The organism is Lysinibacillus sp. NPDC059133 (assembly GCF_042755925.1).
In the GTDB taxonomy this organism is placed as follows: domain Bacteria; phylum Bacillota; class Bacilli; order Bacillales_A; family Planococcaceae; genus Lysinibacillus.
On sequence record NZ_JBHZDH010000001.1, the window covers coordinates 1 to 48,869 of the forward strand.

The following is a 48,869-nucleotide window of genomic DNA, read 5'->3' on the forward strand; positions in this document are numbered from 1 at the left end:
CAAAGATGTTGTACACAGGACATGGCAACACCATCTGTGGAGAGCTTTGTAACGCTTCTCTTAAGTATATAAGAACCCCACTGCTTTAGCTGTGGGAGTAGTCAGATAAATTAATATATATTCTAATTGAGACGTTTTATGATACGAGCGTTGGTAGGGGGGAATATTTCTAATGCCATCATGGATTTTTAACTTCTTTCAGCGGATTAAATATCTACACGAAAATCAAAAATTAATTATAATTTACTTCTTCTAACACCAAACTAATGGAAATCAGAGGAAGGTGATGGAATGAAGCAGCAATATAGTGTAGGGGATATTGTTTATATTTTTTATCGTCATCCATATGTTCAGGAAGTAGTGAACATACAGGAAGCGGCAGTAGTGAACAATCCGGATTATCCAAAGGAGCTAGCGCTATTTCTATTTGAGACGTATTATCCGTTAACAAACGATATGTTAATATTTACAAGCGAAATGGATGCTGAGCAAGCTTATCATCAGTATTTTCATTGATAAAAGTTATGAAATGGAATTATTTTGTCGCGAGAGAAGACTAGTTATGATTAATAAGTTTTCTCTCTAAATCTTAATACGTCTCTTTTTTCAGTATTTACTGCGCTTTTTCCTAATTCCATCAAAGTCCTCCTCAACTTCCATCGTATCTCTTTTGCAACAATACCTCATTCTTATCATTTGAAATGGATACCATTAGTTCTGCTACCTATTTTGTCTGTATAATCCTAGTTTTGATGGTAACGCTAAGCTGAGATAGTCATGAAGAAGGGGAGATTACATTATGGACTCATTCCAAGCAAGTTGTTGGTCAGAGCATGAAGAGCTTAAGGTTGTTATGCTTTGTGCACCTACAATATTAGATGTAACAGATTCAACAATAGCTGAAAATGTAGGGTGGAGTGCTACTGTCAATCACGTAAAAGCAATGGAGAATTTCATGGAATTAAAGACAACGCTAGAAAATGCGGGTGTCAAGGTTATTGACTATTCGAAAGAGCTAACAAATGATGAGAAAACAGTAAGTGAGCAGCTTATAAATAGGTACTTTGTACGCGATCTAGCCTGTGTTTTAGGAAATAGTATGTTCCTTGGAGAAGCGGGCAGCTCGCTAAGGCGTCCGGAGTATCCACATGCGCACTCATTATTAGAAAAGTGGTTTCCAGAAAAATTAAATAAGCAACCTTCTACTGCTTTAGAATGTGGAGATGTGATGATCCTAAATAAGGATGCTGTGCTTATTAATATTGGCATGAGAACAACATTAGAGGCTGTGGAAAGTATCAAGGATCGTATTTTCCAAGAAGGATTTTCGGAAATTGCGATTATTGATTTGCCGAGACGCTCCGATACACTTCATTTAGATATGAATTGTAATGTGGCGAACGCTAATCTAGTAATAGCTAAAAACTTTATGCGTTATTTTCCTGTACATGTGTTCACAGCTCAAACAAATCGTTTTGCAATGACCGAGCAATTTTTAAATCGCCATGGCTTTGACGTTTATTGGCTTGAAAAATATAATACAATCCCTGATATCAATTTTATTAATCTTAATCCCGAAACACTGTTAATTAGTAAGCAAGCCACGAAGGAACAATGGACGAAGCATCCGCTATTGCAAAAAAAGAATTTGATAGAAATTGAAGTCTCAGAGCTTGAAAAAGGCGGTGGTGGCATTCGTTGCATGACATTGCCGTTGTTAAGAAAGTAGCAAAAAGGCAGGAGGGTTGATCAAAATGACATCTAAAACAAGTAAAGGGAGGTTGTCTTGGTGGCAGCTTTCGCTTCTAGGTATAGGTTGTACATTAGGAACAGGATTTTTTCTCGGGACGAGTATGGCCATTCATAAAAGTGGTCCTGCTGTTTTAATTCCTTTTTTGTTAGCTGCGATTGCTACGTACATTGTCTATGATGCTCTTGTTAAGATGTCAGTTGACAATCCAGATAAGGGTTCATTCCGTACTTATGCAAAGCAAGCTTTTGGAAATTGGGCAGGATTTAGTAATGGATGGATTTATTTGATTTCTGAGATGCTCATTATGGGCAGCCAATTGACGGCGCTTGGTATTTTTACAAAGCTTTGGTTTCCTACACTTCCATTATGGGTTGCTGCATCTATTTATGCTGTACTTGGATTAGCCGTTATTCTTATGGGTATGAAGGGCTTTGAAAACTTTCAAAATATTTTTGGTGCGTTAAAGGCAGCGGCGGTTGTGATGTTTATTATAGTAGCGGCTATTTTAATAATAAAAGGATTTAATTCGGAATCCACTACACTCGCTGCACTGCATGCAAATTATGAAGAATTTTTCTCACAAGGTTTGAAAGGAATATGGCTTGGACTGCTATATGCCTTTTATGCATTTGGTGGAATTGAGGTTATGGGTTTAATGGTCATTGATTTAAAAAATCCTCAAGAAGCACCGAAAGCCGGAAAAGTGATGCTTATTGCTATAACTGTCATTTTTCTAATGGCTATTATGCTTGCCTTGGCGCTTGTTTCTTGGAAGGATTTTACTATTGAGGAAAGCCCATTTATAACAGCGCTTAACGGTTATCACATACCTTTTTTTGCAGACATTTTTAATGGCGTTTTAATTATTGCAGGATTTTCAACAATGGTAGCCTCTTTATATGCGGTCATAACGATTCTCATTACATTGGCAGAGGATCATGATGCTCCAACGGCTTTAGCTAAAAAAGGGAAGATGAAGGTCCCATTTCCTGCATTTCTCTTTTTAGCTAGTGGTTTAATCATCACTATTGTTATAGGCTTCCTCATGCCAGAAAAGATTTTTGAATATTTGGTTACAGCTGCAGGCTTAATGCTGATATATAACTGGCTCTTTATATTAGTGACCTATATGAAGCTAATGAAGTTGTCGAAGTGGGAGTATGTGAAGAATGGAATAGGGATGTTGCTCATTGTGGTGACGGTGTCTGGGACGTTAGGGGAAAAAACAAGCAGACTCGGTTTTTTCGTGAGCCTGCTTTTTATCATCATTATAGGAATAGCGACTTGGATTGTCATGAAAAGGCAAAAACACGGTAAGCATGTTTAACTTCTTTCAGCGGGTGTCCAAACATCCGCTGAAAGAAGTTAAAGCCTCCGGCGGATGTCACGGAATCGGAAAGGAGTTCTTTGTGCTAGCACAAAGCCGATACCGGACGCAATTATGCCGAGGCATAATTGATTATTGTTCTTTGTTCTGTGGAAAGTGCAGAGAATGTTGCATACGTAAAAAAGGACATTTCGATGGACTACTATTATCATCACTTAAAAAATACTGCTTCCATTCATAACTACCTTCTTGCCCGTACCATTTTAAATCAGGATGAGCAGAAATAGCATCATATTCGTTAATGCGTTGACGAATAAGTTTCTTTAATTTTCGACCAAAGACAGTAGAGTCGTTCATTTCTTCAAATATCCAACGTGGCTGAAATGCCATTAATAAAGTTGAAAAATTACGACTCTTACGCAATTCATGTGCGGGTGTTGCACAAGATACAAAATAAGGCTCACCGTTAAAACAAAATTCCCATTCATTGTGCGATGGATCGGTTGGAATTTCCTTTGGCCAATCGATATCATCAAATTTAGTTAAATTGTTTAAAACGAACCAAAATAAATTTCTATAATCTTCAACATCGAAATTTTTATGCATATCATTAGGGGTTTTGAAGAAAATGGTATGTGTTGTATATTTACCAAACGTTTTAGCGCACTTATCGTATTCCTTTAAGCAGAGTGCTAACGTCTTTATCGATTGCTCCTCTCGTGGATCTCCGATAAAACTATAGCGAAGCTCGTTCGATAAAAAACCTTTTCTAGCTGGAATACAGGGAAACGTATTTGCTTCATCTGCAACCATGGCAGCGAAGTCGGTATATGCTGACTGTTGCCATAATGGAAGTGTTTCAAAATGTTCTTCTATCCACTTCTTGTCTAACACGGCTACTTCCACTTATGTCTCCTCCTTCTATACATCTTTATACTATTAAAAAAAGTGTAAATGAGTGACGATGTATGGCATTAACGTTTTTTGAATTACGAAAATAAGGTAGTTACACTAAATAGGCTCATTACCATAAAGTGTGGTTGATTTCCGTTCCGACTGGGCGCTTTGTTGCTGACGCTTCGCTTTCGCACAGAGCAAAGCTTCCTGGGGGCGTCCGATGAGCCGCTTCGCTTCGCTGCAGGGTCTCGGGCCAACACGATGTTGGTCACGAAGGCGTTATCACAGGACGTGATGTTCTTAGCCTTCGTTCCTCTATCGCTAATCCCCGAGGAGTTGCCCAGTCTCCACTCCAATCAACTTATATGCATGACATACGTTTTAGCAAAATGTCATCCCTAAATTCCGATGGTGGATCAATTTATTAGAAATCATTTATATAGCTCATTACCATAAAGTGTGGTTGATTGCCGTTCCGACTGGGCGCTTTGTTGCTGACGCTTCGCTTTCGCACAGAGCAAAGCTTCCTGGGGGCATCCGATGAGCCGCTTCGCATTGTTGCAGGGTCTCGTGCCAACAGATGTTTTTTGTACGAAAGCGTAGTGATAAAGTAGCGACAGCGACACGATGTTGGTCACGAAGGCGTTATCATTTTCATAGCTAGTCTAGGAGAGAAATACCCAGGTGTGGAACGCTTCTATGTCAATTTGATAAATAATGAAAGAACCTGCAATGCTTGTCTTATCGTGAAAAGCATGCAGGTTCTTTTTATAATTTTGGATTAAAGACCTTTTCGTCAAGAATGTTTAATGCATGATGAATGTCCTCTAAATCTTCTTTAGATGCATGTTGGATAAGTTGTTGAAAGCGCTCTTCTATACAGGCGAATGCTTCTCCCATTATTTTTTCTCCATCCTCTGTAAGGCAAACATAGTGCTTTCTTCGATCTTCGGTATCACTAATTTTTTCAATAAACTTGCTTTCCTGTAGTTTTCGTAATTCTCGGCTTGTATTAGGTAAGGACATATGCTGGCAATCACTAATTTCAGTAGGTGTAACTGGCTGACTTACTTTTATATATTCTAGAATTTTATATTGTACTGGTGTAATATTATCGATTTTTACGTTTTGAGTTAGTTCGTGCGTTACTTGATGTACCGTTGTTGTAAAAGCTACGAACTGAATAAATAATTCTTTTTTGTCCAAATGGGTTCACCTCTTACTGACAAGATAACAAAAAACTTATCTTAAAACAATTATCATTTGACAACTAAAATAAGGTGATTTATTATTTTGTTATCAAATGATAAGTAATGGAGGATGCAAGATGAACACATTAATTATTTATACATATCCCAATCATAAAAGTTTGAATTATGCTTTTTTACAGGAGGCTATTAAGGGCTGTCATGACAATCCACTCATAAATGAGATTCAAGTAGTAGATTTATACGAGGAACAATTTAACCCAATTTTAGTATTTCATGAACATAAACGCCGTCGTGATATGTTTCGTGATCCGAAGTTAGAGAAATATCGTGAACAAATTAAGTGGGCTGATAAAATCGTTTTTGTTTATCCGATATGGTGGGGAAGACCACCAGCAATGCTTCTAGGGTATATTGATCAATTGTTTGCGGCCAATTTTGCTTATAAAGATAAAAAGGGACTATTTCCTGAGGGGCTACTAAAAGGAAAATCAGTAGTGTGTATTTCGACAATGAAGGGGCCAACAAAATATCCACTATTATGGCTAAATAATGCTCATAAAATATTAATGAAAAGAGCGTTATTTAATTATGTTGGCATTAAACAAGTGAAGTTTTTTGAATTTGGCAATATGGAAAGTAAGAAGGGGAGACAAAGTAGAAAACTTGAAAAAGTTTATCAATATTTTAGAAAAGTAGCTTACTAGTTCATCTGCCTAATAGACTCGTGCAGACGAAAAAAGAATCTGTTATTCGTTTGCACGAGTCTGATTTATCTTCATTCAGTAGAAGACTTCCACCTCTGAAGGCTGTGAAATGAATGCAGATGTATAAAGTTTCTTTTCAAGAGTGTCCAAACAACTACTGAATGAAGATAAAGCCTCCGGCGGATGTCACGGATTTTGAAAGGAATGAATTGTGCAGGCACAATTCAAAATCCGGACGCATTGTTTATCTGTGCGAAAGCGCAGCGACAGCAACAATTACGCCGAGGCGTAATTGATTTCTAGTGGCAGTGTTACAAAAAACGTTGTAAATTCAGCAGGCTTGCTTTCAACAGTAATGGTTCCGTTATGCATATCGATGATTTTCTTTACGATAGATAGTCCTAAACCACTTCCACCATTCTCAGCTGTCCTCGATTGGTCAGCCTTATAAAATCGTTCGAATACATGCTTTTGTTGTTCCGCCGTTAAACCAATACCATTATCATGAATGGCAATTGTGATTGTGTCCATTTGCTTCGTCATAGATATTGTTATAATGCCAGCAGCTGGCGAAAATTTAATGCTGTTGCTTAGTAAATTCATCCATACTTGATTCATTAAGTCCTCATCAGCCATTATCGAAATGTTTTCTAATTGCATATCCATGTCGATATTTTTAGCTAGCCAATTTGGTTCAAGCGTTAGTACGACATTGCGCAATTGCCTATCAAGTCGGTAATGACCTGGCTCGAAGGGGTGATGTTGTGATTCTAACGAAGTAAGCTTTAGTAAATTGTCACTAATTTTTGATAGTCGATTACTTTCCATCTCAATGATGGCTAAATAATGCTGTCGCTTATCCTCAGGGAGGTCCATGTTTTTTAATGCTTTAGCAAAGCCATTAATAGATGTTAGAGGTGACTGTATTTCATGAGACACATTCGAGATAAATTCTTGGCGCATTCTTTCTATTTCGCCTAATTCGACCGCCATATGGTTAATGCCATGTATTAATTGACCAAATTGATCTTCGTCATCTGCTTTAAGATCTAATTTGACAGTAAAATCACCTTTTGAAATCCGGCTTAATGCATCTACAATCGTATTCCAATAGTTCCGTTGTCTTTTTAGCCCAATTAAAAAGGTGATGATGACTGAGCAAGCAAAGAGAACAAAAACACCAACTACGGTCCATAATTGAAGCCAGAAACCTTGTGGATGTTTGCCTAACCAATCATAAAGCCAGGACGTTATGTGGTAGGAAATAAAAGCAAATACGATGCTAATGATAAGAAGAAGCATTAAAGTTAAAAAAAGCTTTAAAAAATTTTTAAGTCTTCTCATGAAACAAGTTCCAATCGATAGCCTAGGCCGCGAATTGTACGAATAGAAAATCCACTTGTTTCTTGAGGAAAACGTTGACGAAGTCTTTTAATGTGAACATCGACTGTACGTTCATCACCTTCATAGTCGTATCCCCAAATTTCTTCGATTAGCTGTTCACGTGAAAAAGTTTTTCCAGCATAGCTTGCTAACGTAAATAATAGTTCAAATTCCTTTAAACGAAGTGTTAAAGATTCACCGTTATACAAGACTTCATGTGTATTACGATTTAACTTAATATTGCCGGCTTCCACAAGTTGAGATAGGGAAATATGGTATCTTTTAAGTATTGATTTTACACGGACGATCAGCTCTGCAGGCTCAAATGGTTTAACAAGATAATCATCTGTTCCAAGATGAAAGCCCTTTACCTTTTGTGAGGTTTCTCCCTTTGCGGTTAGCATTAAGATTGGTAGATTATCATTAAATGAACGTATTTCTTCGCATAATTTCCAGCCGTCCATATTTGGCATCATAATGTCCATGATAATCATATCCACCTTATCAGAATCCAATTTGGACAGTGCATCCACACCGTCCGTAGCTTCAATTACCTCTAAACCTTCATTTTGTAAAAATACCTTAACTAATTCTCGAATATGCGCATCATCATCTACAACTAATAGTTTTGTCACGCTAACAAATCCCTTCGTTATTCCTCTTTAATACGTAATTGTTGCTTGGCAAACTCTCGATACATATCATGTGTCTCAAATAGAGTATCATGTGTGCCGCTGCCCGTAATATGTCCTTTCTCCACAAAAAGTATTTGATCGGCATCTACTACTGTAGAAAGGCGGTGTGCAATGACAAGCGTTGTTCTACCTTGCATTAAATTATCTAATGCTTTTTGAACATAGATTTCTGATTTACTATCTAGACTAGATGTTGCTTCATCTAGCATTAATATTTGAGGGTCGCGTAAAAGTGCTCTGGCGATAGAGATTCGTTGTCGTTGACCGCCAGAAAGCTTAATGCCTCGTTCTCCTACCTCTGTATCAAATTGGTCTGGTAGTTCATTGATAAATTGATCGGCATAGGCCATTTTGGCAACTCGCTCAAGCTCTTCATCCTGCACTTCTCTATTAATACCATAGCAAATATTTTCACGAATCGTACCAGACAGCAGTGCACTTTCCTGAGCAACATAGCCGATTTGACTTCTCCAAGAGTGTAAGGAGTACGTGTTGATAGGGGTTTCTCCAAGTGTAATACTTCCGTTAGTAGGCTGATAATATCTTTCTAACAGAGAAAATGTTGTTGTTTTCCCTCCGCCACTAGGTCCGACGATGGCCGTAACTTTACCTGGTTCAATGGTAAAATTAATATTCGATAAAATTAGGTCTTCTCCATATGCAAAGTCAACACTTTTTACATAAATAGGTTGATCCACTTTTTGTATTGTTTTTCCTTCAAAAATATCTTCTTCTTCATGCTCAAGTAATGCACTAATTCGCTCTGTAGCACCCATTGCTTTTTGAAGCTGTGTAAAGAACATTGTTAATTGGGTCATCGGCATGATGATCTGGATTAAATATAAAATAAATGCTACCATGTCTCCAGCTGTAAGCTCTCCTGAAGAAACTCGTACACCGCCATACCCAATAATGGCCACAAGGACTGACATTAAGACAAACGAAATGAGTGGCGAAATAAGAGCATGGATTTTAGCTTCTTTTAAGCCAAACGTAAAGAGGTTTGTAATGCCTTTCTTACCACGCTCATATTCTATACTTTCGGCATTTGACGCTTTTACTAATCGTGTTTCTGGTAAAACTTGATTTAACACGGACGTGAATTTTGCTGTCTCATCTTGCATTCCTTTTGAAATAACAAACATACGTCTTCCTAACACCATTAAAATAATCATAGCAAGCGGAACAGCAATCAGCATGACTAAGGTCATTTTCCAGTCTAAAATTAATAGAATAATGATTGACCCAATAATAGAAATAACACCTGATAAACAGTTGGCAAGGTGTTCCGTAATGAGCTCCTTGACAACAGCTGTGTCATTCGTAACACGACTTAATGTTTCACCTGTATCGTTCTCATCATAATAAGGAATTGGTAAATGAAGTAGCTTTCTCCATAGCTGATCTCGTAATGTCGCGACAACATGATGTCCAACACGATTTAAATAATAAATAGAAAGGCCACTTGCAATTGCCTGTGCGATAAAAGCAATGCCTAACAAAATAATTTGCCAATAATCAAGTGATGCTAATGAAAAACCATCGACTAATTTTTTTGTAAATAACGGTACGATAAAGCCTACACCTGTAGTTGCTAAACTCATGATTAATGCAATAATTAAAAGCGATACTGGTGGCTCAGCTTGTTTCACTAGGCGAACAAAACGTCGCCAATCCGTAAGTTTTGTCGTATCTTTTGATGCCTCCTGCAAAGTAAATCCTCCTTCAATTTCATCAACAATAAAATATGAATCTTTTATGTTACTAACTATAGCATGTCTTTATGAACTGAATATGAAATGGGTAAGAGATGATGATTGTGATTGAGATAAATTCAACCTATTCTAAATTTTTTAGTGGAAATTCAAACAAGTTCCTTTTTTTGGAGAAATATCATACAATATTATAAACCGACAGTCGGTCTATTGAAGAAGGGCGTTTTAGATTATACAGTGAAATTAATGTAAACTCCTCAGAAGATAAAATGTTGAGCGAGTCGCCTTCTTTAAACTGTATGCTGGATCTTTTTTAATCAGCTTGTCTACTCATACTAATGGTACAACTAACAGACTGCGAATAAGTTAATAAAGAGTCTTGTGAAAAAAGGATATGTCCAAACGATACCAAGTAAATTAGACAAAAGATCGAACAATGTCGAGATTACGGCAGAGGGAAAAATAGCATTAATTACTTGTTCGGAGAAGTCTACTTACTTTTTAGGAGACATCTTTAAAGACTTTACAACAGAGGAAATTGAAACATTGTGGACGCTATTGCAAAAACTCTATCGTTTTGACGGTGAAGAACTAGATGGGTATGAAGAAACGGTAAATATGGAGATGAAGAACGTCATGATTAAAGGAGATACATCATTTTTTTATCATCAAAAAGCAAAAGAGACTGAACAGAAGTTAAAAGAAAAAGTTTATCTTATGAATCGTAAAATAAAGAAATCTACGTATGACGTTAAGGGAAAATTTTATCGGAAATCAAAAATTAGTCGCACTGGAAATTATGTATCAATTATCGTGGGACTCTTGTTGCTAATAATGTTTTGGGGCGCGCAAATCGAGTGGCTCATTTTGTTAAGTATTATAAGTATCTTTAGTAATGTCCTTCTTGCGATATAAAAATAATTTATTTTCTTAGACATTGCAAATCGACATTTTCAAGAGTGTCATGATTGTTAGTTTAATAGTTCTAAAAGGAAGGGGTCTAATGAATGGAATCACAGATTAAAAGAAAAGGCTTTTCAAAAGATTTTAACCTGATGGTGATTGGGCAAATTATTTCTATTTTAGGATCTGCGCTTTTAAGGTTTGCCTTATCACTTTATGTACTAGATATTACAGGACGTGCAGATCTTTTTGCAGTACTATTTGCGATATCGAGCGTCCCAATTTTACTAGCACCGCTTGGAGGAGCAATTGCTGATAGGTTTAATCGACGCAATTTAATGGTGATTTTCGATTTTACGAGTAGCATAATTGTTTTTATTTTCTTTGTAATGCTAACTATTGGTAATAGCTCTGTTTTGCTTATTGGTGTTGTAATGGTACTACTTTCCTTTGTTAGTGCTATGTATGCTCCTGCAGTGATGGCCAGTATTCCAGTTCTTGTAGAAGAGGAAAAGCTTGAGCAAGCCAATGGAATTGTTAATGGTATTCAAGCATTGTCTAATGTAGCTGCTCCTGTATTAGGAGGAATACTATACGGTATGATTGGCTTAAAAGTGCTTGTCGTGGTGAGTTGTGTGTTCTTTTTCCTTTCTGCCATATTAGAGATGTTTATTCATATACCATTTATGCTACGAGAGCAGAGCGGACATATTATTCCGACGCTTGTCAATGATTTGAAAGAGGGCTTTAGCTATGTAGTGAAGCAATCTTTTGTATTCAAATGTATGATTTTAGCGGCATTATTAAATTTATTATTAACACCGCTGTTTGTCGTAGGGGTTCCGATTATTCTCCGTGTTACAATGCAAAGTAGTGATACATTATATGGAGTCGGGATGGGGTTAATTGATTTTGCTACAATTTTAGGAGCTTTATCTATGGGGTACTTTGCGAAAAAAATGGGTATCAATAATTTATATATTTGGATTTTCATCACCGCTTTATTGATTGTCCCAATGGCTCTAGCGGTCACGCCTGTGCTGCTTAAAATTGGCTATTATCCATCCTATACTTTATTTGTTGTTAGCGCACTTTTAATCGCTATGATTATGACGATCATCTCTATTTACGTTATTACAGTTGTACAAAAAGAAACACCTAATGAAAACTTAGGGAAGGTCATGGCTATTATCATTGCTGTTTCACAATGTATGGCACCAATTGGGCAAATATTGTATGGCTTATTATTTGAAGCATTTAGTGTTAAAGTCTACGTTCCTATTTTAATGATTAGTATCGCCATGGTAGTGATGGCAATTGCAACAAAGAGGATTTTACGATTTGAAAAGAGCCAGGCAGCTAAATGATTCACTTTTATTGTTAGTTATACAAAACAAATAGATAATGACCACTATTTCCGTTATCGGCGGGCGATCTACTTCTACTTATCGTACCTATAATTTATAAAGCGCGAGAAATCAACGTTCTAAAATTGATTTCTCGCGCTTATTAAGATTTTGACTAGTTTTGTCCCAGCCTCTTAATATTAGTACCATCTTCTCCGACGCCTAGTAGCTATTCTTTGTCGTGGAGGTTGAAACTCAGTAGACGGGAAGATTGGCTGAGGAATACTTTCAATATCAGTTACTTTATGCTCTAAGCGTTCTACATTAGAAAAAGTGATAGGCTGAGTAGTGTTCAAGAGCGGTGCAGATAGCTGATTATATTCCACATTGTCTTCTAAATAAGCTGTATCAGGAGAGCGAGTAATGTTTTGGGTACTAGTTAAGAGAGGAATAGTTTGCGGATTATAGTCTATTTCGTCTTCTAAATAAGTTGTTTCAGTAGAGTGAGTAATGTTTTGAGTACTAGTTAAGAGGGGAATAGTTTGCGGAATGTAGTCTATTTCTTCTTCTAATTTAGCTGTTTGTAAGGGTGAAGCATAAGAATATTCTATTTTTTCTTCTGTTGTAGTGATGTATTGAGTATTGTTCAAGAGTGGTACGGTGTGCTCATTATTACCTGTAACAATAGTCGGGTCTTCGTGATGCTGTTCTGGCGAATGCTCTATTTCCTGGTGCTGGATTTCAGCATGTGGCTCTTGCACGGGGTGAACGTCCTTCATAACGAGTATTGGTCGCATCATGTCATGATCTTCATGTTCTAGGAAATGACAATGCCACATATAATGGCCGACATGATCTTTCCAATGCATAATAATTTTCGTCACTTTCCCTGCTTCCGCTTTTACAGTATCTTTCCAACCTTGCTCATAGTTATGTGGTTTTTCAGGGGGACCTGTAAATTCCAGTCTACCTTCATTTTGATATAGCTCCATATCGAAAGGGCGTCGTTCTAGTATTTTAAATTGAATTAAATGTAGATGAATAGGGTGATCAAACTGTGTGGCATTCATAAAATTCCATATTTCTATACTATCAAGTGCAGGCTTTTCAGTAGCAGGGTCATGATACATACGATTATTTAATAATAACATTGGCCGACCAAAATCATCTGTCGTAGCCGTTAATGGTAAGTGTCTCTCGATATGTGCATCGTGTGAGTGTAAATCCATTGATACTGCGAGTCTTTCTGGTATTTCACTAGTATCCTCACACTTTAGAGGAAGACATACGTTAAACTGCATGATTACTCTTGTATGTTCATCGATGATATCTTCATCAGAATTGATTAACGTTATTTCCTGACCTTCCCATGATGAAAAATCGACAATAACATCTGTTCGTTCTGCCGGCAATAACTCTACAGATTGAATTTCTTGAGGAGCTGTTAAAAAGCCTCCGTCTGTTCCGATTTGTATCATAGGCTCATCGTTTGAAAGGCTAATGACATAACCTCTTCTATTGGAGCCATTGAGAAAACGAAATCTATATTTACGAGGCTCGACATTTAAATAAGGCCAGACCTTCCCGTTTACAACGATGGTATTACCAACAAAGCCAGGTGTAATAGATGGATGAACGGGAACTGGGAATGGTGGTTCATCAGGATAGAAAAGTGAGCCGTCTTCATTAAACGATTTATCTTGAATTAAGATAGGGTACTCATAGTCACCATAAGGTAGGTTAGAACGCTCCTCAAGTGAATCCCGAAGTAAATAAAAACCGGCTAATCCCGCATACACATTTAAACGAGTTAGTGCCATTGCATGATCATGGTACCATAGTGTTGTGCCGGGTTGATGATTAGTATATTCGTGTATTTCATTATTGAACTTTGGGCCTGTTTGCGCATAATCTCTTGTATACCATGCTTCGGGATGACCGTCACTCTCCCAATCGACATTTGCGCCATGTAAATGTGTAACAGTTCTTACTTCCTGCGAATCGTTTGCCGCATGAAGTGTAAAATCGACTGGTAAAAAGTGCTTTGAGGGCAATTGGTTTTTATATCGAACATAAATGCTTTTGTCTTTTTTAGCTTCAATAGTTGGTCCGGGATAAAGCCCGTTATAGCCCCATATAATTGATTTTGGGAAATCTTTATGGAAACAATGCTCTGCTTGCATCATTTTAAGCTCATAATAATCTTTTCTTTGTTGGCCCTTATAGTATTTTGGTTTAACGGTAACCGGTTTTGGCAGCTCATCCACAAATTTTGGTATTGTTGCTGGATCTGTAGGATTAACTTCTTTAGTCAAAACATCACGTCCCTTTTTCAATTCTTAAAAATTGCTAATTACCTCATCATATGGGTAAAAACACTGGGCAACAAGGACAATAATGGAGAAAATTGTGCGAATGAAAAATATCGACATTTAATCATATGCAGGAGTTCGATATTCAAAGCAAAACAGGGGTGTTTGAGCAATTACAAATTGAGCAAGTAGATTGTTGGTGGTACCGGGCAAACCAGGACAGTCGTACGAACTGTGTTATATGTGAATGATCGTTAGTTTTTAGCGGAAATTTTACTTCCTATTCGCAATTGTGAATAGGGATTTTTACATTGAAAGGGTTAACATTTTTAAGGGCTAAACCAAAAAGAAAAAAATTACTACTCGAATCATTTGAAAACGTTATTCTATCAACGTACAATATATGAAATTAAGAGACACGACAGCACAAAATTGTTGTATAATGTTGTGGTATGAGGAAAGAAAGCAGGTTGACAAAAATGGAAAGCAAAATGAATGTATACGCAGTTATAAACATACAAAAGCATCAGGCATTTGGGTTAAAGAATATGCTAGATGTGAAACATAAGGTGAATATATGAAAAACTGGTTGATTTTCATTTCTGTCTTTATGGTTTCGTTGTCACTTGTCATTAGTATTTTAGTATTCTGGAAAGCCGAGGCTCCATTCCATTCAATTGAAGATCAGGCTGAACAGTTGGCACTTGATGCCAAAGCCCTCGCAATTGTCTCGGAGTCCTACACATATAATGGCAAACATTCGTATGTCACTGTGTTCGGGGTAGATGAATATGGTGATAAAAAAGCTGTCTTCGTTCCGACGAATCTAAAAGCTGATTCAATTAAGGAAGTATTATTAAAAGATGGTATTACGGAGAAGGAAGCATTATCGGTTTTAAAAAAGGAAGGAAATGTACAAAAAGTCCTCAATGTGAAATTAGGCTATGAGGAGCCAGGGGCTGTTTGGGAAATAGCATACCTAAACGATCACGATAAGCTCAACTATGTCTATATTATGTTTAAGGACGGCGACTGGTGGAAGCGCATTACGAATTTATAAGAGGAGTAGATCCCGTATGAAAAATTTATTAGCAAACCGTGTAAAAACTTTAACACCATCTTCAACTTTAGCCATTACTGCGAAAGCGAAGGAGTTAAAAGAGCAAGGTATTGATGTTATTGGCCTTGGCGCTGGTGAACCTGATTTCAACACGCCACAAAATATTTTAAATGCTGCCATTGATTCGATGGAAAAAGGGTTAACAAAATATACACCTGCTGGCGGTCTTCCGGTACTTAAGCAAGCCATTATCGATAAACTTCAACGCGACAACAATCTTACATACAAGCCGAATGAAGTAATTGTAGGTGTTGGAGCAAAACATATTCTTTACACTTTATTCCAAGTTATTTTAAACGAGGGCGATGAAGTTATTATTCCAATTCCTTATTGGGTATCTTATCCGGAGCAAGTAAAATTAGCGGGCGGTGTTCCAGTTTATGTGGAAGGCACACGTGAGCAAGGCTATAAAATTACTGCAGATCAATTAAGAGCTGCTGTGACAGATAAAACAAAAGCAGTTATCATTAACTCTCCTAGCAACCCATCAGGTATGATTTATTCTCGCGATGAGATTGCTGAAATTGCTGCTGTTGCAGAAGAAAAAGATATTTTAATCGTGTCAGATGAAATTTATGAGAAGCTTGTATACAATGGTATTAAGCATTTTTCAATTGCACAGCTATCTGATGCAGTGAAAGCACGTACAATCGTTGTAAATGGTGTTGCAAAATCTCACTCTATGACAGGTTGGCGTATCGGGTATGCTGCAGGGGATGCGGACATTATTAAACCAATGACTGACCTTGCATCACACTCTACATCGAACGCAACAACAACTGCACAATATGCAACAGTGGAAGCCTATAATGGCCCACAAGACACGGTTGAAGAAATGCGTCAAGCATTCGAATCTCGTCTTGAAAAAATCTATCCACAGTTAAGTGCAATTCCTGGCTTCAATGTATTAAAACCACAGGGTGCATTCTACTTATTACCAGATGTCGCAGAAGCTATGGCTCATACTGGCTATGATTCTGTAGATGCATTCGCTGCGGATATTTTAACAGAAGCAAACGTAGCAGTGATCCCAGGTTCTGGCTTTGGAGCACCAACTACAATGCGATTATCTTATGCTACATCTTTAGACTTATTAGAAGAGGCAGTCCGTCGAATTGATACATTTGTAAAATCAAAATGGCAAGACTAATCCTTTTAACCAACTTTGGAGGATTTATATGAAAAAAATTATGGTTCAAGATATGCCAAAGCATATCGGCGAAACAATCAAGCTAGGTGCTTGGTTATCTAACAAACGATCAAGTGGTAAAATTGCCTTTTTACAACTACGTGATGGTTCTGGCTTTGTACAGGGCGTTGTTGTAAAAGAAGAAGTAGGCGAAGAAATTTTTGCAATTGCAAAAGGTATGTCCCAAGAAACTTCTATGTACATTACAGGAGAGGTTAAAGCAGATGAGCGTTCAAGCTTTGGTTGTGAGCTTGTTGTAACTGGTATTGAAGTGCTTCACGCTGCAACTGATTTTCCGATTACGCCAAAAGAACACGGTCCTGAGTTTTTAATGGATAACCGTCACTTATGGCTACGTTCTCGTAAGCAACATGCGATCATGAAAATCCGTAACGAAATTATTCGTGCAACTTATGAGTTTCTTAACAACACTAGCTTTACAAAAATGGACCCGCCAATTTTAACTGGATCATCTCCTGAAGGTACTTCTGAGTTATTCCATACAAAATATTTTGATGAAGATGCATTCCTTTCTCAATCTGGTCAGCTTTATTTGGAAGCGGCTGCGATGGCTTTAGGTAAAGTGTTCTCATTCGGCCCAACATTCCGTGCTGAAAAATCTAAAACACGTCGTCACTTAATCGAGTTTTGGATGATTGAGCTGGAAATGGCGTTTGTTGAATTTGAAGAAAACTTAGAAATGCAAGAACAATACGTGGAGCATATCGTGCAATCAGTTCTGGCAAATTGCAAATTAGATTTAGAGCGTCTTGGCCGCGATACATCTAAACTTGAAAATATTAAAGCACCATTCCCTCGTATTTCTTATGACGATGCCATTAAATTATTACATGAACAAGGATTTGACGATATTGAATGGGGCGATGATTTCGGTGCACCACATGAAACAGCAATTGCTAATTCATATGACAAACCTGTGTTCATCACATGCTACCCAGTAGGCATTAAGCCGTTCTATATGCAACCACATCCTGACCGCGATGATGTAGTATTATGTGCAGATTTAATTGCACCAGAAGGTTATGGTGAAATAATTGGTGGTTCTGAGCGTATCCATGACTTTGATTTATTAAAATCTCGTCTTGAAGAACATCATTTATCTTTAGATGCTTATGCATGGTATTTAGAGTTACGTAAACAAGGCTCTGTGCCACATTCAGGCTTCGGTCTTGGATTAGAACGTACAGTAGCATGGATTTCTGGCACGGAGCATATTCGTGAAACAATTCCATTCCCACGTTTATTAAACCGCTTATACCCTTAAGCAATTTAGGTTTTGAAAGTGTAAAATCAAAAAAGTCGCGTAGTGATATGTCTACGCGGCTTTTCTACTTACGATGGAAAAGGAGTCAAGTATAATATGAGCGCAAATAATAATCGACTCCGTACATGGACTGAGCAGAGAATGATTCAAATTCCTCAGCTTTTTTTTCAGTTTTATAAGGAGTTAAATATTGAGGATGATGAGGCACTTATTGTTATGCATTTACTTGCATTCAATATAGAGGGGAATGATTTTCCAACACCTAATGATCTAATGAACCGTCTAACAATGCCTAGCAATGACATTACTTCACGTCTACAGCGATTAATGCAAAAAGGTTTCCTAGAAATAACAAGCGACGTCGATGCAAGTGGCAAACTATATGAAAAATACTCGGTATACCCACTGTGGGAGCGTATTATGCAGATAATTGAAATGAAGGAACATCAAAAATCCGCAACATCACTTCGACAAGAAGAGGGGGAGGTTTTCCGATTATTTGAAGAGGAAATGGGGCGTCTTTTATCTCCTTTAGAGCTAGAAAAAATCGGATTTTGGTTAGATGAGGATAAGCACAGTCCGGCGCTTATTAAGGAGGCGCTTAAGGAGGCTGTGTTTGCTGGCAAGCTAAGTATTCGTTATATTGATCGAATATTACTGGAGTGGAAAAAGAAAAATATTACGACACCTCAGGCTGCACAGAAGCAAAGTGAGCAGTTCCGTGAAAAGCAAACCTTTAACAGACCGTCAAATCGTACAATGCAGCAAGAATCACAGTCGACAAATAAAGTACCGTTTTATAATTGGTTAGAAGAAAGAGAATAGGGGGCTTCCGACATGTTAATAAAAAAACAATGGGAGCATTGTCTAGCGGAAATGGACCGTATGTTCCCTGATGCACATTGTGAACTAGTGCATGACAATCCGTTTGAACTGACTATTGCCACGCTATTATCAGCACAATGTACGGATGTACTTGTAAACAAAGTAACGAAAACATTGTTTCAAAAATATAAAAAGCCTGAAGATTATTTAGCTGTATCCTTAGAGGAGCTACAACAGGATATTCGCTCCATCGGCTTGTATCGAAATAAGGCGAAGAACATTCAAGCATTATGTCAACGACTATTAGAGGAATACGGGGGCGAAATACCAGCAAGTCGTGAAGCACTAGTGACGTTGCCCGGTGTTGGTCGCAAGACGGCTAATGTCGTGTTGTCTGTAGCTTTTGATATTCCTGCACTTGCAGTGGATACACATGTAGAGCGCGTGTCTAAACGATTAGGGCTTTGTCGCTGGAAGGATTCAGTATTAGAAGTCGAGGAGACAATTATGAAAAAAACACCGATGGACAAGTGGTCGAAAACACATCATCAGCTAATTTTCTTCGGTCGTTATCATTGTAAAGCTCAAAACCCTAACTGTCTCACATGCCCTTTACTTGATGATTGTAGAGAAGGACAAAAGCGTTTGAAAAAAGGGCTGGTGAAGGAATCATGAATGTAGAGGCAATCGCAAAGGAAAAAGTGGATGCTTGGTTTGTAGAATGGACGGAACTAGAGGCCAAAATTCATGCAGCTCATGATGCAAGGAACGGTGAAGCAAAAGGATTGATGGAAGAGGCCATTTTATTGTTTGAGCGTTTAGTGCAAGAAGCAGGCGATGAAGTATTGCCCATTAACGGTGTAGAACGATTAATCTTTATAAAAGCAAAGCCTGGCCAATATGCTTGTTATCGTCAGCTCGATGAATTATTTAAGGAAACAAAAAAACGAGCAGCACGACTACGCTTGCAAGCTGCAAAAAAGTAATACAGACGGATAGATTTAGCAAATTGAAAGAGATAAAAAAGCAGAGTAGCGTTGAAAAATAGAATGGGCAATGAAATCTAATAACGCGCTCCTAAATTTTTGGGGCCGTAAAATCTCTAGACGACTCTCTCCATTGTGATTGAGTCGTCTTTTTTTGATAGAAATTGAAATTGTTCCGATAAAAGTTAAAATTGTTCCGATAAAATCAGATTATGTTCCGATAAATCTTCAAAGTATTCCGATAAAAATGAACATCGGAACAGAAATCACCCCCTTGTTTTGCAGAAGATTTAATATGACACTTTAATTTTATTGACATATAGTTCTTCAATAACAAAAAAGCAGAGTAGCGTTAAGCTACTCTGCTTTTTTTTATTCAGTACTACCAGTACCATCATCCGGTACGGTTGGTTCAGTTGGTGTTGTTGGTGGCTGGCTACCATTATTGTTGCCATTGTTTCCTGGCGGGGTACCGTTATTTCCAGTATTGCCACTGTTGCCATTCCCATCGCCATTGCCATTGCCATTACCGTTACCGTTCCCATTGTTGCCGGTATTGCCATTGTTATCATTTCCGTTACCATTGTGGTTATCGTTGTCCTCGGTAGAGCCATTTTGGTCCGGTTCCGTTGGTTCCTCAACATCAGGTTCCTCAGGAGTATCTGGCTCTTTATCTTCTTCAGCCGTACCTGTTACTTGGAAGGTAGTTGTACCTGGTTTACTGCGTGTACCATCTACAACTGCTACGACTGAAATCGTGTAGTTGCCATCTTCCAGCATGTTGCTAACTGTTAAACCTTTGCTTTCCGTTTTACCAAGAGAAATAGTCTCTCCACCTTCTTTTTTAGCGGATACTTCGAAAGTTGTTGGTAGCGGTTCATTTGAATCCGGATTAAGCATTGCATCATGCTCCCAAGAAATATTGATAGATTGACCTTCTAAATCTAGGCTTGCACTTACATTGTAAGGTGTAGAAAGCTCTGGTACAGCGTATTCATTTGAAACTTCATTAGGCTCAGAACCACGTACAAAAAGCTCTGTTCGACGTTTCTCACTTGGAGTAAAACTACTTGCTAATTTAAGTGGCTTTGATCCTACTTCAATTGTAGCTTCCACAACTGAGTTTGGCTTTTTGAAACGTGGTGTTTCAACGTTCTGCGAAATATCTTGCATAATTTGTTTAAATAAATGTTGTGGTAAACGACGCTCATCCCAAGTTGTAATTGGATCAAAGTGTTCTTCATAACCACTCCAAATAGCGATTGAATAGTTTGAAGTATACCCAGCAAACCATGAGTCCGGTACACTTGTATCCGGTAAATTATGTTTGCTAAAATCAGCAGCTGCGTAGTTTGTTGTACCTGTTTTACCTGCGATATCTAATCCAGGTACATTGGCAGCAGTACCTGATGCATCCGGCTTATTGCCGACAACGTCACGTAACATATCTGTCACCATGTAAGCTGTATAATCGCTCATTGCTACATTAGACTCTGGTGTGTAGTCTTTTGTTGTTTTACCGTCACGGTAAACGATTTTAGTAATTGCATAAGGATCAGTGTAAACACCATTATTCCCAAATGCTGCATAGGAAGCAGCCATTTGCGTAGGAGACATCGTAATATCTCCACCACCGATTGCATCAGATTCATAAACATTTTTAGAATTAATACCTAAACGACCAACAAATTCTTTAGCTTTATCAATACCAACTTCTTGTAATGCTTTAACAGCTGGAACGTTACGTGAAGCATATAAAGCTTTACGTGCTGTCATTGCACCCATATATTTATTATCCCAGTTTGTAATGTTTTGTTTCGAATTAGTGTAGGTCATAGGTTCGTCCACAATTGTTTGACCTGTTGACCATTTTAGATTTTCAATTGCTGGTCCATAATCTAGTAATGGTTTTATTGTTGAACCTGGTTGATGTTTTAAATCATAGGCATAGTTCCAACCGCGTTCAGCCCCGTAATTGCGTCCGCCACCGATTGCTTGAATTTGACCAGTTTTCGTATCAATGACAGACACACCCGATTGAATCTTTTCGGACGGGAAGTTACTGTCATCATTCATAATGTTTTCAACAATTTGCTGAGCATTCGGATCAAGTGTTGTGTAAACTTTAATTCCTTCCGCCATTGCAGAACCATCGCCGTTACTCTCTAGCTCATTAATAACGACATCAAGGAAGGCGTCGTATTTAGAGCCAGCAAATTTTTGACGTGTCGCATCGTCAGCTAGACCAGCTTGAACGTTTACTTTCTTTGCTTCCTCCATCTCGGCTTTTGTAATTTTTTTATGTTGATACATTAAACCTAGAACAGTATTACGGCGTTTTTCTGCAAGTTCAGGATTTTTTAATGGATTGTAAGCATTTGGGCGCTGTACTAAACCTGCAAGTAATGCTTCTTCATCTAAACTTAAATCTTTTAGTTCTTTCCCGTAGAAATATTGGGCTGCTGTTCCGAAGCCATAAACACGACCTGACATCAGCATTTTGTTAAAGTACATTTCAAAAATTTCTTCTTTTGAATATTTACGTTCTAATTGGTAGGCAAGCCAAGCTTCCTGTGCTTTACGTTTTAATTTTTTCTCATTTTGTAAAAATGAGTTTTTAACAACTTGCTGTGTTAATGTAGAGGCCCCTTGTGCTCCGAAGCCATCACGGAAGTTAGCGAGTATTGCCCCACCAAGGCGATAAAAATCCATACCACCGTGCTCGAAAAAGCGTGCATCTTCCGTTGCAAGGATTGCGTTAACCATATCCTTAGGTATATCTTCATATTTTACATATTTGCGGTTTTCTGCACCAATTGTGGCAAATAAATCACCGTTTTTATCATAAAACTCAGAAGAAACGGGGTCCTTCAGTAATCTTTCATCTAATTCAGGTGCGGTACTCGCGTAATAGGCGAATAACCCAGCACCACCAATAAAACATGCAGCCATAATTGCTACAAGTGTTAGCGTAATGCGCTTAAACCATTTTTTCTTCGATGGTTTCGGAGCGCTTTTTTTATTTTTTTGAGCGAGAGCTTTTTGATGCTCACCGCGTGTTGGACGACGTTCAGTCATTCTACTATCTCCTCACTTTCAGAACCATGACTTTGTGCTTCAATGAGCTGTTGGATAATCGGTAAATAATCGATACGTGGATAATAGCTTGTAGGAATTTCAAAAGCTTCCTTTTCTATAGTTGAAAAGGGGATCGATTTACGTTCACCGTTTTCCATCGCTAGCCAGGCCTTTTGTAAAACATCGTATGGCACGATAAAATATCGTTCAAAAGCCGAGAAACGAACGATAACAAATGCCACGCCATTGTGTTCCGTCACTTGCTGCATATGTGTCATTTGATGTAAGTGAATATTCTTTAGCGGAAAACTGGTCTTTGAAGCTGTTTCCTTTGCATCAAAATCAATATAATGCCCGTTCCAAACACCGTTGTAATCTGTTGTTGATGGTGTTCGAAAATAAGCCTCACGAATAACTGCAGCACTTCGTGATGGGTACTCTACTTTGACGATTTGCACGGGAACAGGTTTCTTATGAATGATAGCAAGTCGCCTTTTTACATAATAATCGTTTGCTTCATTAATTTCATCTTCTAGTGTTTTACCTCGATTACTAAAAGAAAAATCTTTTTCTTTCCCCTTTTTTACCGTTTTTTGAACAGCAGGATTAGGGGAATACAATTTCCCATTCGGATAACGAATTGTCATTTAGTTCACCCTCTATAATACTGCTATTATACAATAGTTTACCATGATTAAGTAGCAGTTCTCTACTTCCATTAATAGTATGATTGACGCTAGATTATTTATGGTTAAATTTACCGACGAATGACCGATCGTTGGGCAATTTTCGCCTCCTAAAGTCGAAAAATATCAAGTGATTTAACTCGTTCTTTCACGCGAATCGTCAAAATAACTGATGAAATTTCCAAGCGGATTTATAGAAAAAACGGTACTCCACGTTAGCGTCTCTACTTGATTGCTATTTTGAAGACTAGAAAATTTAATAGACGAGTTCAATTAAATTTTATCGAAATACTTCTTCTTTCAGCTAACTTACGCTTATTTTGTCACGCATGAAGGTAATTTTATACATGCGAGGAATACATAAATTAAAGCAAAGGAGGCGTTATTTTGAACAAGTTAAAACAATTAGTTGCGCAGTTGGATCTGGTCAATCAATTACTGTTAACAAGAGTGTCTTTGGAAAACAATGCACAGAGCATGCATTTTTTTAAGCAGCTCAAATCTGTTAGCCAGAAAGTAAGCTTAGCAGAAAAGAACTGGCAAGTAAAGAATGCTTGTTCGCCTATTAGTAGTGAAAAATGATAGACTTTGGTACACTTATCTCATATGCAATTTAAATAACTCAATATGAGCATTTTTCATACATTATTTGCCACCGAGAGTGATATACCTTGAATAAACCTCATCGCCAAAAGTTTGGGATGTCATTTTCTTGAAAGATATGCCATTTAACTAAGCTGATTGGAGAGGTGAGTGGGCGTCTCCTTGGTCACAGATGAGACCTTGAAGAGAACCAGTAAAGGAATGAAGGCAAAAAGTATCATGTCCTGTGATAATGTCTTTATGACCAATATCATGCGCTGTCGTTACGTTTTCATATAGTCGGAACGGAAATTAAATCCCACGTTATGGTGATGAGCCATAAATAAAGGCTGTTTTACATCATTGGAGTAAAATTACTCATATAGCATAAATAATTTTCGATTTTAAAATAGCAGGTTCGGAAAATTAGCTTAAAATGATACTATGCGTTTACGTTAATGTAGATGATTCTTCATTTAAAGGATGGATCCAACCTAAATACAAAAATATTTAAAGGCCCATCACCAAAGTTGGGAAGTTCATTGGGGATCAGGTTATGGATGAACCTTGGAGCGAGGGAGAGTGGAATGAATGCCAACGTAGCCAATCCCACGTTATGGTGATGAGCCTTCATTAATGAAATGAGGTGCGAAATTGTTGTTAATACAGCAAACTTCCAAATTAATAGATGAATGTGAAAAATGTGTTGCACGCTTCTGGCAAATGCGTGAGGAGAATCGTACTCCCGACTTTTTTGAGGAGGTTAAGCCATACGCAGATATCATTCACCAACTTTTAAAGGAATGGCAACAAGAGGCGAATGTGTGGATTCAAAAAAATCGACCAAAATATATGCATACACAACAAATTGCTTCAGCGGTCGAATCGATGGAGCAATTTGTTGTGCAATCCTTTTATAAAGAAACAAGTAAAAAGCGTTTTTTAGATGCGATTCATTCAACCTCGTATACGTTGGAAATTTTCGAACGGGTAGTGAAGGAGACACAAACAGATGTTATCGAAAAAAAGGACCATCAGTGAACTGTTAAACGAGTGGAGATATGATGAAGAACTGAAGGAACGTATTTTACACTGGCAAACGCTTGAAGGGCGTGAAGCTAAATATGCTCCATTCCCAGGAAATTTACATCCTTCACTTGTAAAGGCTCTCCAAACAAGAGGGATAGAACAACTGTATACCCATCAACGTCAGGCATTTGATTACGCTATGGAGGGGGTTTCCTTTACTGCCGTTACACCAACAGCGTCTGGAAAATCATATTGCTACCATTTACCGGTACTTCAAAAAATACTAGAGGATAAAAACTCACGCGCTATTTATTTATTTCCAACGAAAGCTTTAGCGCAAGATCAAAAAAATGATTTAAATGAATTAATCGAACAAAGCGGTGAAGAAATTTTAAGCTATACGTATGATGGGGATACTGCGCCAGGCATTCGCCAAAAGGTACGTAAGGCAGGGCATATTGTGATGACAAATCCGGATATGCTTCATTCGGGGATTTTGCCACATCATACGAAATGGGTTTCACTATTTGAAAATTTGCAGTATATCGTCATTGATGAGTTGCATACATATAAAGGTGTGTTTGGCTCACATGTTGCGCATGTTATTCGAAGGTTGAAGCGTATTTGTGAGTTTTATGGGAGTAAGCCGATTTTCATTTGTACATCAGCAACCATTAAAAATCCGAAAGAGCTAGCAGAAACTTTAACAAATGAAAGTCATGCCTTAATTAGTGATTCAGGGGCGCCTGTTGGGAAAAAGACATTTCTTTTTTATAACCCACCCATTGTTCATAAAACATTTGGCGTGCGTCGTAGTGCTGTTTTGGAGGTGAGTGACCTCGCTAAAAGATTATATACAGCAGGTATTCAAACCATTATTTTTGCTAAAAGTCGTGTGCGAGTAGAAATGATTGTGACGTATTTAAAGGAACTAACACGCAATAAGCTTTTAGATGAGTCGGTGCGAGGTTATCGTGGTGGTTATTTACCCTCTGAGCGACGTGTTATTGAACGAGGGCTTCGTGATGGTACTATTCAAACAGTAGTTAGTACAAATGCACTGGAATTAGGCGTCGATATTGGCCAATTACAAGCATGTATCATGACAGGGTATCCGGGAAATATCGCGAGTGCTTGGCAGCAAGCAGGTCGTGCTGGTCGTCGTCAGGACGAGGCGCTAATTATTTATGTAGCGCAATCAGCAGCACTTGATCAATATGTAGTGAACCATCCACTCTTTTTACTAGGCAGTGCACCTGAGGAAGCACGTATTTATCCTGAAAATATGTTAATTTTAATGGATCATTTGAAATGTGCAGCGTTTGAGCTACCATTTTCCACGCATGATACGTATGGTGAATATGAGATTCAGGAGCTACTTGACTATTTAGCGGAGGAAGGCGTTGTGTTTAAAACGAGTGAGAAGTGGCATTGGATGAGTGACCGTTTTCCGGCTCATGATATTAGTCTTCGTTCTGCTTCGCAAGAAAACGTTGTGATAATTGATATGACTATCCCTGCACAAACAAAGGTTATTGGTGAAATGGATCGCCATAGTGCGATGACATTGTTACATGAAGAGGCTATTTATTTGCATCAGGGCATTCAATTTCAAGTCGAAAAGCTTGATTGGGACGAAAAGAAAGCCTTTGTACGAGAAGTAGATGTCGATTACTATACTGACGCTAATTTAGCGGTCGAGATGAAGGTGCTAGAGGAAGATCGGAGCCGCGATTATAAAGGTGGTATTATTGGCTTCGGTGATGTTGGCTTGGTCGCACAGGCAACGATATTTAAAAAAATACGCTTCGGTACACATGATAATATCGGTTCGGGACCTATTCATTTACCACCAGATGAAATGCATACAAGTTCGTCTTGGTTATCATTCTCTGCGCTAGAAAAATGGTCGGAGGCCGAGCTTACGGACGCCATGACTGGTGCTGCTTATGCGATGAACGCATTCATTCCAATATTCATTCAATGTGACAGTAGCGATGTAGCAGTTGTCCCTCAGGTAAAGGCAACTCATAATGAGCAACCGACATTTTTTGTTTATGATAAATACCCTGGTGGCATCGGCTTAAGTGAAAAGGTATATGATTTATGGGAAGATTTATTAACTAAGACATTGGAGCATGTAGCAGGCTGTGCTTGTGAATCAGGTTGTCCATCATGTATAGGGGCTCAGGATAGCTTAGAACAAGCGAAGAAAAAAGTAATAGAGTTACTTCAAATTTTAAATTAGAGATAAAAAGAGGGCATGAGAGGAAAAAGTCTAGCACTATTCCATCATGCCCTCTTCTAGTTTACGAAATTGGAAAGATGCTTTAACGCAACTGTTGAATATCGCTCACAGGAAAGGTTTATAAAAAAGCAGCACCAAATAAAAAATGATGCTGCCCCATGCAATTCATACTAATTATTTTGTTGTAATAAATACAGCGTCATCAAAAGTAATATCTGCACCTAGTGCTTCGCTTACAAAACGTAAAGGCACCATAGTTGTTCCTTTATAAATTTCAGCTGCATGATTTAAATTAATTGTAGTTGTAACGCCGTTTGAATTAACGTAAGCTTTTTTATTTCCAACGCCAATGACAATTTTTTTATTACCTTTGTAGGCAGTCACTTTTTTTGTTGCATTGTCATAAGTAACAGTTGCACCAAGTGATACAAAAATAGCTTTCATAGGAACTAAAGTTGTTCCGTTTTTAATATAAGCACTTGGGTTGTAATATTGCTTAACATTATTGATATATACATCTACAGTTGTTAGTACTGGTTGTGGTGTACTTTGAGATGTTGGTTTTTTGGAATTTGTATTGGTAGAAGGTGCTACCTCGTTGGCTTTATTATGATAATGATACCCTGAGCAAAGACCTTTTGCTTTAGACTTTTCAGAACAGTTATGACCACCATTACTATCAAGACGACCTGGGTGTGCATCAGCCGTTAATGATGTCGCCATAAACAAAGACAACATTGTAATAAATAAAACTAATTTCTTCATGAATATCCTCCTATTAATAAAATATGGAATTATTATACTACAAAATGGATTATATTAACATGATTTTATTGCAAAAATTAGTTTTCGCGTGGAATGGATCTTATAAGCATTGATTTATTCAAAGTGTCGTTCTCATATTTGTTCAAAGAAAATAGACAACAATAATAGTTATCTATTAATCTTCAAAGCCTAGGTACTCAATTTATTTTTAAGTCTGGGCTTTTTTTATATTATAGGAGTTAATTTCATAATTCTAATCCCTTTAGCATCAGGGGTTCTGAAACAATAAAAAACGGGCACCTCCCCAAATTCGGTATAATGGTAGCGACCAAACTAAACCATACTGAATGAGGTGAATGCCCTATGACTATTGTAAAACAAATGAGCCTATTTGACATCCAAGAATTATTGGAAATGGAAAGTTCCCGTCGTTTTGATGCGATTTTTGCCACTTTCGACGTGCAACCTATTTTTCAGTTGTTTTTAAAAAGGACATTGCGTGGTGCCCCACGTGAACTAAACTATGGTGCGATGATTCAATCACTGATTATTCGCATTGTCGAGCGTATTCCAACGATCAAGGATTTAATCAAACGTTTGGTCAATGATCCTTTATTCCGTTTAGATGTGGGTTTCTTGTTTCGGATGTTGTGCCTTCTGAAGCGTCTTATTCCCGTATGATCGACGTCATTAGTCAATCAGATGTCCTTGATTACATGCAAGATACATTGATTCAAACAGCCTTTATAGAAGGGTTTCTTTGTGATGAGCACCTTGCGATCGATGCCACACATTTCGAATCACGCGATGCAGCGAAGCCTTCTGAGAAAAAAGAGCCTGCACCGCCCAAAAAACGCGGACGAAAATCGAAAGAAGAACGCGAGGATTGGCTTACGAAACAAGCAGAAATCGAAGCCAATCAGTCGACTTATGAAAAAGAAATTAGGCATCAAATCGATACACCACTGGAGACACTGTGGCAAGATGCGCCCATCGAACCGAATTGGGGCACCAAAAAGAACAGTGACGGCAAAAATACGTTTTGGTTTGGCTTTAAAGGTCATCTCGCCGTGACAACAAAAGGGCAATATATCGTTGGACGCCTCATGACATCTGCCAATTTGTCAGATAGTAAAGCCGCGATTCCTCTTTTAAAGAAAGTAGAGAACCAATTTCCTGAACATTTCACGACCGCTATATTCGATGCAGGGTATGATTATGAACCAATTTACCGTCAGCTACATAAGTATCAAATGCGTGCAGTCATTCCCTATAATGTCCGTAATGAAGGCGAATATCTTGAATTTGATGAGAATTTCAGACCGACATGTGTACGTGAACATAGCTACCGTTACGACAGCTTCGATGAAAAGTACCGCACACTAAAATTCACAAGACCAAAGGAATGTGCAACCTGTCCGTTACGTAATGATTCCCTCTGTCAGAAGAGTATCAAAATCAAATGTGACAAGGATTTACGGAAATTCACGTATCCAGCACGTGGCTCTGAACTTTGGAAACAACTTTATAAGGAACGTACCGCTGTAGAACGTGTGAATGCTTATTTAAAACAATATTTTCAGTTAAACAACATCCGTCATAGAACAGGAAGAAAAGCCAAACTTCATTTCAACCTGGTGACGTTTATTTATAATGCCTGCAAGTTGGCAGTGGATCGTCTAAATGCTTTATTACAAGTACAAACTCAAGCAGCATAGATTTTAAAAACGTAAGTTTTCTTCAAAGGAGCAGTCTAAGCTCTTGGAACATATGATTTATGAAATTGATTCTATAGGGGTATTTATTCATAAATTTTTGAGATTTAGTGCTTTTTACGGAAGTGTACTGTTAATTTATTTAGTCGTTAGAATATTTTTGGGGAACATCATTTTTAAACTTCTTAGCCTCTGATGATTTTTTTCTCCAATATCTAAAGCATCATTATTAACTAAGTTAAATTTACCTAAATTATTATTAATTAATGCATACTGTCCTATTGAGTTTTGTTTTAAAAACAAAATGTAAGAACTTTTTTCCTTGAGCTCTTTATAATGGTTGGTGACTAACTTTCTCTTCCCTGTACTTCGCCCTACAATTCCAACGGGTTCAATAATACTCTTTAGTTGGAGATGCGATAATAATGAAATCTGCCGCAGCATCCAGTTCTTCAGAAGTTTTAAATGTTATTTCATTTGCGTCTACCTGAACCTCTGGAATCGGTTTTATTATCTTCATTATTAATAATAAAGATAAAAAGATTATGAGTGTAACAACTATTAGTGTGATAACGCGTTTCGAAGTAGTGTTCAGCATACTACCCCCAAAAAATTTATCCACTTCCTAATTAATTCTTTCTAGCTGATTCTGGACGCAATTTATGCCGAGGCATAAATGATCAAGAAGTGTCCAATTTCGTGAGCAGCATTAGAGACAATTCCACTATATTCCAATTTATAATTATTCATTGTATTATAATACATCCTAACTGTACCGTATAACCAATCATCGTCCACGGAGGCTTCATAAGTATAGCCCTTTACATTTACCCGCTAAAAGCTGTTCTGAAGCGAAAGGGAAGTGACAAGAACACTCGACTAGCTTTACTACTTTTACCTTCTCTTTGTGCAGAAGCTAAAAGAGCGTTATGATTACAGTATGTGAAGAAATAATACTAAAAGTTTTAGCAATTTAATATGCAGAAAATGAGTGAAGATAATGTCTTACGAAAATAAAATTTTACAAATGAAAAAAATGCTCGGTAAAAAAACGACAACAACTTTAAAAAAAGAGATTAAACCTGCTTATCAAAAACCTGTTGCTCCAAGCTATACTGAACGGTGGGAAAAAGCGGGACTGACAGTTGTAGAAAATGAATTTGGTATTGTTTTTAAACGACAGGTGCGTTATCCATTTAGTTATCAGCATGGTGATTATAAATTGCAGTCATTTTTTGATGCATTAGTAAAATGGCAAGAGGCAAAGTTCGAACATCCATATGCGTTAGAAATGAATGAAAAAGTATTGTTTTTTGATACGGAAACGACTGGCTTAAAAGGAGTAGGCACACAAATTTTTCTTTTAGGCTTTTTAGCAGTATCAGAGGAAGATGAAAGCTTTATTTTAACTCAATATGTTTTAGCGGATCCAGCTCATGAGGCAGCGTTACTTTTTGAATCAAAGCTTTGGCAAAAAACAGCGACAGTTATTACTTACAATGGAAAAAGCTTTGACTGGCCGCAACTTGAAACACGTTGGACGCTCCACCAAAAAGAATTACCTAAGCTACGTACACAGCGGCAAATCGATTTGTTGCATAGTTCAAAGCGTTTATGGAAAAATGATATGGAAAGAATGAAATTAAAGTCTGTGGAAGAAGAGAAGCTTGGCTTTTCCCGCATTGGAGATATACCTGGATATCTTGCACCAATTATTTATTTAGATGCCGTCAAAAGCGGTGCTCCAGATGCACTGATGAAAGTCCTTCTTCATAATGAATGGGATTTACTTTCACTTATTACGCTTTATGTTCATTCTACAAATTTGCTATTTGAAGAGACGAGTGAAGAATCGGCGAAAACATTTACAAATATTGGTAAATGGTACGCCGATTTAAAAGAGAGTTCGCAGAGCGTAAAGGTTTTAGAAAAGGTTACGACCCAATTTGATGCACTTGAAGCAGGAAATGCACAATATTATTTGGCGATACAGCATAAAAGAAATAAAAAGTTTAGTGAAGCGATCGATGCATTTGTGGCTTCTCTACATTTCGTTGATCAACGAAAAAAGTTGCATGTATTAGAACAGCTAGCTATGATATATGAGCATCAAATGAAAGAATATGACCAGGCCCTTTATTATACGCAAGAGGGTATAAAACTAATTAAGAAGAATGAGCAATGGAGAGTAGAACAAAAGCAAAAATGGGGAATTTCTTGGGAAAAGAGGTTACTCCGGTTAGGCAATAAGAAATAATTTCCCGGGTAAGCGCAAAAAACGACAAGTTTTGCCTTACAATTGATATTTTCAGACGATATAATGTGATGAAGTATGCTATAATGAAACGACGTAGTGTGAGGAAGGGCGATGTGAATGGATATTAAATTAACGTCAAAAATGATCCTTGAAAAGGAATTTAAGAAAAACTTTAAAGGCTACAATGTAGAAGAAGTCGATTCATTTCTTGATGAGATAATACAAGACTATGAAGCGTTCGAAAAAGTGGTGGCCCAACTTCGTGAAGAAAATAAACAGTTAAAAGAAGAAATTGATAATACGCCTAAGAGACAACCTGTCGCATCGACATCTGGTACGACAAACTTTGATATTTTAAAACGTCTTTCTAATTTAGAGAAACACGTCTTTGGTAGTAAGTTGTACGAATAAATTTTGTCAATTATGTTGTGTTTATCATAAAACTCTAGTATAATCTTTTTTATCATCATGAAATTCTGGTAATCGCTGCGGCGCTAGACGTCGTAGAGGAAAGTCCATGCTCGCACGGTTCTGAGATGACCGTAGTGTTCGTGCTTACTGAAAAAATAAGGTAAGGCAGCTGTAAAAGCTGACGGCGGAAGGAAAACCTAAGTCTTAAGGATATGGTTGAAACTTCCTGAAAGTGCCACAGTGACGTAGCTTGCTTGGAAACATGCAAGGTGGAACGAGGTAAACCCCACGAGTGAGAAACCCAAATTATGGTAGGGGCACTCTCTAAAAGGAATTGAACGGATAGAGGGACAGAGTTCGCTCTGTAGATAGATGATTACTACCCGGTCGTACGAGGCGATAGCTGTTTGAGTACTCGGGAACAAAACATGGCTTATGGAATTTTTTGATGCTTATTTATGAAATGACAAGCGCTCTCCAATTTGGTGGAGAGCTTTTCTTTTGACTATAGTAAGAAAAAGTTACTTGTTAATCATGTCTAGACATGCGCGATATACGTTTGAGAATAAGGCTGTACACTGTTGGTCATGCTTCTGTCGCTACGATTCGAAACAAAAACATCTAGATTAATTATGCCTCGGCATAATTGCGTCCAGAATCGGCTTTGTGCTTAGGCCTGCACGATGCAGGTCAGTTAGCCGTTATCGCATGGATGCGATGATTTTAGGCTAACATCCCCTAAGAACTCCTTTTCGATTCTGTGACATCCGCCGGAGGCTTTAACTTCTTTCAGCGGGTGTTTGGGCACACGCTGAAAAGTAGCTTAAATCCGCATTTATCTCCCCCTAAAGAGGTGGGAGACTTTTGCACCTGTCGCTTCGCTTTGGTACAAAAGACATTTGTAGCTGACGCTTTACTTTCGCTACAGAAAACATTTGCTGAAAGAAGTTAAACGATTATCGCAACGATGTACATATTGTCTACATAAGAGTAGACTGGCGCAAAAGCGCTTTTCTAAAAAAAGTAGTAAAGAGAGATAGGATGGAGCGGAATCATGAGCGGAGTGAACGATAGTCTGGAGAAGCTAAATTCGATTTCCAAGTATCCTATTGCCTTAATGACAAAGATCTTCGAAAATGTATCTGAAGGCATCATGATCACGGATAAGTATAAAAGAATAGAATTGGTCAATCCTGCATTTGAATTTGTAACTGGCTATAAGCGTGATGAAGTGATTGGAAAAACGCCAGCCGTTCTACAGTCAGGTGTACATGAATTGCAATTTTATTTAGATATGTGGCAAAAGATACGACAAGAAGGCATTTGGCAGGGGGAAATATGGAATCGTCGTAAAACCGGAGACGTATATCCAGAATGGTTAACAATTGTTGGTGTAGCCAACGATGAGGGAGAGATGACAAATTACTGTGGCATTTTCTCAGATTTGTCTGAAAGAAAGATCGTAGAAAATGAACTAGAAAAGCGTTTGTTAACTGACTCATTAACGGAAGTATCCAATCGATTTGCTTATATTGAAAGAATGGATAATCTATTAGAATCAACTTCTGCAATTTCTCATTCAGTACAGCATGCAGTCTATTTTTTAGATTTAGATCGATTTAAGCAAATTAATGATACGTTAGGTCATGCTGTTGGAGATACCATTCTAGTAGAAGTAGCAAAGCGCTTAAAAACATTGTTAAAAAATAAAGATATCATTGCTAGATACGGCGGTGATGAGTTTATTATTACGTTGACAAACGTAAAAAATGCCAAAGAAGCTGCAAATTTTGCTGAACAAATTATTGGGATTATTGAACAGCCTTTGGATATTAATGGTCAAGATATTTTTATTTCTACAAGTATTGGTATCAGTATGTATCCAATAGATGGTGAAACAACAGAGCAATTGATTCATTGTGCCGACAAGGCAATGACTTATTCGAAAAAGAATGGTCTTAACGACTATGCTTTTTATTTTGATGAATTGAAGACTGACTCTCAGCGTGTTTTATTATTAGATTCAGAACTACGGAGAGCTATTGAAAACCGAGAATTTGAGCTGCATTTCCAACCTAAAATATCTGTGGAAAATGAAGAGATTCAAGGGTTAGAGGCTCTTGTACGTTGGAATAGTGAAAGATTGGGATTTGTCTCGCCAGCAGAATTTATTCCTTATGCAGAGGAAACCGGATTAATCATTCCTTTAAGCGAAGTAATTATAGAAAAAGCTTGTGAAGCAGTGATAGAGATGCGTCAATCTGGCTATAAGACTCCAGTTGCCATCAATATTTCCAGCATTCACTTTAAGCAACAAAACTTTTTAGACTCTGTTCAAGCAATATTAGAGCGTTATAACACACCTGCTAACAATTTTGAAATCGAAGTTACAGAACGAACAGTGATGAACAGTGCAAATGAAACGGTTAGCAAGCTTGTGCGACTCAAGAAAATGGGCTTTAAAATTTCGATAGACGATTTTGGGACAGGCTATTCGTCTCTTAGTTATTTAGTTCGTTTCCCCCTTGATTATTTAAAAATCGATCGAAGCTTTATTCAGCATATTGGCTCACTCGATGAAAAACAGGCAGTAGTGGATGCGATTATTCAAATGTCGCATCGCTTAAAAATGAAAGTTGTTGCTGAAGGTGTAGAACAAGCACAACAAGTGGATATACTACGTAAAATGAACTGTGATATAATCCAAGGCTATTATTACAGTAAACCTTTACCGCTTCACGAACTTATGGAGTTTCTAGAGTATTGGGAAATTGAACATCAAGGAAGGAATTAGTGTATGGCAAACTATAAATTAGTAGCAACTGCTGCAATGGGATTAGAGTCGATTGTAGCACAAGAGGTACAGGCATTAGGCTATGAAACAACAGTCGAAAACGGCAAAGTGTATTTTGAAGGTGACGAAACGGCCATTGCACGAACAAACTTATGGTTACGTGTAGCAGACCGAGTAAAGATTGTTGTAGGACAGTTTCCGGCTAAATCTTTTGAACAATTGTTTGAAAGTGTAAAAGCTTTACCTTGGGAAAAATATTTACCCGTTGATGCAGCTTTCCCAGTATCGGGGAAGTCTGTTAAATCCAAATTATTTAGTGTACCAGATTGTCAGGCTATTACTAAAAAAGCAATTGTTGAGCGTATGAAACATCATTATAAGCGTTTAGGCTTTTTAGATGAATCTGGTGCAACTTATAAAATTGAAGTTTCAATCTTAAAAGATGTGGCTACACTTACTATTGATACATCGGGTGTGGGCTTGCATAAGCGTGGTTATCGTCAAGCGCAGGGCGAAGCACCATTAAAAGAAACATTAGCAGCGGCACTCGTACAAATTTCAAAGTGGAATCCGAATCGACCGTTTGTTGATCCATTTTGTGGTTCGGGCACAATTGCTTTAGAAGCAGCAATGCTTGGACAAAATATTGCACCGGGTTATAATCGTGAATTTATTTCAGAGGAATGGCCATGGATGAAGGCGAAAATTTGGGATGCAGTGCGAGATGAAGCAGATAGCATAGCGAACTATGATCAACCATTAGAAATTTTCGGGTCTGATATCGATCATCGCATGGTGAGTATTGCACAAGAAAATGCACTAGAAGCGGGCTTTGGTGATATGATTACGTTCAAGCAAATGCAAGCACGTGATTTTACAACACAGCTAACAGATGGTGTTATGATTGGTAATCCACCATACGGGGAACGTATTGGGGACATTGAGATCGTGGAGCAGGTCATTTGTGATTTAGGAAAAGTCATGAAAAACTATCCGACTTGGTCTGTGTACATGCTATCCTCAATGAAAAACTTTGAGGAACTGTACGGTCGTCAATCGACAAAGAAACGTAAATTATTCAATGGCTTTATTGAAACGAATTATTACCAGTTCTGGGGACAAAAGTCTAAAAGAGATTAACGAATGATAACGGAAGATAAGATTTTTTCTTATCTTCCGTTTCGTCGCGTATAATAGGACCAGATAGTTAGAGGGGGAACGTCAATTGCGTAAATCTTTACCATTTGTATTAACGAAGGACCGCTCATTTTTTGAGTCATTAGGTGACTGGATGGGGGACGTCCTTTACGATGAATTACCTGAAAAGGGCTTTGAATGCCGTGATGAGCAAATTTTTATGGCTTATCAAATCGAGCAGGCCCTAAAAGAGAAAAACGTGCTTTTTGCAGAGGCTGGGGTAGGGACTGGTAAAACAATTGCCTATTTACTACCAGCTGTATCTTATGCACGCTATACTGGTAAACCAGCCCTGATCGCATGTGCTGATGAAACCTTAATTGACCAGCTAGTAAAAGAGGGCGGCGATATTTATAAGCTACAAAAAACGTTAGGTCTTGAAATTGATGTACGCCTAGCAAAGTCACGAGACCAATATTTATGCTTAAAGCGTTTTGAGGAAGCCGAAAAAGTAGAAACCGATGAATGGATCGATGATATTTCGTTTTCTATTCCTGATGGAGTATATGCACAGGGCTCGATGATTGCAATACAACCTTATGGTGAGCGCAGCGATTATCCAACAGTCAGTGATGAAGATTGGCAAAAAGTAAATTACAACTCGATTATGCAGTGTTCAGTATGTGACCTACGAAATCGATGTGGTCAAACATTACATCGAGCACATTATCGTAAATCAGCGGATCTCATTATTTGTTCACAAGATTTTTTGATGGAACATTTAGCTACAAAGGAGTCACGTGAACGTGAAGGGCAATTAGCTTTATTGCCGGAAGTATCAATGATGGTGCTAGACGAAGGTCATTTATTAGAGTATGCTGCACAAAAAGCAATGACGTATAAAGTACAGGCGACAACAATTGTTCAATTGTTAGAGCGTTTAATGGTAGATGGTGTGCGAGAACGTACATTATATGCAATGGAAAAATTACAAGATGACCATGAGCTATTTTTTGACCAGCTACGAGATGATTTAGTCGCTTCAGAAGAAGACCGTAAACGTATTAATAAATCGCCAAATCTGTTGAAATACGGGAAACAACTTATTCATGATGTCGAAACATTACTTGAGGAATTTGTCTTTGAATCAGAGATGTATATGATTCCGGAGTATGAATTAAATATGGCAGAGGAGTATTTAGAACAATACGAGGCTTCTTTACGTATTTTTGTAGCACAGGGAGATGCAGTTGACTGGTTAGAGGAAACGGATGGGGAAGAAACACTTGTCATTATGCCGCGTCTCATCACAGAAGTGTTAGAAGAGAAATTATTCTCTAAAAAACTTCCAATCATATTTTCTTCAGCAACTTTATCAGTCAATAAAGATTTTTCATATATTGCCTATAGTTTAGGGATTCGTAATTATCAATCGTTTTCTGTTCCCTCTCCATTCGATTATGAAGAAGTTATGCGTATTTATTTACATGAGCTATCTCAAAAGCAGAAAACGGCACGGGTTCAACAGCTATTACGTGATGGTGAAAAAACATTAATTTTATTTAAATCAAAACAAGCAATGTTAGATTTCAAAGCGGAACTACCTCTTATGGAACGAATGTATGTAGCGTTCGAGGGGGACCGTGAACTATCAGGAATTGTTCGTGATTTCCAAGAAGGCACGATCAAAACATTATGCTCCTATCATTTATGGGAAGGTCTAGATTTGCCGGAGGAGGCATTAACTCGGGTTATTATTTATGATTTACCTTTCCCTCCACATGATCCATTATTTGATGCGAAACGTACATTTGCAGAAAATCCATATGAAGAAGTGGAATTACCATTTATGCAACTTCGTTTACAGCAAGGAATGGGGCGTTTAATTCGTACTTCAAACGACCGCGGAGATATCCATATTTTGCTGAATGAAGAAGAGGCAAAGCAGCGTGAAACATTTGGAAATATTTTAGCTGTTACACCGGAAATATTGTAGAAAAAAGCGAGATTGCACCTGTTGCAGTCTCGCTTTTTTTATATATTAAAATAACGTTCTTATCGTGAGATAGCGATGGGTTTGAAAAAAGTGTTGAATATTTCTCTTTTAGGCTATATAGTTCTATGTAATGCAACGAAAATTATTAAAATAAATTATTTTTTTTATTGAAAATAATTTTGCAAAAGGTTTATAATTAATGATGACAAGAAATTTTAGAATAATCAAAATTAATATTTGGTTATTCTGTGATAGGGGGTTTGAGCCTGTCGAACATTCAATCATTGTGTCGAAAATATACGAGCTTATCTGCAACAGATATAGAAAAGTTAAAAGAAATAGAAGCAACATTATCGTACTATGCTGAGTTGACAGATTGTTATATGTTCATAGATTGTATGATGGAAAACTTACCGCATGCAATTGTTGTGGCAGAGGCATTCCCAAAAACAGAAAGAGGCTTATACGAAAAATCTGTAATTGGCAAATTTGTCTTTGAAAGCTTTGAGCCAGCAGTATTTGCTGCTTTTAAAAATAAGGAAAAATCGTCAATGACTAGAGCGATCACACAGGAAGGTATAACGGTTGAACAAAACGTTGTTCCTCTCTTTAATGACCAACAACAAGTTATGGCAGTGTTAATCCAGGAAAAAAAGGTGGATATGCAAACAACACCTAAAGATGATTTTCAACAGATGCCTTTTGCGTTAATTGAGCATATTGTAGAGCCAAATGCTCAACCGATTCCAGTAGTTTCTGATTTGCTAGTGGAATCAGTTATTCTCACAAATCATGAAAATAAAGTCATCTATAGCAATCCTGCAGGCTACCGATTTATATCGGAGCTATCCGGGCTGAAACATTTTGATAACGTTGCATTGGATAAGATTTTACCTTTTTTACAGGAGGTCTATGATAAAGGCGATGATGTCTTTTTCTTAGAAATTACAATTGATCGTAAATCCTTTATTGTGAAGAAAATTCCTATTCGTAATCAAAACGATAAAGTGACACTCCTCATAATTCATGATCTTACAGAGCTTAAGCTGAAAGAAAATGAATTAATGATGAAAACATTTGCTATAAGGGAAATTCACCACCGAGTGAAAAATAATTTACAAACAGTTACAAGTCTCTTGCGCTTACAAATGAGAACTGACTTGTCAGCTTCAAATGCAAGTGCTTTTCAGGAGGCATTAAATCGAATATATAGTATTTCATCTGTTTATGAACTTATTTTAGAAAATGAGGATAATGCTGAAGAGAAAGTAGACATTATCGCATTGTCTAAAAAGATTGGACATAAAATGGTTGGGACATCCAACACATCATCTATTCAATTAACCTTCCATCACGATAATATACAGTTATTTTGTCATTCTAAAAAAGCTGTTTCGCTCGCTTTGATCATCTGTGAGCTACTGCAAAATGCAATGAAATATGCTTTTATAGGTCGTGAAGAGGGAACAATCGATATCCGATTTCAACAGGATGCTTCCACTATTTCACTTCATATTTCTGACAACGGCGTTGGAATGCAAGAGGTGAAGTCATCATTTGGAATGGAGATTATTACAAGGCTTGTTGAATATGATTTAGTTGGCACATTTTCAATTATCCCTAGTGAACAAGGTACACATACTCAAATCCAGTTCCCTGTAAGTGAGGAGGTATTTATCCTAAATGACTAGGAAAGTTATGATTGTCGAAGATGAGTCGCTTATTGCAATTGATTTGAAGTTTATGCTAGAGGATCATGGCTACGAAGTAGTAGCGCAAGCGAATAATGGGGAATCAGCAATTGAGTTGGCTTATACATATAAGCCACAGTTAATCTTAATGGACATTAAAATGCCAGAGCTAGATGGTTTAAAGGCAAGCAAAATTATTGAACAGCAGCTAGGTATACCGGTGCTATTTATATCCGCATATAGTGAAAAAGAATTGTTAATGTACATGAAGCAGGACAATGTTTTAGGCTATGTTATGAAACCGTTTTCTGAGAAGAATGTCCTTCCAGCGTTGGAAGTGGCATTTCACCAGATTGATAAGTTCAATCGTCTAAACGGGGAATTGCTGCATAAGCAAACTGAATTAGAAAAGCGAAAAATAATCGAACGAGCAAAAGGTTTGCTCATGCAGTCAGAGAACCTTAGTGAGGATGACGCTTATAAAAAAATTCGCAGTGAGAGTATGCAGACTCAACAGGAAATGGTGCTTATTGCAAGGCGCATTATCAATACCTTACAAGTAAATAGTTAAGCAAAGACGCTTTAAAGAGATTTCCTCTTTAAATGCGTCTTTTTTTTATAAATTAATTAAAGGGGGGAATGAGAAGGATGGCAATGGTAGGAACGGTTATCGTTTATATTATTATGATTTGTGCAGTTTTAGGAGCAATTGGAGCAATTCGAGATGCTGAATATGGAATCGGTAAAGAGTTTATGAATGGTATTCATACGGTTGGACATATTTTTGTACCTGCTGCAGGGATCATGGCAGCTATACCTTACTTAACGTGGTTTATAAGTCATTTTATTAGTCCGATTTTTGAATGGATTGGTGCTGATCCAGCGATTGCAGCAACGACAATTTTAGCGTCGGACATGGGAGGATATCAATTAGCAAATGCGTTAAAAGAGTCCTATGAAGGATGGGTCATGGCTCTAGTTGTCGGATTTATGTCAGGTGCAACAATTGTGTTCTCTATTCCAATGGGTCTTGCCATGTTAGATAAGCGGGATCATAAATATATGGCTTTAGGTATTATGGCGGGTGTTTTAACAATTCCGATTGGCGCATTTATTTCTTCTATTTTGATTGTGATGTTTAATACAGATGTTCGAGAAGTAATTAGTACAACAGCGGCACCAACATATGTTTTTGCCATATCTGTTTTACAAATATTAATTAATTTATTGCCTTTATTTATTTTCGTCGTATTAATTGCGTTAGGTCTAAAACTAATTCCAAATGGCATGATCAAAGGTTTCATGATTTTTGGACGTGTGATGGATGCTGCTATCAAGCTTGTGCTAGTGTTCTCGATTGTAGAAATTTTCACAGGTATTTTTACAAAGGTTTTTGGTGCATGGGGCTTTGATCCGATCATGGCAGATAAAGTCGATCAATTCCGGGCACTAGAAACAGCTGGATACATCGGTATTATGCTAGCGGGTGCATTCCCAATGGTGTACTTAATAAGAAAATATGCATCGAAACCTCTAGAAGCAGCAGGTGAAAAATTAGGCCTATCGTCAGTAGGGAGCGCAGGTATTTTAGCGACAATTGCTAATATTTTAGCCATGTTTACACTTGTTCGACATATGCCACCGAAAGATAAGGTCATTAACATTGCCTTTGGAGTTTGTTCAGCATTCCTTCTAGGAGATCATTTATCATTTACGGCTAACTTCCAACCGACCATTATTTTACCTGTTATTGCTGGCAAGTTTTTAGCGGGTGTTATCGCAATTATATTAGCCTATAAGCTATCTGTTCCAACCGCTCTAAGGCTAGAACAAGAGGATCGCAAGGCAGGCATTATTAAAGAAGGTGAATATCTAACAGAGCAAAAGTCTTGACTAAATGAACAATGAACTAGAAAGAGGTGATGACGTGTGAGTGAAGAAAAGAAACGGTTTATTCAGGAGTTTGTGCCAGGAAAGCAACTAACATTAAGTCATCTAATTGCAAATCCTGACCCTGATATGTTTCAAAAGTTAGGTATTCAAGAAGCAGGTGCACTAGGCATCATGACATGTACACCGAGTGAGACAGTTATTATCGCAGGAGATTTAGCAACAAAGGCAGCCAATGTAAGACTAGGATTTCTAGATCGCTTTACTGGCAGTCTCGTTATTGTTGGCAGTGTCTCCGAGGTTGAAATGGCAATGTTAGAGATTAATCGTTTTCTATCAGAGAAGCTAGGCTATACACCATCAAAAATAACGAAGTCATAGGATGTGCCGTATGAAAAATCGAGTAATGATCATAGGTGGTGTGCAAGCAGGTAAGTCGACACTGATGAATGCGTTATTGGGGAAAGATGGACAAGCCAATAAAACACAGGCGCTCGTTTATGATGATTGGATTGTTGATACACCAGGAGAATATCTAGAAAATCCGATGTATTACAGAAGCATTATGGCAACATCGCTTGAAGTGACACATGTGATTTATTTGCAGGATGCCACGTCATCAAGGAGTGTTTTTCCTCCGCAATTTAGCTTAGGAATTCCGAAAATACAAATTGGTGTCATTACAAAAATTGATGCACCACATGCAGATGTAGAAAGAGCAACAGCTTTATTACAAAATGTCATGACGCATGGTCCAATTGTGAAAACCTCTTCGTGGCAAAAGCTTGGTATTGGGTTTATTGCGCCACTTATTCAGCTCAATTCTGACGAAGAAATTCGCCAATTTGTGAAGGATCGTGATAGTCCTTATCTCATGTATTGCCCTTAAGTGGCGAGAGGGGGAGAGTAAGTTGAAGGCAGAGAAAATTTATAGTGCAGGCATTGATATTGGTACAAGTACAACAAAGATGGTTGTCAGTAGTTTTCTGTTGAAAAACGTTGCAGGTGTAACGCATGTGCCACGCATAGAAATTATTGAAAAAACAGTTCTACATCAAAGTCCTATTATTAAAACACCGTTTATCAATAAAGAAATTATCGATATGGAAAAAATCGAGCAATTTATTTTTCAGCAATATCAATTGGCCCAAATTTCACCAGCAGATATTGCAACAGGTGCCATTATCATTACAGGCGAAACTGCAACAAAGGAAAATGCCAGCGAGGTTGTTCATGCGATTGCAGATTCAGCTGGACACTTTTTAGTTGCTACAGCTGGCCCCGATTTGGAAGGTATCATTGCAGCAAAAGGCGCAGGTACCTTACAGCAATCTAAAAATACGGCCAAAGTTATCGCAAACATCGATATCGGTGGTGGTACAGCAAATATTGCGGTCATGCAGTTCGGAGAAGTAATTGGTACGTGTACATTGCATGTCGGAGGGAGACTCATAGAATTTCAGAATGGCATTGTCCAATCGATATCACCACCCATTATGAAATTGATGGAGAAATGGTCAAATCCATTAAAAGTGGGTGATGCAGCAGAGGATGTACGTGTCTCACAACTAATCCAAGAAATGGTGGATATAGTAGCGGCATCGCTAAGTGGACAATTGACAGATGAACAGCATCCGTTATTGCTAGGACATTTGCCAACTTGGGATAAACCGGTTGAAGCAGTCGTTTTTTCCGGTGGCGTAGCGGCCTGTATTTATGAAAATGAATGTACAAACCGTCAGTATGATGATATAGGCGAAAAATTGGCGACAAATCTTTTACAGCATGAACAGTTACAATCCTTTTTATGGCTTAAACCAGAGGAAACAGCGCGGGCAACGGTGACTGGTGCAGGTACCCAAACAACTGAGATTAGTGGTGCAACGATACAGGTAGATGCGGAAGTATTGCCTTTAAAAAATGTGCCTGTTTTCGATTGCCATATGGATACGAACAGCAAAGAATTCGATTATGCGGTAAAAACAGCTGTTGACCGAGCTGATGTTCTATTTTCTATACAAGAGAATCGCTCTCCATTTGCACTCTATTTTAGTCAGTTACCATACTTAAGCTTCCAGGATGTCCATGCATTATGTGAGGCTATTTTGAAGCACTTAGCGATGAGAAGCTCCAAGGAAATACCAATTATCATAGTCATTCAATCAGATTATGCAAAAGTTATTGGGCAAACGATACGAGCAATCAATCAAACAGTTCCCATCATTTGCATTGATCAAATCAAAGTCGAAACAGGTGATTATATTGACATTGGGGAAGTACTACCAGCTGGTGTTGTCCCAGTCGTAGTGAAAACACTTGCTTTCCACTCAAAGTAAGGAGGATGAATGTGAATCTATCGGTGATATTTGGTGGAGAAAAATATAATTTTAAATCATTAAAAGATGTAATGGCCAAGGCCAATGAAGAAAAATCAGGAGATCAGTTAGCTGGAATTGCGGCTGAATCTGTCCAGCAACGAATTGCGGCGAAAGCCGTTTTAAGTGAGCTGTTAGTGAAGGATATAAGAGAAAATCCATTAGTGCCTTCTGAAAATGATGAAGTGTCACGCATTATTGAAGGTGATATCAATGAGCAAATTTATGGAGAAATTAAAAACTGGAGTATCGAGCAACTAAGAGAATACATTTTATCCAATGAAACGGGCGATCGGGAATTAAAACGATTAAGCAAAGGTATGAATTCAGAAATTATTGCGGCCGTTACAAAGCTGATGTCCAACTTAGATCTCGTCCATGCCGCCAATAAAGTAGAGATACTGTCAACTTGTAATATTACGATCGGACAAAAGGGCACACTTTCCTCAAGATTACAGCCGAATCATCCAGCAGACAATATTGACGGGATTATTGCCTCATTAAAAGAGGGCTTGTCCTATGGTATTGGCGATGCGGTCATAGGGATTAACCCAGTAGATGATTCCGTTGAAAGTGTGAAAAAAGTATTGCAAGCGACAAAGGAGTTTATCACTGATTGGTCGATTCCTACACAAAACTGTGTGTTAGCGCATATTACAACACAAATGAAAGCCATTAAACAAGGCGCACCAGCCGATATGATTTTCCAAAGTATTGCTGGAACAGAAATTGCTAATCTCTCGTTCGGCATTTCTGCTGACCTAATAAGAGAAGCAGAAGAGCTTGTGAAAAAGCAAGGAACAGGAACTGGCCCGAACTTATTCTATTTTGAAACTGGACAAGGTTCGGAGCTATCTGCTGAGGCACATATGGGTATTGACCAAGTAACACTTGAATCGCGCAATTACGGCTTTGCTAAACATTTTAATCCGTATATTGTGAACACGGTTGTGGGCTTTATTGGACCTGAGTATTTATACAATAACAAACAGGTTATACGTGCAGGACTAGAAGATCACTTTATGGGCAAAATGCACGGTATCCCAATGGGCGTTGATATTTGTTACACAAACCATATTAAGGCAGACCAAAATGATGTTGAAGATTTAAGTGTTTTACTAACAGCTGCTGGTGTCAACTTTATTATCGCTGCACCAATGGGCGACGATGTCATGCTGAACTATCAGTCAATGAGCTTCCATGATGTCGCTACATTACTTCAAACGTTTGGTAAAAAACCAGCACCTGAATTTCTAGCGTGGTTAGAAAAAATGGGCATTTATGAAAATGGTCGTCTATCTGCAAGAGCTGGCGATTTATCTATATTTGAAAGGTAGGTGAGTCCATTGAATGAACAACTAGTAGCAATGATTACACAACTCGTTATGGAAAAGATGGGCAATCATGAGGCAGACGAATCTTCTCATGACACGGCTGTACCAATAGAAGAACAAAAGGAAACACTTATTAAGTTCCACGATACGGTAGCCAATGCTAATTATGCTGATGAGGTAGTAAGTCCGAGCACAATAGAACAATCAAATGAACCATTAATCAAGCTTTATCATACTGAATCAAGTAATCATGAACAATCATATTACAGCGCAAGTAATGATGAATCGACTTACACTTCAGTACCTATCACAGCCTTTAAATTTGAAGAGGATGAAGTGTCTGAAAGTGTTCAAGCTGCTAAAAAGCATACACCTGCAAGAATAGGTGTTGGGAGAGCTGGGACAAGACCAAAAACAAAAACTTGGCTAAAGTTCCGACTCGATCATGCAGCGGCAGTAGATGCAGTTTATGGAGAAGTGACAGAAGGGCTACTACAAAAGCTCGATGTCTTTCAAGTAACATCAAGAGTGACAGATAAGGAAGAATACATTACTAGACCAGATTTAGGTCGTCGTTTATCAGATGAAGCAAAGACACTTATTCAATCGAAGTGTAAAAAAAATCCAAAGGTACAAATCATTATGTCTAACGGATTAAGTGCAAGTGCGATTGAAGAAAATGTGCAAGATGTTTTCTTAGCGTTACAGCAAAGCCTTCGTAATTTGAATATTGAAATAGGAACGACTTTCTATATTGATAAAGGGCGTGTTGCTCTTATGGATGAAATTGGCGAACTTTTACAAGCAGAAGTGATCGTTTATCTAATCGGTGAACGTCCTGGCCTTGTATCTGCTGAGTCAATGAGTGCCTATATATGCTATCAACCTAGAATGGGCACAGTAGAAGCTGATCGAATGGTCGTTTCGAATATTCATAAAGGTGGTATCCCACCATTAGAGGCGGGTGCTTATTTAGGAACAGTCGTGCAAAAAATATTGCATTACAAGGCTAGTGGAGTAGGTCTTGTGGCAAAAGAAGGTTAGGGGGCCAAACAATGAATCCTCAAAAAATTATGGCAGAAATTTTGGCAATGCAAATCATTCCAAGAGTGAATAGTGAACTAGCGGAGCAATTAGATTTAAAGCCATATCACAAGAGCATTGGACTCGTCACTCTAACAATAGATGATGTTGGCTATGTAGCGTTGGACGAGGCTACGAAAAAAGCAGATGTTGATGTTGTGTATGCGAAAAGCTTTTATGCTGGAGCGGCACATGCATCTGGCCCATTGTCTGGTGAAGTAATTGGCATCATTGCCGGTAGCACGCCTGATGAAATACGCAGTGGTTTCGATGCGATTCAGCAGAAAATTCAGTTTGATACGTATTTTGAAGCCATCCTTCAAAATGAAAACCACGCTCTTTTTGCACATACTGTAGCAAGTTGTGGTACGTATTTGGCTGAGCTAGCAAACATTAAGGTTGGAACAGCTCTTGCTTATTTAATAGCACCTCCACTTGAAGCTATCGTAGGTTTAGATGCTGCATTAAAGGCGGCAGATGTAGAGCTAAAGGTTTTCTTTGGTCCACCATCTGAAACCAATTTCGGTGGCGGTTTAGTAAGTGGTAGCCAATCTTCCTGCCAAGCTGCAGCAAATGCTTTTAGAGAAGCTATTGAAAATTTAGCGAGAAACCCAGTTGTTTAGAAAGGAGGGGCTTTAGTGGCCACACTAGATAAAGATTTATTAGCAATTCAAGAAATGAGAGACGCCGTGAGACTTGCCAATATTGCACAGTCTGCTTACATGCAGTATTCACAACAGCAAGTAGATCATATCGTCAAGGCTGTTGCGGATGCCGCATTTAAAGAGGCAGAACGTTTGGCAAATATGGCTGTTCAGGAAACAGGGATGGGCATACCTAATCATAAAAAAATGAAAAATGAGGTAGCCTCTAGAGATGTCTATGAAGATATTAAAGATTTGAAGACTGTTGGTGTCGTTGGTTTCGATCGAATAAAGAAAGTGACAGAGATTGCTAGTCCGTTTGGCGTAATCGCGGGCATTGTACCAACGACAAATCCAACATCAACTGCAATCTTTAAAACACTTATCTCATTGAAAACTAGAAATGGTCTTGTCCTAAGCCCACACCCATATGCGGTTGATTGTACAAAGGAAGCTTTAGAGATTTGTAGAGTAGCTGCAGAAAAAGCAGGAGCACCGGAAGGATTGCTACACTGTTTAACAATGTCTTCTATGGAAGCTACACAGCAATTAATGAAGCACCCAGATATTCACTTAATTTTAGCGACTGGTGGCGGTGCGCTAGTAAAAGCAGCCTATAGCTCAGGCAAACCTGCTTATGGTGTAGGGCCAGGAAATGTTCCAGCTTACATTGAAAAATCGGCGAACATATCCAAATCTGTTCGCCAGCTTGTACAGAGTAAGTCTTTTGATAACGGCACAATTTGTGCGACAGAGCAATCAATTATCGTAGATAAAGTCATTGCTGAGCAAGTTTTAACAGAGTTAAAGAAAAACAATGCGTATATTTTGAGTGATGAAGAGAAGGTGAAGATGGAGAAGCTGATTTCTCCTATCCCTGGGAAGGTAAATCCTCAAATTGTAGGGAAGTCAGCAGCTTGCTTAGCAGATTCTATCGGTATTACCGTGCCGGAAGATACAAAAGTACTTGTTGGTATGGAAACGATGATCGGTAAGAACATTCCATTTTCACTGGAAAAACTATCACCGATATTTGCGTTATATACAGTCGAGGACAGTACAGAGGCCAAACAGGTGATGATTGATTTACTTAACATTGGTGGACGCGGGCATACATGCTCGATTCATACAGAAAATACAGCTTTAGCTGAGCAGTTTTCAGTCGAATTACCGGTGTCTAGAATTGTTGTTAATACATTATCATCCATCGGCGCTGTTGGTGGAACTACAGGCTTAGCACCATCCTTCACATTAGGATGTGGCACGTTTGGTGGCAATATTACGTCCGATAACATTACAGCGAGACATTTATTGAATATTAAACGTATGGCTTATGGCATTAAAGATGTAGAAGTGCCAAAACCAGAATTTTTGGCAAAACCAGTAGTAGAGAATAGTAAGGCACAAGATCCATCTTTGGATACAGCGGTGGTTCAACAAATTGTTGATCAAGTATTAAAACAAATCACATTACAAAATAAATAATTTGGAGGAATGACAAAT

General features: G+C 38.0%; 39 protein-coding genes, 1 other RNA gene and 2 pseudogenes. 32 read left to right on the forward strand and 10 right to left on the reverse strand.

The features are described 5' to 3' along the window. Window positions 1-291: 291 nt before the first annotated feature. The 3 genes from ACFXN8_RS00005 to ACFXN8_RS00015 all read left to right on the forward strand — a co-directional run bounded on the left by ACFXN8_RS00005 (window position 292) and on the right by ACFXN8_RS00015 (window position 3,080). On the forward strand, window positions 292-516 hold the full coding sequence (locus tag ACFXN8_RS00005; protein WP_386841789.1) for a transcriptional regulator SplA domain-containing protein: 225 nt from the start codon (window positions 292-294) through the stop codon (window positions 514-516). A gap of 283 nt (window positions 517-799) precedes the next feature. Continuing rightward, the gene (locus ACFXN8_RS00010) at window positions 800-1,729 is read left to right on the forward strand and encodes an arginine deiminase family protein (RefSeq protein ID WP_386841790.1); all 930 of its coding nucleotides are present in this window, start codon (window positions 800-802) and stop codon (window positions 1,727-1,729) included. Between the two features lie 25 nt (window positions 1,730-1,754). Beyond that, window positions 1,755-3,080, forward strand: coding sequence for an amino acid permease (locus ACFXN8_RS00015; RefSeq protein WP_386841791.1), 1,326 nt, complete (start codon window positions 1,755-1,757; stop codon window positions 3,078-3,080). 132 nt (window positions 3,081-3,212) lie between these two features. Here ACFXN8_RS00015 and ACFXN8_RS00020 read toward each other — a convergent pair whose 3' ends face one another. Beyond that, window positions 3,213-3,986, reverse strand: coding sequence for a YqcI/YcgG family protein (locus ACFXN8_RS00020; protein WP_376073388.1), 774 nt, complete (start codon window positions 3,984-3,986; stop codon window positions 3,213-3,215). A 759-nt stretch (window positions 3,987-4,745) separates the two neighbouring features. After that, complete coding sequence (locus ACFXN8_RS00025; protein WP_386841792.1) at window positions 4,746-5,183, reverse strand: MarR family winged helix-turn-helix transcriptional regulator; 438 nt, start codon at window positions 5,181-5,183, stop codon at window positions 4,746-4,748. Between the two features lie 121 nt (window positions 5,184-5,304). Here ACFXN8_RS00025 and ACFXN8_RS00030 point away from each other — a divergent pair, with 121 nt between their 5' ends. Next, window positions 5,305-5,892: an NAD(P)H-dependent oxidoreductase gene (locus tag ACFXN8_RS00030; protein WP_386841793.1), complete on the forward strand. Its 588-nt coding sequence runs from the start codon at window positions 5,305-5,307 to the stop codon at window positions 5,890-5,892. A 276-nt stretch (window positions 5,893-6,168) separates the two neighbouring features. Here ACFXN8_RS00030 and ACFXN8_RS00035 read toward each other — a convergent pair whose 3' ends face one another. The 3 genes from ACFXN8_RS00035 to ACFXN8_RS00045 are packed head-to-tail and all read right to left on the reverse strand — an operon-like array spanning window position 6,169 to window position 9,682. Then, window positions 6,169-7,236, reverse strand: a complete 1,068-nt coding sequence (locus tag ACFXN8_RS00035) for a HAMP domain-containing sensor histidine kinase (RefSeq protein WP_386841794.1) — start codon at window positions 7,234-7,236, stop codon at window positions 6,169-6,171. Further along, a complete protein-coding gene (locus ACFXN8_RS00040; RefSeq protein WP_386841795.1) occupies window positions 7,233-7,910 on the reverse strand; it encodes a response regulator transcription factor in 678 nt (225 codons plus the stop codon). The genes ACFXN8_RS00035 and ACFXN8_RS00040 overlap by 4 nt, the downstream gene beginning before the upstream one ends. Before the next feature lie 17 nt (window positions 7,911-7,927). Beyond that, a complete protein-coding gene (locus ACFXN8_RS00045) occupies window positions 7,928-9,682 on the reverse strand; it encodes an ABC transporter ATP-binding protein (RefSeq protein ID WP_386841796.1) in 1,755 nt (584 codons plus the stop codon). Window positions 9,683-10,036: 354 nt separating this feature from the next. On the opposite strand from ACFXN8_RS00045, the pseudogene ACFXN8_RS00050 reads away from it, so the two are divergent. After that, window positions 10,037-10,318, forward strand: a pseudogene (locus tag ACFXN8_RS00050) (MarR family winged helix-turn-helix transcriptional regulator); the annotation flags it as partial. Between the two features lie 374 nt (window positions 10,319-10,692). Next, entirely contained in the window at window positions 10,693-11,955 is a 1,263-nt protein-coding gene (locus ACFXN8_RS00055; RefSeq protein ID WP_386841797.1) for an MFS transporter, read from the forward strand. A gap of 179 nt (window positions 11,956-12,134) precedes the next feature. On the opposite strand, the gene ACFXN8_RS00060 is transcribed toward ACFXN8_RS00055, so the two are convergent. Beyond that, window positions 12,135-14,249 (reverse strand): multicopper oxidase family protein, encoded by a 2,115-nt coding sequence (locus tag ACFXN8_RS00060; protein ID WP_386841798.1) that lies wholly within the window; start codon window positions 14,247-14,249, stop codon window positions 12,135-12,137. A 574-nt stretch (window positions 14,250-14,823) separates the two neighbouring features. On the opposite strand from ACFXN8_RS00060, the gene ACFXN8_RS00065 reads away from it, so the two are divergent. From ACFXN8_RS00065 to ACFXN8_RS00090, 6 genes are all read left to right on the forward strand, one after another. Beyond that, entirely contained in the window at window positions 14,824-15,306 is a 483-nt protein-coding gene (locus ACFXN8_RS00065; RefSeq protein WP_386841799.1) for a cell wall elongation regulator TseB-like domain-containing protein, read from the forward strand. 16 nt (window positions 15,307-15,322) lie between these two features. Then, complete coding sequence (locus ACFXN8_RS00070) at window positions 15,323-16,516, forward strand: pyridoxal phosphate-dependent aminotransferase (RefSeq protein ID WP_386841800.1); 1,194 nt, start codon at window positions 15,323-15,325, stop codon at window positions 16,514-16,516. A gap of 28 nt (window positions 16,517-16,544) precedes the next feature. Continuing rightward, window positions 16,545-17,840, forward strand: a complete 1,296-nt coding sequence (asnS, locus tag ACFXN8_RS00075) for an asparagine--tRNA ligase (RefSeq protein ID WP_386841801.1) — start codon at window positions 16,545-16,547, stop codon at window positions 17,838-17,840. A 96-nt stretch (window positions 17,841-17,936) separates the two neighbouring features. Then, complete coding sequence (locus tag ACFXN8_RS00080) at window positions 17,937-18,665, forward strand: DnaD domain-containing protein (RefSeq protein WP_376073372.1); 729 nt, start codon at window positions 17,937-17,939, stop codon at window positions 18,663-18,665. 12 nt (window positions 18,666-18,677) lie between these two features. Next, window positions 18,678-19,340: an endonuclease III gene (gene nth, locus ACFXN8_RS00085; RefSeq protein ID WP_386841802.1), complete on the forward strand. Its 663-nt coding sequence runs from the start codon at window positions 18,678-18,680 to the stop codon at window positions 19,338-19,340. Then, window positions 19,337-19,651: a YpoC family protein gene (locus ACFXN8_RS00090; RefSeq protein ID WP_376073368.1), complete on the forward strand. Its 315-nt coding sequence runs from the start codon at window positions 19,337-19,339 to the stop codon at window positions 19,649-19,651. Before nth ends, ACFXN8_RS00090 begins: the two co-directional genes overlap by 4 nt. A 372-nt stretch (window positions 19,652-20,023) precedes the next feature. Here ACFXN8_RS00090 and ACFXN8_RS00095 read toward each other — a convergent pair whose 3' ends face one another. Both ACFXN8_RS00095 and recU read right to left on the reverse strand, forming a co-directional pair. After that, window positions 20,024-22,729, reverse strand: a complete 2,706-nt coding sequence (locus ACFXN8_RS00095; RefSeq protein WP_386841803.1) for a PBP1A family penicillin-binding protein — start codon at window positions 22,727-22,729, stop codon at window positions 20,024-20,026. Then, window positions 22,726-23,376: a Holliday junction resolvase RecU gene (gene recU / locus ACFXN8_RS00100; RefSeq protein WP_386841804.1), complete on the reverse strand. Its 651-nt coding sequence runs from the start codon at window positions 23,374-23,376 to the stop codon at window positions 22,726-22,728. The genes ACFXN8_RS00095 and recU overlap by 4 nt, the downstream gene beginning before the upstream one ends. A gap of 426 nt (window positions 23,377-23,802) precedes the next feature. Here recU and ACFXN8_RS00105 point away from each other — a divergent pair, with 426 nt between their 5' ends. The 3 genes from ACFXN8_RS00105 (at window position 23,803) to ACFXN8_RS00115 (ending at window position 27,274) form a co-directional block, all read left to right on the forward strand. Then, window positions 23,803-23,997 (forward strand): endonuclease, encoded by a 195-nt coding sequence (locus tag ACFXN8_RS00105; protein ID WP_376073362.1) that lies wholly within the window; start codon window positions 23,803-23,805, stop codon window positions 23,995-23,997. 654 nt (window positions 23,998-24,651) lie between these two features. Further along, on the forward strand, window positions 24,652-25,038 hold the full coding sequence (locus ACFXN8_RS00110; RefSeq protein WP_386841805.1) for a YppE family protein: 387 nt from the start codon (window positions 24,652-24,654) through the stop codon (window positions 25,036-25,038). Beyond that, window positions 25,010-27,274, forward strand: a complete 2,265-nt coding sequence (locus ACFXN8_RS00115) for a DEAD/DEAH box helicase (RefSeq protein WP_386841806.1) — start codon at window positions 25,010-25,012, stop codon at window positions 27,272-27,274. The genes ACFXN8_RS00110 and ACFXN8_RS00115 overlap by 29 nt, the downstream gene beginning before the upstream one ends. Window positions 27,275-27,448: 174 nt before the next feature. Here ACFXN8_RS00115 and ACFXN8_RS00120 read toward each other — a convergent pair whose 3' ends face one another. After that, entirely contained in the window at window positions 27,449-28,039 is a 591-nt protein-coding gene (locus ACFXN8_RS00120) for a copper amine oxidase N-terminal domain-containing protein (RefSeq protein ID WP_386841807.1), read from the reverse strand. A gap of 363 nt (window positions 28,040-28,402) precedes the next feature. On the opposite strand from ACFXN8_RS00120, the pseudogene ACFXN8_RS00125 reads away from it, so the two are divergent. After that, a pseudogene (locus ACFXN8_RS00125) lies at window positions 28,403-29,757 on the forward strand (transposase). 388 nt (window positions 29,758-30,145) lie between these two features. Here the strand turns inward: ACFXN8_RS00125 and ACFXN8_RS00130 are convergent. Continuing rightward, window positions 30,146-30,352 (reverse strand): hypothetical protein, encoded by a 207-nt coding sequence (locus ACFXN8_RS00130; protein ID WP_386841808.1) that lies wholly within the window; start codon window positions 30,350-30,352, stop codon window positions 30,146-30,148. Between the two features lie 402 nt (window positions 30,353-30,754). Between ACFXN8_RS00130 and ACFXN8_RS00135 the strand changes: the two genes are divergently transcribed. The 16 genes from ACFXN8_RS00135 to ACFXN8_RS00210 all read left to right on the forward strand — a co-directional run bounded on the left by ACFXN8_RS00135 (window position 30,755) and on the right by ACFXN8_RS00210 (window position 48,851). Beyond that, window positions 30,755-32,011, forward strand: coding sequence for a ribonuclease H-like domain-containing protein (locus ACFXN8_RS00135; protein WP_376073351.1), 1,257 nt, complete (start codon window positions 30,755-30,757; stop codon window positions 32,009-32,011). Between the two features lie 117 nt (window positions 32,012-32,128). Beyond that, complete coding sequence (gene gpsB, locus ACFXN8_RS00140; protein WP_376073349.1) at window positions 32,129-32,422, forward strand: cell division regulator GpsB; 294 nt, start codon at window positions 32,129-32,131, stop codon at window positions 32,420-32,422. A gap of 60 nt (window positions 32,423-32,482) precedes the next feature. Further along, window positions 32,483-32,863: RNase P RNA component class B (gene rnpB, locus ACFXN8_RS00145), an RNA gene on the forward strand. A gap of 613 nt (window positions 32,864-33,476) precedes the next feature. Next, entirely contained in the window at window positions 33,477-35,216 is a 1,740-nt protein-coding gene (locus ACFXN8_RS00150; protein WP_376073347.1) for an EAL domain-containing protein, read from the forward strand. A 3-nt stretch (window positions 35,217-35,219) separates the two neighbouring features. Continuing rightward, window positions 35,220-36,356, forward strand: a complete 1,137-nt coding sequence (locus ACFXN8_RS00155; protein WP_386841809.1) for a THUMP domain-containing class I SAM-dependent RNA methyltransferase — start codon at window positions 35,220-35,222, stop codon at window positions 36,354-36,356. An 85-nt stretch (window positions 36,357-36,441) separates the two neighbouring features. Next, the gene (locus ACFXN8_RS00160) at window positions 36,442-38,349 is read left to right on the forward strand and encodes an ATP-dependent DNA helicase (protein ID WP_386841810.1); all 1,908 of its coding nucleotides are present in this window, start codon (window positions 36,442-36,444) and stop codon (window positions 38,347-38,349) included. A 260-nt stretch (window positions 38,350-38,609) separates the two neighbouring features. Further along, entirely contained in the window at window positions 38,610-40,040 is a 1,431-nt protein-coding gene (locus tag ACFXN8_RS00165; RefSeq protein WP_386841811.1) for a histidine kinase N-terminal domain-containing protein, read from the forward strand. After that, window positions 40,033-40,611, forward strand: a complete 579-nt coding sequence (locus tag ACFXN8_RS00170; protein ID WP_376073341.1) for an ANTAR domain-containing response regulator — start codon at window positions 40,033-40,035, stop codon at window positions 40,609-40,611. The genes ACFXN8_RS00165 and ACFXN8_RS00170 overlap by 8 nt, the downstream gene beginning before the upstream one ends. Before the next feature lie 77 nt (window positions 40,612-40,688). After that, entirely contained in the window at window positions 40,689-41,933 is a 1,245-nt protein-coding gene (gene eutH / locus ACFXN8_RS00175) for an ethanolamine utilization protein EutH (protein WP_386841812.1), read from the forward strand. A gap of 36 nt (window positions 41,934-41,969) precedes the next feature. Then, window positions 41,970-42,311 (forward strand): ethanolamine utilization microcompartment protein EutS, encoded by a 342-nt coding sequence (eutS, locus tag ACFXN8_RS00180; RefSeq protein WP_386841813.1) that lies wholly within the window; start codon window positions 41,970-41,972, stop codon window positions 42,309-42,311. 10 nt (window positions 42,312-42,321) lie between these two features. Next, on the forward strand, window positions 42,322-42,819 hold the full coding sequence (locus ACFXN8_RS00185; protein ID WP_386841814.1) for a EutP/PduV family microcompartment system protein: 498 nt from the start codon (window positions 42,322-42,324) through the stop codon (window positions 42,817-42,819). A 22-nt stretch (window positions 42,820-42,841) separates the two neighbouring features. Continuing rightward, window positions 42,842-44,266: an ethanolamine ammonia-lyase reactivating factor EutA gene (locus ACFXN8_RS00190; RefSeq protein ID WP_386841815.1), complete on the forward strand. Its 1,425-nt coding sequence runs from the start codon at window positions 42,842-42,844 to the stop codon at window positions 44,264-44,266. A gap of 5 nt (window positions 44,267-44,271) precedes the next feature. Beyond that, on the forward strand, window positions 44,272-45,642 hold the full coding sequence (locus ACFXN8_RS00195; RefSeq protein ID WP_386841816.1) for an ethanolamine ammonia-lyase subunit EutB: 1,371 nt from the start codon (window positions 44,272-44,274) through the stop codon (window positions 45,640-45,642). 9 nt (window positions 45,643-45,651) lie between these two features. Then, complete coding sequence (eutC, locus tag ACFXN8_RS00200; RefSeq protein WP_386841817.1) at window positions 45,652-46,683, forward strand: ethanolamine ammonia-lyase subunit EutC; 1,032 nt, start codon at window positions 45,652-45,654, stop codon at window positions 46,681-46,683. Between the two features lie 11 nt (window positions 46,684-46,694). Next, window positions 46,695-47,345, forward strand: coding sequence for an ethanolamine utilization microcompartment protein EutL (gene eutL, locus ACFXN8_RS00205; protein WP_386841818.1), 651 nt, complete (start codon window positions 46,695-46,697; stop codon window positions 47,343-47,345). Window positions 47,346-47,360: 15 nt separating this feature from the next. Continuing rightward, window positions 47,361-48,851: an aldehyde dehydrogenase family protein gene (locus ACFXN8_RS00210; protein WP_386841819.1), complete on the forward strand. Its 1,491-nt coding sequence runs from the start codon at window positions 47,361-47,363 to the stop codon at window positions 48,849-48,851. Window positions 48,852-48,869: the final 18 nt, after the last annotated feature.

What these genes read in the sequence shown, in the direction of transcription:
- ACFXN8_RS00015 (WP_386841791.1), top strand. Translation starts at nt 1,755, where the DNA reads ATGACATCTAAAACAAGTAAAGGGAGGTTGTCTTGGTGGCAGCTTTCG.
- recU (WP_386841804.1), bottom strand. Translation starts at nt 23,376, where the DNA reads ATGACAATTCGTTATCCGAATGGGAAATTGTATTCCCCTAATCCTGCT.
- ACFXN8_RS00065 (WP_386841799.1), top strand. Translation starts at nt 14,824, where the DNA reads ATGAAAAACTGGTTGATTTTCATTTCTGTCTTTATGGTTTCGTTGTCA.
- ACFXN8_RS00035 (WP_386841794.1), bottom strand. Translation starts at nt 7,236, where the DNA reads ATGAGAAGACTTAAAAATTTTTTAAAGCTTTTTTTAACTTTAATGCTT.
- eutH (WP_386841812.1), top strand. Translation starts at nt 40,689, where the DNA reads ATGGCAATGGTAGGAACGGTTATCGTTTATATTATTATGATTTGTGCA.
- ACFXN8_RS00095 (WP_386841803.1), bottom strand. Translation starts at nt 22,729, where the DNA reads ATGACTGAACGTCGTCCAACACGCGGTGAGCATCAAAAAGCTCTCGCT.
- ACFXN8_RS00130 (WP_386841808.1), bottom strand. Translation starts at nt 30,352, where the DNA reads ATGCTGAACACTACTTCGAAACGCGTTATCACACTAATAGTTGTTACA.
- ACFXN8_RS00120 (WP_386841807.1), bottom strand. Translation starts at nt 28,039, where the DNA reads ATGAAGAAATTAGTTTTATTTATTACAATGTTGTCTTTGTTTATGGCG.
- ACFXN8_RS00150 (WP_376073347.1), top strand. Translation starts at nt 33,477, where the DNA reads ATGAGCGGAGTGAACGATAGTCTGGAGAAGCTAAATTCGATTTCCAAG.
- ACFXN8_RS00010 (WP_386841790.1), top strand. Translation starts at nt 800, where the DNA reads ATGGACTCATTCCAAGCAAGTTGTTGGTCAGAGCATGAAGAGCTTAAG.
- ACFXN8_RS00170 (WP_376073341.1), top strand. Translation starts at nt 40,033, where the DNA reads ATGACTAGGAAAGTTATGATTGTCGAAGATGAGTCGCTTATTGCAATT.
- asnS (WP_386841801.1), top strand. Translation starts at nt 16,545, where the DNA reads ATGAAAAAAATTATGGTTCAAGATATGCCAAAGCATATCGGCGAAACA.
- ACFXN8_RS00135 (WP_376073351.1), top strand. Translation starts at nt 30,755, where the DNA reads ATGTCTTACGAAAATAAAATTTTACAAATGAAAAAAATGCTCGGTAAA.
- ACFXN8_RS00185 (WP_386841814.1), top strand. Translation starts at nt 42,322, where the DNA reads ATGAAAAATCGAGTAATGATCATAGGTGGTGTGCAAGCAGGTAAGTCG.
- ACFXN8_RS00070 (WP_386841800.1), top strand. Translation starts at nt 15,323, where the DNA reads ATGAAAAATTTATTAGCAAACCGTGTAAAAACTTTAACACCATCTTCA.
- gpsB (WP_376073349.1), top strand. Translation starts at nt 32,129, where the DNA reads ATGGATATTAAATTAACGTCAAAAATGATCCTTGAAAAGGAATTTAAG.
- ACFXN8_RS00055 (WP_386841797.1), top strand. Translation starts at nt 10,693, where the DNA reads ATGGAATCACAGATTAAAAGAAAAGGCTTTTCAAAAGATTTTAACCTG.
- ACFXN8_RS00195 (WP_386841816.1), top strand. Translation starts at nt 44,272, where the DNA reads ATGAATGTGAATCTATCGGTGATATTTGGTGGAGAAAAATATAATTTT.
- ACFXN8_RS00090 (WP_376073368.1), top strand. Translation starts at nt 19,337, where the DNA reads ATGAATGTAGAGGCAATCGCAAAGGAAAAAGTGGATGCTTGGTTTGTA.
- ACFXN8_RS00005 (WP_386841789.1), top strand. Translation starts at nt 292, where the DNA reads ATGAAGCAGCAATATAGTGTAGGGGATATTGTTTATATTTTTTATCGT.
- eutL (WP_386841818.1), top strand. Translation starts at nt 46,695, where the DNA reads ATGAATCCTCAAAAAATTATGGCAGAAATTTTGGCAATGCAAATCATT.
- nth (WP_386841802.1), top strand. Translation starts at nt 18,678, where the DNA reads ATGTTAATAAAAAAACAATGGGAGCATTGTCTAGCGGAAATGGACCGT.
- ACFXN8_RS00080 (WP_376073372.1), top strand. Translation starts at nt 17,937, where the DNA reads ATGAGCGCAAATAATAATCGACTCCGTACATGGACTGAGCAGAGAATG.
- ACFXN8_RS00115 (WP_386841806.1), top strand. Translation starts at nt 25,010, where the DNA reads ATGTTATCGAAAAAAAGGACCATCAGTGAACTGTTAAACGAGTGGAGA.
- ACFXN8_RS00155 (WP_386841809.1), top strand. Translation starts at nt 35,220, where the DNA reads ATGGCAAACTATAAATTAGTAGCAACTGCTGCAATGGGATTAGAGTCG.
- ACFXN8_RS00030 (WP_386841793.1), top strand. Translation starts at nt 5,305, where the DNA reads ATGAACACATTAATTATTTATACATATCCCAATCATAAAAGTTTGAAT.